Source organism: Nocardia jiangxiensis NBRC 101359, from assembly GCF_000308615.1.
GTDB lineage: Bacteria > Actinomycetota > Actinomycetes > Mycobacteriales > Mycobacteriaceae > Nocardia > Nocardia jiangxiensis.
This window is the reverse complement of record NZ_BAGB01000155.1, coordinates 1-41,255: the sequence shown is the minus strand read 5'-3', so window position 1 is coordinate 41,255 and position 41,255 is coordinate 1. Positions and strand designations below refer to the sequence as shown.

Genomic DNA, 41,255 nt, shown 5'->3' with positions numbered 1-41,255 from the left:
TACGGTGACATCCCGCCAGCATCGCGGAACCACCGACTGCCCATGACCGGCGATACCCCCACTGCGACACCGTTGCTTTGCCTCCCCGACACCCACCTTCGGAAACACCCGAGTTGACCTGCCGCCCAACGGCTTAACTACGCGGCATTGCCCGTTCAAGACCGAAGTGGTCAACCGGCACGGCCCGTTCAAAACGCTTACCGAGGTCGAATTCGCGCTCATGGAATGGGTCGACTGGTACAACAACGCTCGTCTGCACTCCCGGCTGGACTACCTCACCCCAGCCGAATACGAAGCCGCGTACTACTCTCAACAACCACCACGCCGACCGGCGCTGGTCTGAAACCGAAGCCGGTCCCATACCCGTGACGGTTCACCAAATTCGCCGAGGCACGGAACGGCGCAGATTGGGAATGGTGGGTCGGCTCGCTGGACCAGGGCTGGCTCTGTCTGCGAATTCAAGCCAAATGCATCTACAACACCACCTACGACGCTCTTCCTCAGCAGACGAACGGTCGGCGGCAAGTGGACATCCTCATCGAGGGCTGTGATGGCATCAGCTACTTTCCCTACCACGTCTTCTATAACGGCTGGGGGCCAAGGCGATTCAGCCCCACCGGCAGGCGACGAGACCGCGACGCGTTACGAAAGAATCCCTACTGGCCGCACAAACCGCAGCAAGATCACTGGATCACAGCACCCCTCACCCCGCCGGGGATCTCGGCCGCCAAACTCGCTGGGGACACCCCGCACTGGTGGGGCTGCGCAGCGTTGTCGAGCCACCGCGTAGTCAAGCTCCTGGCCGCGAAAAAGGAACCGTGTTATGCGCCAAAATATCTCAGGTATGCCATGCCATGGTCCAAGCTGCTTACTCCGGACTCGGCGACCTACCCGGAACCAGAGACTTTCCTGGACACGATTCAGTATCGGCTAGCAGAGGACACGAGGTCCGCAGCGGCCCCGGTCGAAGACAACTTCCCACTGGACATGGCGGTTCTAAGGGACTTGCGCATATATCAGCCTCCTCTCTATGTTTCGGCTCTTCTCGCCACGACTCTCGAGGAACCAAACCAGGACGACTACCTCTACAGGCTCCAAACATTCCAAGGCACACGCACGTTCGCAGAACCTGTCTCTGCCCATCGGATGCCACCGCAGTACATCACCGTCATGGATCTCAGTCGGCTCGGCGCGGGCTCGAACGACACTGCACCTCGTCGCTTCAACCGATAAAGGTCACCATCGAGTCCGTCGAGGTGGGTGTGCCGGGCATTGATCGAGTTCCGGTCTCGTCAGCGCGCAGTCGAGGAACCGTACGGGGGACCAGTTGGCTGCGCTGTACACCGCACGGGCCCGACACTGGCGGGAGTGGATCGGACGAAGGCCCGGACGATGGCGGCACGCTGGCATTCGACAGTGGGACCTGTCTCGGTAGCGTTCGACGTTCCATGATGTCCTGAGTCAAGATCTTGGCAGAATCTGGTGGCTCGCGACAGAGCTGCCGTAGGGCGTCACCGCCCATTCGGCCCTAGCTCCAGACTCTGGATATAGCTGAGCACGGTAATCGGTAATGCCGATTGCCGTGCATGCATGTTCAGGCTCGGCGGGACCGGTCAGTTGCTGTCGAGCGCTGACACGGGGAATCCGGATCGTCGAATGCGGTGTCTCTCACCGACAAGGATCAACGGCGGGAATCGTTCGCCTGCCGCGATGGCGTGAGCTGCTGTCACGAGCGGTTCATCGGGTACATCGAACGCCTGAATGCCCGCTCTGATGCGCTCGGCTCGGTCGGCAGGCGGCTGGCACCTCATCAGGCGGGTTTACTCATCCAGCGTCATCACCGAGACCAGCCCTGCCGCACCGGTACCAGGTTGTCATCGTCGACCCCGCCGAATCCCCGGCGACGGTATACGCCGCCTCAACCCCACCGACCACATCCGCGGATTCAGACTAATTCACACGAGGTTATGTATACCGGAGGACTCGAAACGTTCATCTTGCCGCATTCCGCATCAGAACTCCTTCGCGAGGGACACAACACTGGGCCGACAATCGACCATTCTTGCTCCTGTCAGGAATATATGTATACAGCGAAAGCGGAGTTATCGGCTGCCCGTCGCTCGGCACTGCAGAAAATGGCGAACGCGTCCTGGCATCGCTATCCGAGTCGCTCGAAAATCACTGGGATCGCGTGGAGGGCATAGCAGGCTGTGATTTGATGTCGGCCATCTCGGACTTGAACCAGGTGATCGAATCACCCCGAACGCCCACGTATGCCGAGAGCTGCCGAAGTACGTCCAGCGAGCGAGTCGACGGCACCGACCCGAGCAGTCGAACGTCGAGGCACAAATCATCGAAACCGCGTCTCCCGCAGGCACTCACTGTGCGGCGGACTGTCGCCGATCGACTACGACACCGACATGGCCGCCGTGCGCGCGGAGGTCGCTGCAACCAGGTCACGAAACGAGACCGTATAAAGGTCACGAAATGGGACCGCATAAAGGTCACGAAATGAGGCTGCATAAAGGAATGCTCCACACTTCGAGCGGGCTGGCGGTGCCAACATCGAGCGAGTAGCGTTTTTCAAGCAGGACACCCGAAAGCCTCATCGAGGCGATAACGAAGGAGTGTTGAGCATGAGTATTGATGTGTCCGCAGCCAAGTGGTTCAAGAGCAGCCGCAGCATGAGCAGTCGCTACTGCGTCGAAGTTGCGGGTTTGGATGGGGGGATGGTCGGAGTGCGTGACTCGAAGAACCCTGTCGGTCCGGTACTGGTCTTCTCGTCATCGGAGTGGGACGCCTTCACAGCTGGAGTCCAGAACGGCGCGTTCAACCAGCCTGCTTAGGAATTCGGCCCGGCCTGTGGTTTCCGAAGAACCAGGGCGGCCTCAGATCCCGAACCACGCGGCCAGCACGCCACGCAGCCGACCAACCGTGTCCCGGTCGGGCCGCGGCTGCGAGGTCGCCCAGGCCACATAACCATCGGGACGAATCAGCACAGCCGTGGCGGGTACCTCACCGACCGGCTGTCCGGCGGCGACGGTGAGCTGATCTGCGATATCGGTTATCGCGGCGGCGACCGTTCCGCCGTCGGTCAGGTCGGCCAGTAGAGGCCGTCCATCTCGGGCGAGTTCCGCGATGCGGTGTGTTCCGCCGGTATCGGCCACAGCGAAATCGGGCACCCAGTGTCGTTCCCTCTTGGCTCCGCCGGGCACCAGTTCCAGCAGCAACCGATGGATACGGTTCAACAGTTCGGTGCGTGTGCGGCCGAGTTCGTCACGGCGGTCGACCAGCAGGCCGAGCGCGACCAGTTCCGGATCTGCTTGCACTCGCTGCAAATTCGGTGACCCAGCGCGGCCAGCGCGACCGAATGGGCGTCGACCGGATCGGTTTTGCGTCCGTTGCCGGTGGCGAATACCCGCACCTGCGCCGACAGCTTGGCCGGGACGTCAAGCCCCTCCGAGAAAGCCGGAACCTCATCCGGACCCGAGCGATCGCTCTGGTCCGGGTAGGCAAACCAGCCGACCAGACCGCTGTCGAACTTGGCATCCATCCGGTCACGTTGTCGAAATGGCTGCGTCAGGACGACATCGACCACGGACTGCGACCGGGCAAACCGTCGGCGGAGTCGGCGGAATCGCGTGCGGCTCGCCGCCGGCTCGGCGAACTGGAAACCGAACTGGCGATCATCCGCCACGCCGCGAAGTTCCTCGGACAGGACACTGCCGGCCCACAAGGCGGTTCTACCCGGTGATCGACAGCCTCGCCGCGGCCGGGGCGCCGGTCGACCGATGCTGCCGGGTCCTGGGCGTTGCCAGGCAGAACTACTACAAAGCCAAGCGGCGCCCGACCACACCGACACAGTTACGGCGCCAATGGCTCACGGGATTGATCCGCGAAGTCCACGTCGCATCACGAGGCACCTACGGCCACCGCAGGATCCACGCCGAACTGACGATGGCGATGGATGTCAACGTCTGCTCCCGCACGGTGTCGGTTCTCATGACCTTGGCCCGCATCCGCGGGCTGCCGGCCTCGACGCGGGGCAAGAACCTCCGCAGTGTGGTGACTGCAGCAGACCTGGTGAACCGCAAATTCCATCGGCACAAACCGAACGAGTTGTGGGTTACCGACATCACCGTGCACCACACAAAGGAAGGCCGGGTCTACTGCGCCGCGGTCCCCGATGCCTTCAGCCGCAAGATCGTCGGCTGGTCCATCGACTCTCGCCAAGACTCCACCCTCGTGGTCAACGCGTTGGACATGGCGATCCGAAACCGCCGCCCCACACCGGGCGGGATTGTCCACGCCGATCACGGAACTCAGTTCACCTCATGGGTTTTCGGGGAGAAGATCCGCTCGGCCGGCTTGCTGCCCTCGTTCGGAACCGTCGGTGACGGGATGGACAACGCGATGATGGAATCGTTCTGGTCCTCGATGCAGATCGAACTACTCGACCGCAAGAAACCGAAGACCCGCCTCGAACTCGCGAACGCGATCTTCGACTACATCGAGATCTTCTACAACCCCCAACGCCGCCACTCATCACTGGGCTACCGCACCCCGATCGAGTTCGAGCTACTCTCCGAGCAGACACCCATACCCGCTGCCAGTTAGCCACCGCGACTGGAACCTATTTGGTGGGGCAGGTCAAACTGTCACCTATCTGTGCAGCAGACCCGCTCGGCGTGGTGATGTCTCCGGTTGCATCCTGCACACCGACCGCGGGCCTGAACTGACGGCGCGCTTCATCGATCTCGTCGTGGCCGACCGGAGAGGCGCAAGACAAGCGCGTCGAGGGCGAGGTTCACGGCGAACTCATATTCCGCGGCACCATCGAAACGGGCCAAATGGTGCGCGGCGGCCGAAACGGCGGGCAGGCCACTGTCCTCCAGGATCAACTGACGTTGCGCTATTCCAGCAGTGTCGGTGGTACCGAAGGTGGGCCCAGCATTGACTTCTCGAAGCAGCGCACCGATGAGAGTCGCGATGAGCGCTCGGAGGAGATGGACCGATTCGTCGGGGGGACAGCCGGTTTCGCGCAGAACCGCCAGAACCGCCTCGATTGGTGCGAGCCCTTCGAATGAAGCGAGCTGGCGCGTGAGCACGAGGGACGCTGCCTCCGGATGCAGCAGTGCACGCTCGCGGAAGCCTGTGGCGATCGAATGCAGGTCGAATCGCAAATCACCGGTGATGCCGGGCAGCGCGATGGAGCCCAGCAGATGCTCGGCGACGGCATCGAGCAGGCCGTCCTTGCCATCGACGTGGTTGTAGAGACTCTTGGCGTCCACGCCGAGTACACGACCTACCGCGCGCATGCTGACCCCACCGACGCCGTCCGCGTCGATGACCTTCAACGTCGCCTCGACGATTGCCTCACGAGAGAGCTGCCGCTCGCCCTTCGGGGGGCGTCCTCGGCGCGGAGTGTTGGTCGTCATGGCACTCATTCTGCCGGAACGCCTTGCATTAATCCACAACGTGGGTATACCGTGGAACACATTAACCCACGCCGTGGATAAAGGAGTGGTCATGCATTTCCCATGGGGATCAACCGACGTAGTGGATCTGCCAGGCATCGGCGATGCGATCGATACGTTGACCGTCCCGACCGCAAACGACGGCGGGCCCGGTACAAGGTTGCGCCTGGTCCGAGACCAGGGCCTCGCATTTCGCCGCGAGTTCCCCACGACCGGCATGCCGGACAGCGTGGTCACCTGCGACCTCGTCACGCTCCCCTACCCCACCCGGTTCGGGCTGTTCCGGGCGTCCCGGGCGTTGGCACCGTTCCTATCGATCACCAACCGGATGCTGGTGATCCGTTGGACCGAGACCGATGGCAGGCGAAGGGTGCTGCTCTTCGAACCCTCCGACCACGAACTCGGTCGGTACACGCCGTACTTCGACAGTCTTTCGCGCCGCACGCCCGGCGTGGTCGGACGACAGATGGTCCGCGAGCACGGAACTGTGGTCGAACATCTTGCCCGACTTGGCATTTCACCGATGGATGTCGACTACCTGATGTTCGATCACCTACACACCCAGGACCTTCGGCGCTGGGTCGGGACCACCGCGTATCAGGATGACCTGAACGAGCAGCCGAAGGCGATCTTCCCGAAGGCGAAGGTCATCGTCCAGCGCGACGAGCTCGCGGGGATGGCCGAACTGCATCCGATCCAGCGGCCCTGGTATCAACCCGCGACCTACCGCGACGTCCCGCCCGACGCCTTCCTCCCCATCGAAGGATCAGTGGTACTCGGACCGGGTGTCGCGGTCATCAAGACGCCCGGGCACGTATTCGGCAACCAGAGCCTCGTTCTGAACACATCAACCGGAATATGGGTGAGCAGTGAGAACGTGATCGCCGCCGAGGCCCTCACTCCCGAACACTCGAAGCTGCCGGGTCTGGCCAAGTGGGCGCGATCGTGGCAGCAGGAAATCGTGCTCAACGCCAACACCATCGAAACCACCGTCGATCAGTACAACTCGATCATCCTCGAGAAGACCCTCGCCGACCGGAGTCGGTCCGACCCTCGGTTTCTACAGTTCTTCCCCTCCAGCGAGCTCACCGGTGTATGGACCAATCCCGGCACGTCACCGACCTTCTCGCACCGTCACATCAGTCACGGCTGACCGCTCAGGCCAACCACCCAGAGCCCATCAGGAGCCAGCTCATGTCCCGATTCACCCTGCCTCCCGAAGACGTCCTGCGAGCCCGCGAGAAGCTGGTCCTGGACCATTTCCGCGACGAAGTTCGCCAGGACTGGGACGCCACCCTGTCCACCTTCCCGCATCCCCACTACGAGCTCATCGCGCAAATGACCGTCCACGACGGCGACAGCGAAGTGCGCGGGTACTACCACGACACGCGCGTGGCTTTCCCCGACCAGGACCACGAAATCATCGCTTTCCGCCATGCCCATGATGCGGTGATTGTCGAATTCTGGCTGACGGGAACGCATCTGGGCCCGCTGGGCAAAATCCCCGCCACCGGTTCCCGACACCGCACCCGGATGACCGCCTACTTCGTCTTCGACGCCGACGAGCATCTGATCACCGAGCGAATCTACTTCGACCAGCTCACCATCCTCGAGCAACTGGTCGGCGGGCTCGACAAGAAGAATCCCGCCGACCTGCTCAGACTCGGCCGAGCCGTGGTCGGAGCACTGGCGATGGCCGGGACCGAAGCGGACCCACGCCTGACCGACACCACCGCCCCCGATCTGAACGACTGACACCGAGTCCAGGAGAATCACAATGACAATGCGCGCACTTGTCGGTGGCAAAGGCCCGGAATGGGAGCTCGAGGAGATCCCACTCCCCGACCAGCTCGGGGCGATCCGGATCCAGGTGATGGCGGCCGGCCTGAACCGCGCCGACCTGTACGCTCTCGGCGGCTCCTACACCGCGGCCGGGCAGACCGCCGGAACGTTCACCGCGGGAATGGAAGTCGCGGGCATCGTCGAACGGTCGAGCCTGCTTGCCCCGAACCTTCCGGTCGGCACCCGGGTCATGGGCATCACCGCCGGCGCATTCGCGGACTATGCGCTGTGCCACCCGCGGATGGTGGTTCCGATCCCGGAGCACCTCGGCTTCGAGGAAGCGGCGACTCTTCCGGTCGGCCTCATCACCGAGCATGACGCACTGGTCACGCAGGCCGAATTCACAGTCGGCGACACGGTTCTCATCGTGGGTGGAACAAGCTCGGTAGGGCTCGTCGGAATCCAGCTCGCCAGGGCACTCGGAGCCGACACGGTCATCGCGACCACCACCACCGAGGACAAGCGTGCCGCCCTGGTAGCCGCCGGAGCCGACATCACCATCAACACCGCGACCCAGAACTTCGCCGAGGCGGTGCTCGCGGCCACAGAGGGCAAAGGCGCCGACATCACCCTCGACCACGTCGGCGGTGACCTGTTCGCCCAACTGCCCGCGGCAACCAGCATCGGCGGACGGATGGTCAGCATCGGCCGTCTCGCCGGTCAGGCGACTTCGCTGAACCTGGACACCATCGCCTTCCGGCGGCAGAAGCTCATCGGCACCACCTTCAGCATCCGCAGCAGGAAGGAACTCGGCGACGTCGTCCAAGCCCTCATCCCCGAAGTCCTGCCCGCGGTTCAGGACGGCCGGATAGCGCCACACGTCGACAGCGTCCACGCGGTCGCGGACGCCAGGACCGCCGCCGATCGGCTCCGGGCGAACGAAGCCACCGGCAAGATCATCCTGTCATTCGCCGACGCACACACCGGGTCATCCCCCGCAACCAGCCCCACCGCGAACATGTGGGGCACAATCGCGCAGATCGGCTACGTGGTACGCGACATCGAAGCCTCGATGCGCCACTTCACGGCCTGCGGCATCGGGCCCTGGTTCTACCTCGAGGGTGTCCGGCCCGCGAACTTCACCTACCGCGGCGAACCCTCCGACATGGCGATGGACGTCGCGGTCGCCAACAGCGGCGACATCCAGATCGAGCTCATCACCCCCGTCAACGATGCCCCATCGATGTATCGCGACTTCCTCGCCGCCGGCCACGAGGGGGTCCAGCACGTTGCCTACTGGTCCGATGATTATCAGAACCTCTACGACCGCGCACTCGCCGCCGGATTCACCGTCGGCCAGGAAGGCCAACTCGGCGGAGCCGACAGCCGATTCGCTTACTTCGAGACCGAACACCACCCCGGCACGGTCATCGAGATCTCCGACCTCGGCGGCTCGAAGAAGTTCATCTTCGATCTCATCAAGCTCGCCGCGGCAGGCTGGGACGGCAGCAACCCGATTCAAGAGATCGACGCCGACCTCATCGGTGGTGATCCCGCCGCGAAGGCCGCCATCCTCGAGGCGCTCGGATGAAAATCCATCACCTCAACTGCGGCACCATGCACCCCCGGGCGACCCCGGACGGCTTGGTCTGCCACGTCCTACTGGTCGAGGCGCCGAACGGGCTCGTCCTGATCGATTCCGGCCTCGGGCTGCAGGACGCCATCGATCCAGCAGCGAGGTTCGGCCCTGCGCGTTTCTATGTACGACCCGAGTTCGATACAGCCGAGGCCGCCATCGCTCAGGTGGCGCGGCTCGGGTTCGACCCGGGCGATGTGCGCGACATCGTGCTGACTCACTTCGATGCCGACCACACCGGAGGATTGTCGGACTTCCCGCAGGCCAGGATTCACCTCACCGCGGCAGAGTACTTCGCCGCCACCCACCCGCGGGGAATCGTCGAACGGGAACGGTATCTGTCATCGCACCGCGCGCACGGCCCGAACATCGTCGAACACACCCCGGCGGAAGGCGAGTCATGGCGCGGATTTCCCGGGGCCAAGGAACTCACCGAGATCTCCCCCGGCATCGTTCTCATCAACCTGCCCGGTCATACCCGCGGTCACGCGGCCATTGCCATCGATGCCGGTGACCGCTGGGTTCTGCACGCCGGCGATTCCTTCTACCACCGCGGCCAAATAGACGGGACCCGCAAGGCCCCGATCGCTCTCACCGCGATGGAACGCGTCATCGCTCACGACTGGAAGCGAGTTCAGGCCAACCACCGTCGGCTCGAGGAGCTATGGCGAACAGCCGACCCGGACTTGGCAATCGTCAACTCCCACGACCCCGGCCTGCTTCATCTCGCTCGGAAGTAAGAACCAAAAGAACTGTCCCCAACTGCAATCGGGACTTCGCCATGCGCCGCTTCTGCGCCGCACCCGGCCGAATCCGGCACTCCAAACGAATATCGCTGAAAAATAGCTGTCATTGCTGTGGGCCCACACTGCAACGCAGATTCCATGGAAGGAGACATCATGCGTATCACCTTGCTGGGCGCCACCGGCCCTACCGGACTACAGGTTTTCGAGCAAGCCGTCCAGGCGGGTCACGAAATCGTCGCCCTTGTCCGCGACCCTGCGAGACTGCCGCAGCCAAGGGGCGGCCGGGTCGATGTCGTCACTGGCGACGCCACCAATACCGAAGACCTGTCCAAGGCCCTCACCGGTAGCGACGTCGCAATCTCCACGCTGGGGGCTGGAAAGAACTTCAAATCCGACATCGCTACCCAAGCCACTCGCGCCTTCATTCCCGCAGCTCACGCCGCTGGTCTACAACGCGTGATCTGGCTGTCCGCTTTAGGCGTCGGCGACACCGCTGGACAGACTCCGACACTGGTCAAGTTCGCGATCAGGGTGATGATGGGCAAGCTGTTCGACGACAAGGCCGTCGCCGACGACATGCTTCGCTCGAGCGATCTGGACTGGACCCTCGTATATCCCATGATTCTCACGGACGGGCCGCGGACCAGGCTCTACAGAACCATCGATCTGCCTTCCTCCGGCAAGGTCGGCAGCCGAATCAGCCGGGCCGACGTCGCCGACTTCATGCTGCGTGCTGCGCTCGGCAACGAGTGGTCGCACCACAATGTCGCAGTGGCCCGCTGAGACGGGCAAACAATGGACCGATCAAGTCCGCGTTCCTGGTGCCTCATCCGGAAAGGTTGACACGGTCATGCCTGGGTACGGCGACCAGCCATGACCGGCAAAGGATGGTTCCCGCCGGAAGGTGATGTCCACGTGCGAATCTGGCTGGCCGGCGTGGTCTTCGACTACCGGGCCACCGCGGCGGCAGTACGCAACTTGATCCACGATTGGAGGCGAAAGCATTGGTGCACAATCGAATTGATACGCGACGCCATCGACGCCCATCGGCTGCTGCCGCGCCTACCGTGTGAACAACTGTTCCTCGGACCGTGACCAGCGACGCCAAGATGACAGCGGGTCAGGTTGATCGGCGAGCTGCGCTTGGGCCTGTTCCGTCGCACGCAGCGAGCGCTCCAGCCGTAGCGCTGAGGGTTCCGCTGTGCGGCCGGCGAGTAGAAACTCTGCCAGCTTGTCGGCGTTACTCACGCTTGCCGGGTCCATGGACCCGTTTCTCGTTCACCCCGCTGCCCTCGTCGACCCGCAACGCCGCCCACGCACGCGGAACCGTGGCCCGGATGTTTCACCGCATGGGAACGCAGCCGGACCCGCAAACCCTCATCCGAATCGGCGGGACATGTAGAACAAATCGTCATTGACAGTAGGCTCATCCGCGGAAGGAAGACGACGACGAGGGCGCTGCGAAGGTGTTCATGGCTTCTGCTCTCGTCGACACGAGATTGCTGCGGCCGGTGGATCGCGCGAAGACCCGCTGCCCGATGGGTTGTTCGCTACTGAGCATGTCGCGTGTTGCGACATCGCCATCGATGGAGTTGGCGAGGAAGCGCCGGCCGTCCTCGAGCCTCCCGACAACGATGCCGGTCTGGTCCGTGCGGCCGTACTTGGTGGTGTAGCTTTCGACGACAGCCCATCCGTCAGCAGTGTGAGCTGCTGAAATACTCAGTGCCGCATCGAGTTCTGTTTGGATCTCTGTGCTGTGACCGTGACGCCATTCCACTGGCTTGGTCGAATAGACGCCGACGGAGTACTTGCTGAGGTAGCCCCCGTTAGCGCCCACAAGACCGAACGAGCCGGGCGCTGATCGCAGTCGGGTGACCGTTTCGGCGATTGCGTGCATCGAATAGTTGTTGCCGGCACCGCCGAAGAAGGGAAGGCCACCGCTTGCGGTGAGATGCCGCGGATCGGTGGGGCTCAGTCCGAGTCCGTCGCAGATATTGAAGACCGCAATCGGGAAACAGCTGTAGAGGTCGATCGATGAAAGTTGTGCGGCCCCGATACCAGCGATATCCAAGGCCAGGGTTGTGGCCGCGATGGCCGCCGGGCTCGTGCTGAGGTCCGGGCGGGCCAGGAGGTCCTTTTCGCGAAGGTCTGCGTGACCGTGGAGGAAAACCCATTTCGATTCCGGTATGCCAAGACTTCTTGCAGTGCCGACAGACATCATGAGTAGGGCCGCACCTTGATTGACCTGATCTCGCGAAACCATGAACCGCGGATAGGGATCGGCGATCATGCGATTGCGCTCGGTGACCGTGGCCAGCTCTGCCGCTGTTCGTTCGGTCGGGGCCGCCGCATGCACGTTCCTCGCCGCAACTGAGGTGAACGGTTCGAAGAGTTGCCCCATGGACAGCGCGTAGTTGGTGCGCGTTCGCTCGAGCCGAGCACGACGAGCGTTCTCGAACAGGGCGTATCGAGGTGGTGCGCCGATGAGTCCGTGGTTCGTCTCGGACTCCGACACCAGGCCTTCCAATCCGTAGCCGCGATCCTCGAGCTGTCCTCCGCGGTGCTCGGTGAAGTCGGGTCGTTGCTCGGCCTGGGCGAGATGGCGGACTGTGGAGATTGCCTCGGCCCCGAAGATCAGGGTTACTCGGGAATCCTCCCGTGCGATGGTGCAGGCCATCTCGGTTACCAGCTGTTGGGGAGCTTGGCCGCCGCTGATTTCCAGGATTGCGCGCCGCGGATCTGCGCCGATCCGATCCGCGACCGATCTGGGATAGTTGTCCGATCGACCCAACGGTGCGAGCGCGATGGGCGTTGAGTTCTCGAATTGCCTTATGCCGGCGACGGTATCGATCTGTGCGGTGATCGACCGGGGATCTACACCACCGTCCGCTATCGCGGCTCTGGAAGCTTCCGCCGCCAGCTCCACGGGACTCAGCTGCCTGTAATTCGGTCGATCGATGCGGTCGGACACTTGGCCCACCCCCACCATGACCGGGGTATGCGGGTTCAGGTCTAGGTCGTGCACAAGAGTCATCCTTCCCGGGATGCCGAGTCGTGAAATCCTGTCAGGACAAGAACAATTTTTCCCATTGCTGGGAGTACTCTTTAACCCGCTCGGGCGTCAGGTCGGCCGTATCCGGCGACTTGATGTCTTGGGCGCGTGCAACTGCTCCCGGGATATCAGGCAGTGTCGCGGCGTACCCGTTGTTCAGTGCCGTTTGGCCTTCCTTGGTGACCATGAAATCAGCGAGCACCTGGGCTGCGTTCGGGTGCGGCGCCACCCTGAGAACATGGCTGTACCACGGTGTCCCCCAGGGTTTTTCAGGGAGGGTCCAGCCCACGGGCGCCCCGGCAGCGATCTCTGCCACCAATGGCTGGACCGCGGGCGCGACGACGACTTCGCCCGATGTCAATGCTTGACCGATTGCGATCGCACTGGGGAAGACGCGCGGCTTCAGTGCGGCCAGTTTCTCCCAATAGTCTTCGCCGAAAGTTTTGGAATAATATCGGTATAGATCGACATAAGATGCAATACCCGTCGGGTTCACGATGCCGATTTTTCCGGTGTATTCTGGTTTGAGAATATCCCGAGGACTCCTGAGCCCATTCGGAACACTTTCGACGTTCCAGCCGAGCGCGAATACTGCGGCGCTGGTGAGGAAAAAACGATTGTTGATCACGCTTTTTTCCGGCTCGTAAGCAGGACTCCCGAGGCTCGGCCCCACCAATTTCGTCGAGTATGCGCCCGAATCGGATGCGGTCTTGATCCATGCCGCGTCCGTCACCATGTGAACGTCCGCTACTCCCTTGCCGATCCGATTTTCGATTTCTACACGGGGGTTGATGTCGGCATCTGTGCCGCGGACGAATTCCATGCTGATCTTCGGGTATTTCGCCTCGAAGGACGCCTTCAGTGCTTGCAGGTTGGCGGGCTTCTGGCTCGAATAGAGCAGTACGTGGCCTTCCTTGTTTGCAGCTGCGACGACGTCGTCCCAGCTCCCGTGTATCGGCCCGGTCGAATGCGTGCCGCTACCACACGCCGCCAGGCTCAACGAGGCGAGAATCGCGGTGGCAATGGTCAATGTGCGGAAGCGAGTTCTCATTCTCATTTCCCCGCCCAGATGGGTGATCGCTTTTCGGCAAAGGCGCGGACGCCCTCGGAGGAGTCTTCGCTACTCATCACTCCGTGTGCTTCATGTTTCGTCCGTGTCCATGAGTGAGCTTCTGTTTCATAGGAGCCGTCGCTGATCGCTCTGGCTATCCGCTTGGTTGCTCGGACTGCGAGTGGAGCGTTCGCGCTGATGCGTTCGGCGATCTCCAGCGCGGTCTCGAGTAGTTCGTCGGCCGGCACCACTCGGTTGGCCAGACCTAGCTCCAGTGCCCGTGCTGCGGTGATGTGCTCACCTGTCAGTGCCAGTTCGAGGGCTATTTTCGGCGCGATCTGCGCGGCGAGACGGAAGGCGCCACCCGCGCCGGCGATCACCCCGCGGGTCACCTCGGGCAGGCCGAACGTCGCTGTATCGGAGGCGACCAGAAGATCACTGGCCAACGCTATTTCGGTGCCACCGCCCAACGCGAAGCCGTTGACCGCGGCAATCGTCGGCACCGACACCGCGTGACGAACGTATCCGGCGAATCCCCACGGGCCATCGGAACCGATTCCCTCGCCACGGGCAAGGGCTTTGAGGTCGGCGCCCGCACAGAATGCCTTGGTTCCTGCCCCGGTCACGATGATCGCACGGGTGTTGGGATCACTGTCCGCCTCGGCCAGTGCCCGGCCCAGCGCCTCGGCGACGCTCTTGTTGATGGCGTTGCGTGCCTCTGGCCGATTGATGGTCAGTATGAGTACGTGTCCGCGACGTTCCTCGAGTAGCGGCGTAGTCAGGGCTCCCGCATTCGGAGTGTGCTCAGTGCTCGGTGTTGTCACGCGTTTGTCACTTCCTGTTGTGCGAGTTCGGGTTTCAGGCGATGTATGCGTCATGGTTCGCCGACGGTGGCACGTTCTCTTCGAGGACCCCGGCGGCGAGGAGCTCATTGATCTGGTCGGGTGCCAGATTGAGCAACCGTTCGGCGATCTCGCGTGTCTGTTGGCCGAGTAGTGGAGCCGGACGGAGCTCTACATCAGGGATATTCGTGAAATGGCCAGGGGTGTTCTCACTTGGCAGGAGGCGGTCGACCAGAGGGTGTGACGCCACAGTGAACGCGCCTCTGTCGAGCAGGTGCTCGTCGTCGAGAAGATCAGCAACCCGCAGCACCATGCCTGCCGGGACACCAGCGCGCTGCAGTACCTCGGTCGCCTCGCGCGAAGTCCGGGTTGTAGTCCATCGAGTGACGAGCCCGTCGATGATGGTGCGGTTGGCTACTCTGCGTTCGGCCCGGTCGAATCGGGGATCTCGGGCCAGTGAAGGATGGCCGAGACATTCGACCAATCTTTGCCAGTCAGTGGAATCGCGGATGTCGATGACGAGCCACTCGTCGTCACCGGATGCGGCATATACGCCGCGCGGAGCATCTGCGGCCCGCCCGTCCCGAGAGCGAACTGCACTACCGGGCAAGAGGAATTCCAACGCCAAGAGGTCGGCGCTCTGCGACAGGATCACCTCTGCCTGCGCGATGTCGACTCTTCCACCACGCCCGGTCCGTCGACGTCGAATCAGTAACGACACGACTCCGAGTGCTGCGACGCGAGCAGACGCGTGGTCGGGGTATGTAGTCGCCGTGTCCGAGAAGCTGTCCACCCCATCGTCGTACCGCCACAGGGCACTCAACCCTGTTGCGGCTCGTACGAGAGGGCCATACCCGAGCCGGCCACTCCACGGCCCCTCAGGTCCGAAGGCGCTGGACCGGGCAACCACGATCCGCGGATTGACCCTTGCGAGCTCGGCATATGACAGTCCGAGCTTGTCCATCGTGCCAGGCTTGAAGTTCGACAGAATGACGTCGGACGTCGCGACCAACTGCTTCATCAATTGCCGACCTGCGACCGAGCGAAGGTTGATTCCGATGCTCTGCTTGTTGCGGTGGCCGCGGGCCACCACGGGGCTGACGAGATCGCCCGTGGTGGATTGCCTGCTGCCATCAGGAAACAGCGAGCTTTCGATCTTGATGACCTCTGCGCCCATATCGGCGAGCAGTCGGCCGACCTCGCCTCCGGCAACGATGACACCCAGGTCGAGTACGCGGATGCCCTCGAGCGGACGTCGCTGCCTCTTCGGCATCCGAGAAGGGAACTCAGCGGTTTCCAGTTCGGCCAAGGCGGTGAGGATCTCGGTGTTGTGCTCGCCGTGACCGGGTGCAGGGGTACGAACCCCCATTCGCCGACCGTCGAACTCGATCAGGCCATTGGGAACACGCAGGACACCCTGCGCAGTGTTGATATCGACGAAGGTGTCCCGTGCTCGGTAGTGCTCCGCTTCGAACACCTCGCCGATGTCGAGAAGCGCCGTGCAGGGTATGCCGAATTGCTGACCTTCGGCGACTACGGCGTCGCAAGTCTTGGGTGCGATGAAGTCGGATATGATCGAATAGAGCTGCGCTGCAATGGAATAACGCTCTTCGAGGCGTTCCAGCGCAGGATCGGACAGTGCCGCCGGCCTCCCCAGCCATTCGAATACACCACGCCATTGACGCGGACTGAGAATGCACAGCCGGACGTACCCGTCGGCGCACGCAAAGATGGGATAGCGGTGTCCGACATCCGGGCGGCCGCGTGGTTCATCCGAGGTCGGCATTCCACCCGCAGCCGAACCGGCCATCCCGAAGCCAGGGTCGATAATTTGAACGGTACTTTCGAGAACCGATACGTCGATGTCGTCTCCCACGCCGGAGTGAAGACGGTTGTAGTACGCGAGGATTGCCGCCCATGCGGCTGTCAGTGCGGCAGACTCCGTTGCCATCGCCCCCGGCGGCAACAGTGGTGGACGGCCGGGAAGCCCCGACCGCGACAGCAGGCTGCTCAGGGCGTAGTGGACGGCGTCCGTGCCGACCCAGGTCCGGTACGGACCACTGCGCCCGAAGTCACTGATCGACACGGTGACAAGACCTGGAAAGCGATGTCGTAGAGACCCCAGGTGGATCCCCCGTTCCTCGAGTCCGGCGGTGCCGAGACCCTCGATGAGAATGTGGGCACTTTGCACGAGTCGCTGAAAGTGGTTCTGCCCCGATGGGTGGGTCAGATCGAGCGCAACCCCCCGTTTGTTGAGATTATGCGTTTCGAAGTAGATGCTCATCTCGCCGAACAAAGGTTGTTGGGTACGAGATAGCGCGCCGGTCGCAGGCTCGACCCTGACAACGTCCGCACCCATGTCTGCGAGAAGCCGCGCCGCGGTCTCTCCGGAGCCGTCTGTGAGCTCGATGACTCGGACCTCGGACAATGGCAAGGGGTCGATCCCTGCGGATTGCTGCCTGGAAGTCATGAGAGAACTGTCGCAGTCGAATCCGGGCTTGAACATCGCTGATTACCACACGGTCACGTTCGCCAGGACGCATCGTGATTCTCTGCTATTGACGACCCGTGAGGACGGACCCCATGCTTCAATCGTGGATTTACCCCAATTGCGGTGCTTCGTGACAGTCGCCGAGGAGTTGCACTTCGCCAGGGCCGCCGAACGACTTCACCTGACACCGTCGCCGGTCAGTCGCATGGTGAAGGACCTCGAACACAAACTGGGCGGCGCACTGTTTGTCCGGCGGCATCACGAGGTCCAGTTGACCCCGTTCGGTGAAGCCCTCGTCGTGCAGGTCCGGAAGATTCTGCGGGACGTCGACGAACTGAACACGATCGCAGACACCTTCAACCACGTTTCCCCGACTGTGCGAATCGGCGGAACACATCTGTCGCCGCCTGCGGTGGCCGACCGGTTCATCGAGGTGACCGAAGCCGCGGTACCAGGGGCCTCGGTACTGTACCGCTCGGCGCGATCCGCTGATCTTCTTCCGGCCCTCGAGCGGGGCGAGCTTTCGGCAGCACTGGTGCACTTGCCACTGAACAACCCCGCCCTGGACAGCATCGTGATCAGCCGTTACGAGTTCATGGTGGCGATGCGCGCAGATGACCCGCTTGCGCAGCGCGATGAACTCACGTTGGCGGATCTGGTGAATCGCACGATCGTCCTCCGACCGGCCACCCCTCAGCCGTTGGCGCTGAACAGGCTGCATCAGCAGCTTGCCGAAGCCGGTATTCGCAACTTCCACCGGATGGATGAGAATGATCCAGCCATGCTGGCGAGCTACATTCGGCATAGCCGCGCACTCGCGCTTACCTACGATCCTGCAGCCGGTGGGGCAGCGAGCGTATTCGCAGACCCCGCCTTCAGCGCGATTCCACTGGCCAGCGGAGAACTCGAGTTCTCGTCAGGGATCGCGTGGAACATCACAGCGGCCGGGGACGACCCCGTCATCACTGCGATCGTCGACGCGATACGCAATGAGTGGTCGCACCTATCGGCAACCTCGGAGTCCAAGTCGCTCGACCACCGACCTTCCCAACCGGTTTCGAACCCCGAGAGCCCGACGTCGTAGATCGTGCTGGGCGCGGGTCTGGTGATCTACCGAGGTGAGCTCCGACGATTCGGCGTCCTCGTCCGATCCGGGCTTCTCCTGCTTGAAGATCACTGACCCTCACTCGTGACGAATGCCTCGACATGACGAATTCCACAGCCTCCTCGAGGCCCGGGTGGTCATCGAGGACTGGAAGGAGAATCAAACAGCCGACGCCGACATTCATCTCTGGCGTACCGCCCCCCGAATGAGTACGCCGCCCTATGCTTCCACACGCATTTAATCTCTGATACTGGGCAGCCTGAAACCGTATACGCCGAAGTGGCAACGCGGATCGACGATATCAGCGGCCGCCTCCTCGCCAACGCGGCCATATTGACCTGACCCCATGGTTTCGGGCCGGGTGGCCCGGTAGGCAGCCGCTGTTCTGCTTACCGGGTGAGCGGTCCGCGCTATCGGTTGTAGCGGACCACCAGGATGTTCTCGCCCTGCTGCGGGTCGGTGGTGGTGCCGGCGAGGAGGGTCTTGCCGTCGGGCTGGACGGTGACGGCGTTGGCGTGGTCGGCGCTGGCGCCCAGGCTGGTGGAGACCGTGCCGTCGCGGCCGAAGGTGGTGTCGGGTTTGCCCTCGGCGGTGTAGCGGGCGAGCGCGACGTTGTCGCCCGTGGTGGTGCCGTGGCTGGTTCCTGCGGCGACGAGTGCGCCGTCCGGCGCGATCGCCAGAGCGTACGCGATGTCGGCTTTGCCGCCGAAATCGGTCGACGCTGTGCCGCGGTCACCGAAACTGGTGTCCTGCTTGCCATCCCGGGTGTAGCGCATGAGCAGGAAGTTGTCCCCCTGGGCCCGGTCCCGGATGGAGCCCGCGATCACGATGTCTCCGTCGCGTTGCAGAGCGAGAGCGTTGGCGTGATCGGCTTGTGTGCCCAGATCGGTGGAAACTGTACCGCCGTCACCGAAACTGGTATCGAGCACACCAGTCGGGGTGTAGCGGGCAAGGGCGATGTTGTCGCCGGTGGTGGTGCCGTGACTGGTCCCGGCAGCGATGATCTTGCCGTCCGGTTGGACCGCGACAGCGTTGGCGACGTCGGCTTTGCCGCCGAAGTCGGTGGAAACCTTTCCGCCCGTGCCGAATCCGGTGTCGAGCTTCCCGTCCGGGGTGTAGCGCAGCATCACGAAGTTGTCGCCCTGGGCCGGATCCGGGTCGCGAGTGGATCCGGCCACGACGATCTTCCCGTCTCGTTGCAGGGCAACGGCATTGGCATGATCGGCCGCGGTGCCCAGGTCGGTGGAGGCTTTGCCGCCGTCGCCGAAGCTGGTGTCGAGCTGGCCGGCCGGGGTGTAGCGGGCGAGCGCGATGTTGTCGCCGGTGGTGGTGCCGTGACTGGTCCCGGCAGCGATGATCTTGCCGTCCGGTTGGACCGCGACAGCGTTGGCGACGTCGGCTTTGCCGCCGAAGTCGGTGGAAACCTTTCCGCCCGTGCCGAATCCGGTGTCCAGGTTGCCGTCGGGGTTGTAGCGGACGAGGGCGAAGTTGTCGCCCTGGGTGGGATCCTGGGTCGAACCGACCACGACGATCTTGCCGTCCGCCTGTATCGCGACCGCTCGCCCGCGGTCGGCGCGTGAACCCAAGTCGGTGGATACCGTTCCGCCCGAACCGAATCCGGTGTCCAGCATGGTCGATGCGGGGGTCGTCGAGTGCGAAGTCGAGCAGGATGCCGCCGTCAGCACGGTGATCACACCGAGGCCCACGCGACGCAGTGCTTTTCCGGTTGTCCTCGTGGCGCACAGCAATGCAGCTACCTCATTTCGATGAGTCGGGTCGGGTAGAGCGATTGGTCGGCGAACAGCCATCGAGCGCGCGGACAGTATGACCGCCCGAGAGCCGCGTGCGTCGGCGAATGGACACCTCGCCATCCCGGCGCGGCGTGTCGGTCCCTCGTGTCACGAAGTTTCTCTCGACGGGCTCTCTCGACGAGTCTTGCCTGGTCATCGGACCAGGTCGCGAGCGCTATCGTGATGGAATCGGCACGCTCGGCGAGCGTCCGTCGTGCCGATGAGACATCGCGAGGCGAAGGGCGGTGGTGCGTGTGCGTGCAGGAGCTTGGGCCGTGCTGGGCGCCTGGCTCATGTCGATCCCCGGGGCCGTCCGTGGTCGTGTTCCGGACTATTCACGCTTCGAGGTGCTGACCGGGTCAGTGGTGTTGCTGGTGGGGGTATTGGTCGCGCTGGTGATGGCGGGGCGGCACAGCGGCGACGGCGGGAGATCGGCCGGGCGGTGGTTTCACCGGCCTGGCCGCTGACTCCCACCGGGTCCTCAGCCGCGGCCGAGTTGGATTGCTTTGACCAGCAACAGGATCGCGCCGACGACCAGGTACCCGCGCAGGGCGAGCATGCCGAGTTTCGTTCCGGCCGACCAGGTGACGGGTTCGAGCAGGGTCAGCGGCGGCATCCGCCAGTGATCCTTCTCGGCGTGCTCGCTCGCCGGGACCGGGGGCGGGGCGGGGCTGCGACGTTGCAGCCATTTCAGCACGCCCGCCGCGACCGCGGCGAGCAGAATCATCGCGAGTGCGAGCCATGTCGCGGTCGCGACGACGTCGATGTGCGGGAACAGGGTGGTGGCCATCAGGATTCCGGACAGCAACAGCAGCACCGCGACGATGACACCGGCGACGATGTTGAGCCAGGTGCGGTTCACCCAGGGCCCGAGCACTTGCGGGTCGTTGCACAGCAGCAGCAGGAACACGCTCGCGCTGGGTAGCAGCAGCCCGGCAAGGGCCTGCACGGCGGTGGTGATCAGTCCCAGTGGCGCGCCGGGGATCAGTACGATCGCCGCGGCGACCACGACCATCGCGATATACGAGATGTAGAACTGTTTGGCGTCTTTGAATCCGCGGTGGAGTGAGTGTTTGATGCCGAACACGTCGCCGAACGCATAACTGGTGGCCAGTGTCACCGCGGCAGCGCCGATGATCGACGCGTCCAGCAGCACGATCGCGAAGATCGGCCCCAGCCAGGAATGCGCGCGGCCCAGCAGGTGCGCGATCTGCCCGGCATCGGTGAACTTGCCGATCGAGCCGGTGGCGCGTGCGGCATAGTCGGCGGTCATTACCAGCGCGGCCGCCCCGATGACCACCACGAACGCCCCCAGGGTGGTGTCGGCGCGTTCGTAGCCGATGAACCGCGGGGTGATGCGTTTGTCCACGATGTTGGACTGCTGGAAGAACAGCTGCCACGGAGCCACGGTGGTACCGACGATCGCGATGATCAGCAACACCGAATCCGAGGTGACGCCGCCGGAGATGCCCGGCATCACGAAATCGGTTGCCGCGCGGCCCCATTCGGGGTGCGAGAGCAGCAGCATCGGGATCTGCAGCAGAGTGATCGCGATGAACACCATCATCGCGCGTTCCCAGCGGCGGAAACTGCCCGAGGTCATGATCGCCACCAGCGCCACCGCGGCGATCGGCACCACGATGTATTTCGAGATGCCGAAGTACTCCGAGGCGAGCGAGACACCGATGAACTCGGTGACGATGGTCAGGAAGTTCAGGATGAACAGGTCACCCACGGAGAACCAGCCCCAGCCGCGCCCGAAGCGTTCGTTGATCAGCCGGGCGTGCCCGACGCCGGTGACCGCGCCCAGGCGCACGACCATTTCCTGATTGACGATCAGCACCGGGATCAGCAACAGCAGCACCCACAGCAGGCTGTACCCGTAGTTCTGCCCGGCCTGGGCGTAGGTGGCCACTCCACCGGCGTCGTTGTCGCCGACCATCACGATCAGACCGGGCCCGACGATCGCGGCGAGGGTCAGCAGTCGGGTGCGCAGGGTGCGCGGATGTTCGGTGTCGGTGACGTTGATCCGGCCGAACGCGCCCTCGATATCACCCAGATGCGCCGAATCCAGCACTGCCGACTGCCGGTGACCGGAAGCGCCGCGACCGGTCGCCGGTGCGGACGCCGCCGGGCGAGTGCGTGCCGGCTGGGCGGGGGTCGGGCGGGTCGGCGCCGGTTCGGACACCGCCGGGCGGGCGGGTGTCGGCTGCTCGGTGGCCGGGCGGGTCGGTGCCGGTTCAGCGGGAACGGGCCGGGCAGGTGCCGGTTCAGCCGGAGTGGGCCGGGCGGGTGCGGGTTCGGGAGGAGTGCCCGGGTTGTCGCCGGTGTTCGTCATGGCTGCGCTTCGCCGTCCGAGATGTCGCCGGAGTCCGTCAGCGCCGATTCGCGTTCACGCACCGGTCGCGGTGCGGGTTCACGGCGACGCCAGTCCTCGGGGATGGTGGCCTCGAGGGTGTCATCGACCGTGACCACACCCAGCACCCGATCGGCGTCGTCGACGACGGGGATGGTGTACAGGTTGTAGTCGGCCATCAACAGCGCGATATCGGTGAGGTCCGCATCGGGGGGCACCCGCACCGGATCGGAATCCATGATGTCGGCCACCGCAGTGCCCGGGTCCGCCTGGAGCAGTTGGATGACCGACACGACCCCGATCAGGCGGTCGGACTCGCCCAGCACATGCACTTTCAGCAACGCCTCCGGCTGCAGGGCGTGCGCGGCCGCGACCACCGAAAGAGCCTGCGCCGCAGTAGCTTCCGGCGCACACGAGACGATGTCGACGTTCATCAGACCACCTGCGCTGTCGGGATTGAATCCCAGCAGCGTGATCACCTTGGTGCGCTGCGGCGGCGGCATCATGTCCAGCACGCGGCGGCGGCGGGACTGGCGTAGATCGGTCACCGCGTCGGCGGCATCGTCGGGCCGCATCCGCCCCAGCAGGGCGGCCACCTCGGTATCGGACATGTCATCGAGCAGGCGGCTGGCCTTGTCCGGATCCAACTCCTCGAACACGTCGGCTTCCAGCTCCGGGTCCCCGTGCACCCGATCGAGAATCTCGCCCTGCTCATGCTTGTTGGCGTCTTCGAGCAGGTCCGCGATCTGGGCAGGCTTGAGCGCCCGCACCCGGCCGCTGACACGGCGTACCGTCATCGAGCCGCTGTGCCCGATGAGTGGCTCGAACGCCTTCCAGTCCCGCGAGGCGTGCCCGCCCTCGGACTTGATCAGACCGAAGAACCGCGCAGGCCGACGAGTATCCAAACGGGCCAGCACCCAACCCGACCCCGTGTCATCGAGCTCGACATCGTAAGCGCGTACCAACTCCGCGGCCGCCACATCGATCAGGCGGTGCCCCAGAATGTCCGCACGCAGCAACACCTCGCCCTCGCGGCGTTCGAACCCGCGCAGATTCACCTTGTTGACCGCCAGCACGATCCGATCCGGCCCGAATTCCTCGATATGCTCGGCGGCCACGAACACCGCACGCCCGCCCACCCCGACGACCACACCGGTCACCGGAGGATAAGCGTCCCCGCCCGGCAGCCGCACGATCAGATCGTCCACCCGGCCGACCGACTCACCCGAGCGAGCGTCCACCGGCGATTTCAACAGCCGCGACAAATGAATCGTCGGCACCGAGGTCTGTGCCCGCGGCGGTGTCGAGTTGCTCATACGCGCTCCTGAGTCGATGTGGCCGATCCCGGGCGACCACAGCCACACCCTGCACTGCGGTCGGTACCAATATTCGAATAGTTTCCGACCAACCCGGAGCCGACAGGCAAACGGACAAGACCACAGCCGCACAACGCCTCGCAGAGCCAGCAGCTGCGCGACGGTCCAGATGCCGTCGATCAGCAGGGTCTGACTCATCAATGTCAGCCCGATCGGCACGGGTCGCTCGGGCCGATGGTATGGCCGCGATTCTGTACCCACCAGGGGAGCACTGCCGTCTCGGCTGCGCCCCACCCCACAGTTACCGCGATCGTGCGGGTCGTGCCAGTAGAAGGGCGAACTTGCGTTCCACGAATTTCTCGGCCCGGTACCTTTCCGGTCGGCGATCCCTACACCAGCCACAGCACAGCACCGGCAACGTGCCCAGCATCAGCACCCCGGACGGATGCAGATGCTCCACGGTCCGGTCGGCGACGCCTCCACATACCCGGGTCGGCGGCTGGAGTCGCAGATTCCGGCGACGACGGTCTGCGAAACGCATGTCCGGATTGCTCGATACGGCGAATTCCGGGGCCGCTCGGTCTGGGACCCCACGCTCAGGAATTTCACCGTATAGGCACAGCCCGCTCCAGGGAGAGCGTGCCTGAATAGGGCGCGTGCTGACTTCCTCCGAGCTGCCCGCAACCACACCGGAATCACCATCATCACCGCGCGGGACGGGCCTCGGGGCCCGAGATCGGGTCGGGCTTGTCCTGCTGCTCGCGGGTACCGCTTTTGCCTATCTCAGGAATATCACCGTCAACGGCACGGGTAATGCGTTCTACTCGGCGGCGGTGTGGTCGGCGACGCGGAGCTGGAAGGCGCTGCTGTTCGGATCGCTGGATCCGAACAACTTCATCACCGTCGACAAGCCGCCGGTCTCGCAGTGGGTGATGGGCGTCTCCGCGCGGCTGTTCGGATTCGGCAGCGCCGCAGAACTTGTCCCGCAGGCACTGATCGGGGTGGCGACCGTCGGGCTGTTGTACGGTGCCGTGCGGCGTCTGGCCGGACCCGCGGCGGGGCTGCTCGCGGGGGTGTGCCTGGCGCTGATGCCGGTGGCCGCGTTGATGTTCCGTTTCGACAAGCCCGATCCGGTGATGGTGCTGCTGATGACGACCACGGTCTACGCGCTGGCCCGGGCGTTGCCCGCGGCGAGTACGAGATGGCTGGTGCTGGGCGGGGTCGCGCTGGGTTTCGCATTCCTGGCCAAGATGCTCGAGGGGCTGATGGTGGCCCCGGCGCTGTGCGTGACCTACCTCGTCGCCGCACCCAATCCGATCCGGGCCAGAATCGTGCAACTGGTCGCGGCGCTGGCGGCGCTGGTGGTGTCCTCGGGATGGTATGTGGCGCTGACCATGCTGTGGCCGGCCTCCTCGCGGCCGTACATGGCTGGTTCGACGGACAACTCGTTCATGAATCTGGTGCTGGGCTACAACGGATTCGGCCGGGTGCTGGGGCATCGCCCGCACTGGAACGGTCCGGTGCACCGAGGCGTCGTGCACGGTCCGGCCCGGCTGTTCACCGGTGAATTCGGCGTCGAGATCAGTTGGCTGCTGCCGACCGCGCTGTTGGCCTTGGTTCTGCTGGTGGCAGCGCGGTGGCATGCGGCGCGCACCGATCCGATCCGCGCGGCGGCCCTTCTCTTCGGGCTGTGGCTGATCATCGACGGCGGCGTGCTGAGTTATATGACCGGCATCGTCATCCCCTATTACACGCTCTCGGTCGCACCCGCTGTGGCCGGTCTGAGCGCGACCGGCGCCTGTGAGATGTGGCGGGCGCGCGACACCCGTTTCGGCCGAATCGGGCTGGCTGCACTGGTTTTCGTCTCTGGCTTCTGGGGATTCTGGCTGCTGCACCGCAATGGCGCCTGGCTGCCACCGCTGCGCTGGATCGTGCTGGCGGTGTCGGTGTGCGCGGCCGCGGCTCTGTTGCTTCCGCTGCTGTCCCGGCGCGTCGCGGCCGCGACGCTGGCCGCCGCCTTGACAGGTGCCATAGGTGGTTCGACCGTGTACACACTCGCCACTCTCGGTCAGCCACACCAGATCCGGCTCACCGCCGGACCCGCGGTCCACGACAATGGCAGGCCGAGCCTGGCATCGAATCCCCGACTGGTCGCCGCGCTGACCGGGACGCATTCGAATTGGTCTGCGGCCGTGGATCATTCGGAGAACGCGGCGGAACTCGAATTGGCCTCCCGCACACCGGTCATGGCGATCGGCGGATTCGGCGGCAAAGATCCGGTACCGACCCTGAACCAATTCATCGGCGAGGTCCGCGACCACCGGGTGACCTACTACCTGGCCGACCACGCCGATCACCGGCCCACCGCGCACACGGACATCAAACGTTGGGTGGCAGCGCATTTCACACCGGTCCAGCTCGGTGATGTGACCATGTACGACCTGTCGGGATATCGTGGCTGAGTCGTGGCCCACACGGACGAGAGACATTCGGTGAGGCCGATAGTCGGCCGCAACAAGTCGTAGGGCCGATCCGTGTTCTGCACGTCACTGCTGCGACGCACCCGTCAGCCCGGGTTCCCGGTCCCGGCTACGGGGGTGATGCCTGGAAATATTGTGCTCGAGCAGGCCGATCGACTCGGCTACCCCGACGTCGCCGTCGCCGATCGGGTCCAGACGCCCGTCGTTGGCACGCAATTGCCGCAGTGTGTGGCTCATCGCGGCGTGAGCGGCGAACAGGCACGGAGTGGAGTAGATCGCGACGTCGACACCGAGTTCGTCGAGCTCGCTCAGCGACAGCCGCGGGGAGAGCCCGCCCGCGATCTGGTTGAACAACAACGGTTTCGGGCCGATCACGCGGCGCACCTTGCGGATCCATTCGACGCTGCGTACCCCGTCGACCAGCAGCACGTCGGCATCGGTAGCCGCCAACGCCTCGGCCCGGCGCAGGATCTCGTGCTCGTCGGTGGCATCGGTGCGAGCCACCACCACAAGGTCGGTGCGGGTCCGGAGCACCAGATCGAGCTTGTCCAGATACTCCTCGAGCGGGAGGAGCTGTTTGCCGGAAACGTGCCCGCAGCGGCGGGGCCGTTTCTGGTCTTCCAGGATCACCCCGGACGCGCCGATCGCCTCCAACTGCTCGATGACGTGGCAGGCGACCTCGGGGTCGACGTAGCCGTCGTCGATGTCGACCAGCAAGTGCTGGTGCGGGAACGCCAGCCGCAGGCGTTGGACGAAGCCGACCATGTCGGGCCAGGCGATGTAGCCGATGTCGGGCAGCCCGTAATAGGAGGCGGCGAAACCGAATCCGGAGACGAACATGCCGTTGTAGTGCTGCGCGGCGATGGACGCGGAGTACATGTCATAGATCCCGATCAACGGGGTGACCCCGTCGCCGGAGATCTCGGTGCGCAATGCGGTGCCGTAGCTGCGGAGGTGACCCGATGCGGAATCCATGACACGAACCTGTCAAACGAGTGCTGAAGAAACGCTGAGACGGAAACTGACCGACAGGGGAACTTTCACCGAGCCCGGACGTTAGCGTGACTGCGCCGCAGGTCTGCTTTTTTCAGGAGTGGGCGTAGCCGCTTCGGCGATGGCCAGCCCGGTACCTCCGCTGCTGCGCGCGCGGTCGCGCTGCAGACGGACGAACCGGTCGAAGACCTCGAGCGGTCCGCCGCAGGGATCCCGGTCCCGTCGTCGTCGAACTCCGCAGACCCACCCGCCGTCCGACGCCCCATACCCTCGATCCCATCATCGTCTGGCTGAAGGGACTCTTCGGGGCCGGGAAAACCACCACCGCAGCAGAATTGGTCACACTGCTACCCGGGCACAGCCAGGAAGCACACGTCATCGACACCACCGGCCTACAGCCAGCGCAAGTCGCGAAACTCATTGCCGCACACACCGAACAGCAACGCCAGACCGGCATCCCTCCCGCAACCGAGATCCGATAACTCGCAGAATCCGCGAACAGCAGCCGGCACGCCGTCGATCGGTGATCAAACGATAATCTGCATCAACAAGATGAGAATCGTTCCAGCCCTGACCTTCTCATCAATCCGACGCACCCCAGCTCAGTCTCCTACTGACTGCGTCAACTCCGATGAGAACGAACATCGGCCCCCTGAACGCGAATGTCGGCCAGCCCCTTGCTTTCCCGCGAGCGAGGCCGGGTGGCGGTCGGCAGCGAGATCGACGAGACCTTGCCGAAGTCCGAGCGCAGCCACCGCGATCTCCCGCCGCCCGCCGACTTGGCAGATGCCTTGCGCACGTTGAAAACCGCGATGCCTTGCGCACGTTGAAAACCGCACAGAAGGCTGAATGCCTGGCCCTGGGCATCCCGTGGCCCGACAATAGCCATGATCGAAAACGTCGTGTCACATCTGCAGCGCGACGAACTTCGTCTCCAGGAACTCGTCGAGCCCCTCCCAGGAGCCTTCACGTCCCAGACCGGACTTCTTGACACCGCCGAAAGGCGCCGCGGCATAGGCCACCGTCCCTCGGTTGAGACCGACATTGCCGGTTTCCAAGGCTTCGCAGACCCGCACCGCGCGGTGCAGGTTCTGCGTGAAGACATAGGCGACCAGGCCGTAGTCCGTGTCGTTCGCCCGCCGCACCACGTCGGACTCGTCTTCGAACGGGATCAGCGGAGCGACCGGGCCGAAGATCTCCTCAGTGTTGAGCAGAGCGTCGGCGGGAACGTCACGCAGGACCGTGGGCTGGTGGAAGTATCCCGGACGGTCCGGATGCCCCCCTCCGACAACGAGTTTCGCGCCCTTGGCCACGGCGTCGTCCACGATCGCGGCCACATTGGCAACCTGCCTGGCGTTGATGAGCGGCCCCAGGTTTACTCCGTCCTCGGCCCAGTTGCCCTGGACGTAACCGGACATCCGCTCGACCAGCATCTCCTGAAATCGGTCGATGATCGTGGAATGCACGAAGATCCGATTGGCCGAGGTACAGGTCTGGCCCGCGTTCCACATCTTGTTCATCATCAGGGCATCGATCGCGACCTGTAGGTCGGCGTCGTCGAAAACGATGAAGGGAGCATTGCCACCCAACTCCAACGACGTACTCAGGACCTGCTCGGCGTCCTGTTCCAGCAGCTTGACCCCCACCGCGGTAGACCCGGTGAACGACAGTTTGCGGGCCAGCCCGGACCGGATCAGCGGCTCCATGACGTCATTGGGCGAACTGGTGGTGACGGCGTTGAGGGCGCCTGCGGGGACACCCGCATCCATGAGCGCCTGGACGAAAGCCAGTAGTACCAAGGGGGTTTCGGTGGCCGGTTTGATCACCTGCACGGCGCGGCCGCGGCGGTGACCGCGCTGTACGTCGCCGCCACCGCAGCAGGTCGCCACCGACGACCGCTTCACCAGCCGCGGCTATATCCAAGACGTCGAGCATCCGCACCCGGCGATCGGGCGGTTGACGATCACGAGCGTTCCCTGGCGGGTCGAGGGAATCGTGCCGCGAATTCGCGGCGCGGCTCCGATGATCGGCACCGGCAACGCGGAGATCCTGGGCCGCTACGTCGACGCTGCGGCTTGTGCCACAGCGACCTCAGTTATCTGGACGGGACGCTGACCTCCCTGCTCGGACCGGCCCCGATCATCCTCGGTCACGAATTCGCCGGAGTGGTCTCGGAGATCGGCGAAGGCGTCGAGAACTTCCATGTCGGTGACCGGGTCGCGATAAATGCCGACACCGACGGGCCGGGCACCGCGATCGACGGTGGTTTCGCCACCAAGGTTCTCGTCCGGGACTGGGAAGCCGTGCACATCCCCGACGGCGTGTCCTGGGAACAGGCCGCCCCCGCTACCGACGCCGGTCGCACGGCCCACCATGCGGTTTTCGGAATCGGTGAGGTCACCGCAGGCACACGCGTCGGAATCGTCGGGTACGGCGGACTGGGCTCGCTCGGCGCGCTGATAGCAAAGGCTTCCGGCGCAGAGGTTTTCGTCGCCGACGTCAGCGAACAGGCCCGCGCGAGCGCCACCGCGGACGGGGCACTGAAAGTCGTCACCGATGTCCGCGATCTCGCCGACGCGAAACTCGACGTCATCATCGACTTCGCCGGTTTCGACACCACCACCTCCGGCGCGGTCGCCACGGTCCGCAAGGGCGGCAGAGTCGTACAGGTAGGACTCGCGAAGCCAACCGTCACCTTCGACGTCCAAGATCTCGTCCTGGGCGAGGTGCAGTTGCACGGCTCGGTTACCGGCAGCACGGACGACCTGGCCGCGGTGCTCCGATTCATCGAGAACGGCACCATCTCCTCGCGCGTCGAAACACTCTCGTTCGAGCAGATCGGTGAGGGCTACGACCGGATGAAGCGCGGTGACTACCACGGCCGCCTGGTAGCCATGTTCGATCACCCCGCCCATTAGCCCCCGCAATTCGCCGACGGCCTTTTCTCGATGCCACGGTAGGACCACTGCGGCGCCCGCGTACCCCGGGAACGAGCCGGGGTACGCGGGCGCTGGATACCCACTGATCGACGAGCCGACGGTTGTGGGTCTCGGGACCGGCGACCACGGCTACTCCGAACAGGACACACAGCATCGCGACCAACCCGAAGGTCCCGCCTTCGCCCACCTGGTCATAGACGTATCCGCCGACGAGAGGCCCCAACGTCGAACCCACGACGAGCCCCACCGTAATCGCCGTTTCAGAGTCGACAATCCGGCGCTTGCACCGCATCGCAGCCCAGCGATGTCAGGACGGTCGGCATAAAGATCGTCGAGACCGTAACCGCGCCGAAAGGCAGGTCGCAAGAACCCAGGACACGATGGTCCGCAGACGAGTCGAGGGTGCGAACAGTTGCATTACCGACGTCGTCTCCTCCACGACCCGTCGGCGGCGGTGAGCATCGCGGGGAACGCTGTGCACGCGTTCGTGCACACCCCACAGCGTCCCGATCCTCGCCGCCGCAGTGACCATCGTCCCGCCGATCGCGCTACTGACGGCGGTGCACGGTGTCACCGTCCTGTTGCGCTGAGCGGCGCTCGGGCTGCCATACCTGTACAAGCCCATGAAGCACTCGTCGGTGGCCCGCGTACGCTCGGTTCCGGGAAGGCGGAGGTCATATGACGCGAACCGAAACGGGAGGCCGGGGCGAGGGAAGGGCGCGGAGCCCGCGGGGCCGGGGCGAGGAGTTGCGCACGGAGATCCTCGCGGCGGTCAATCGCTTGCTGGCCGAATGGGGTGGGGTCGAGAAGCTGACCATGCGCGCGGTGGCGACCGAGGTGGGTACGACCGCGGCGAGTATCTATCTGCATTTCGCCGATAAGACCGAGTTGGTGTGGGCGGCGTTGTCGGATAAGTACACCGAGCTCGCCGCTCGGATGGCCGATGCCGATGTCGGCGCGGTGTCCGATGGTCCGCGTGCGCGCCTGCGGGCTGCGGCGCACGCATATTGCCGGTTCGGGCTCGACAATCCCGGCCATTATCGGCTGATGTACGAGGTGCGTCAGCCCGAGGTGGATGCCTCCCGCATCGGGCGGCACCCATCGCGATTGATCTCGGAAAATTTCCGCAAGGCGTTCGTACGCTGTCGCGAGGCCGGGCACGGGTTGGCGCTGCCGATCGAACAGTCCGCACAGACCCTGTGGCAAGGATTACACGGTGAGCTGTCACTGTCGCACAGCCTGTTCTCCGGCGCCTCCACCGAGGCACTGATGCTGGCGTTGGCGGACGGACTGCTCGACGCCCTCGTTTCCGCAGCACCGGACAGCTCCGAACGATGGCCCTCACCGTCGGATTCACCCGCGTCCCAGCAACTTCGCTCGATCCTGATTCGCGACACAGGTCACAGCAACTCCTAGCCGCCGCGCTCGACACATCTCGCGAACGAGGCGTACAGTCCTGACTGAACTTAGTTTAGTTACATTCGCTAACGAGTTTCGGAAGGATCCGACAATGAAGATCAGCCTCGACATCGACAAGTGCTGCGGAGCAGGTCAGTGTGTTTTCGCGGCCCCGGAAGTCTTCGATCAGCGCGAGGAGGACGGTGTCGTCGTCCTGCTCGAGGACAATCCGCCGGACGATCAGCTGGCCGCCGTGCGCGAAGCCGCCGCGGTCTGCCCCGCCGCCGTGATCAGCGTGCGCGAATGAACGCGCACAGCCTCGAATCGGTCGTCATCGTCGGCGCGTCGGCCGCCGGGTTGAGCGTCGCGGAAGGGCTGCGTCGCGGTGGATACACCGGGCGGATCAGTTTGATCGGCGAGGAATCCCACCTGCCCTACGACCGGCCGCCACTGTCCAAACAACTGCTCGCGGGCGACTGGGACAGCACCCGGGTACTGCTGCGCAGCCCGGAGGACATCGCCGCTCTGGATCTGGATCTGCGGTTGGCGCGTCGAGCCGTCGGCCTCGATACCAGTGCCAAGCGGGTGACGCTCGACGATGGAGGACAGGTCGACTACGACGCCCTGGTAATAGCCACCGGGGTTGCCGCACGCCGCCTGCCCGGAACCGACGGGCTCGCGGGTGTGCACGTACTGCGCACCCTCGAGGACGCACTCGCGTTTCGAGATGCCTTGCGCGCGTTGCCGAATCTGGTCATCGTCGGGTCCGGCTTCGTCGGCGCGGAGGCGGCCGCGGTCGCCCGCACGCTGGGCGCACAGGTCACGATGGTCACCGATGTCACCGCGCCGCTGTCCGACGCGTTGGGCGCCGACCTGGGCGCGATGCTCACCCAGGTCCATCGTGAACACGGCGTTCGGCTCGAGACCGGCGCCCTGGTCGACGCCGTCCTGTCCGAGTCCGGCCGCGCCACCGGCGTGCGATTGGCCGATGGCCGCACGATCGAGGCCGATGCCGTGCTGGTCGGTATCGGCGCGATCCCGAATACGGCCTGGCTGGCCGGCAGCGGCGTCCCGGTGCACAACGGTGTGCACTGCGATGCCACCCTGCACGCCGGTTCCGGGGTGTGGGCGGCCGGCGATGTGGCCTGCTGGGACCATCCGGCAACCGGCGCCCCGACCCGGATCGAACACCGCACCAACGCCGCCGAACAGGGCCTGCTGGTCGCGCGCAACATCCTCGCCGGCCCCGGAGCGGCGCAGCCTTTCGACCCGGTCCCGTACATCTGGTCGGACCAGTACGACCTGAAATTCCAGATCTACGGCCGCACCCGCGGCGCACAACGCGTGGACATCGTCGAGGGCAGTATCGCCGAACGCCGCCTCGTCGCCCGCTACAGCGACAACGGCCGCATCTGCGGCGTCGTCGGCGTGAACATGCCCCGTGCCACCCGCGGCTACCGCCCCCAGGTGGCCGCCAATGCCCTCATCGAACCTCCTCTCCCCGTTGGGATTTCAGAATGACACAGCATGAATTGCGCGCCGGGGTCATCGGCCTCGGCATGATCGGCGGCGGCGTCGCGGTCAGCCTGGCGCGACGCGGACGCGTCCCGGTCGTCTACGACATCCGCCCCGATGCCGCCGAGGCGCTACCGGACGTCGACGCGCCACTGAGCTCCCCGGCCGACGTGGCCAAGGCCAGCGACGTCGTGATGATCGCGGTGGTGGACGCAGAGCAGGCACGCACGGTCATCGCCGGGCCCGAAGGCGTACTCGCCGGAGCGCACCCGGGACTGACCCTGGTGCTGCTCTCGACCGTCGCGCTGCCCGTGGTCCGCGAGCTCGCGGACCTGTGCGCCGAACACGAGGTCGGCTTCCTGGACTGCGGCGTCACCCCCGGGGACCGGGCCGCCGAGAACGGGATGGTCGCGATCCTGGGCGGGGACGCGGCCGTGGTCGCCGCCGCCGAACCGGTCCTGCGGGACTGGGCGAAGAAGGTGGTGCACTGCGGTCCGCTCGGAGCGGGGATGGCCACCAAGATCGCCCGCAACGTCGTCACCTACGGCAGCTGGCGCACCGTCCACGAGGCCGCGGCGCTGGCCGGCGCGGCCGGGGTCGATCCGGCGAAACTGGCCGAAGTGATCGAAACGGCCGATCCGCAGGGCCGCACCCTGCTGCAACTGCTGCACTCGCGGGACGCCCAGGGCGAACTGCCCGAGACGCTCAGCCGCAAGATCGAGCCGCTGATGTCCAAGGACCTGACCGCCGCCCGCGACCTGTCCACCGAACTGCACGTGGACATCCCCCTGGCCGATGTCGCGCGGACCCACGTGCGCGACACACTCGATCTGCCCATGGAAGAACCGCAGGGCACCGCGCACGAGCGCGGCCTGGCCGTGATGGACGCGGTCTACGGCGACGGGTTCAGCCAGAACATGCCCGCCGCCAGCACCCCGTTCACCGACACCACCACCGACCATCTGTTCGGCGAGGTATGGTCCCGCCCCGGGCTGTCCGTCCGTGACCGCCGGCTGCTGGTGCTCGGCGCCACCGCCGCCCTCGGCCGCGCCGACCTGGTCCAGATCCAGGTACGTGGCGCCTTGGTCACCCGGGACCTGACCCCCGACGAACTGCGCGAGTCCGCACTCCAACTCGCCTACTACGTGGGCTGGGGCAATGCCACCGCCACCCATCAAGGCATCGAAGCCGCCCTCGCCGACACCGCCCAGGAGAAGAAATGACCGACACCATCGTTCAACAGCCCGTCACCCGCTCCGCGGCCGCACCACTGGACCCGCCCGTGGAATACCACGACCTGCGCGAGGACAAGCCGGTGCATCGGGTTCGCTTCCCGAACGGATTGGAGGGCTGGCTGGTCACCCGATTCGACGAGGGCAGCGCGGTTTTCGGCGATGCGCGGTTCACCGCCCACCGCCAGCGGCACGACACGCTGCCCGGCGAGGTCGACGAGGCCGGGCACGACGCGCCGTTCGACCCCGTATTCGTGATGATGGACGAACCCGACCACAGCCTCTACCGCCGCCTGCTCGCGGGCCGGTTCACCCCCAAGAACATCCAGACCCGGCTGCAGCCCTACATCGATCAGATCGTCGAGGAACACCTGGACGCGATCGCCGCAGGGCCACAGACCTTCGACTTCGTGCAGGCGATGTCGCTGCCCATCCCCTGCCTGGTGATCTGCGAACTGCTCGGCGTCCCCTACGCCGACCGCGACGAATTCCATCACGCCACCGAGGCCATGATGGACATGGGCAACCCCCGCGACGTGCGCGACAAGGGCGCACACTGGCTGATCGACTACATCACCAACCTGATCGCGGACAAGAAACGCAGCAACGCCACCGGCGACCTGCTCGCCGAACTCATTGCCGCACAACGCACCAACGCGTCCTTCGTCACCGACAACCAACTCATCGGCATGGGCGTACTGCTGCTGTTCGCCGGTCACGACACCACCGCCGCGATGCTCGGACTGTCCACCTACACCCTGCTCACCCACCCCGAGCAGCGCCGCCACCTGATCGAGCACGCCGAGGAACCCCTGAAGGTCGGCGCGATGGTCGAGGAACTGATGCGCTACCTCACCATCGTCCAGTTCGGGCTGGGTCGCGTCGCCCTGGAAGACCTGGAACTCGGCGACGCCCGAATCAGCAAGGGCGACCTGGTCGTCGTCGCGATGAACGCCGCCAACCGCGACCCGCGCGTGTTCACCGACCCCAACGTCCCCGACTTCGAACGAAAGATGACCCGCCACTTGGCCTTCGGCTACGGCGTGCACCAATGCCTCGGCCAGAACGTCGCCCGCGCGGAACTGAAAACCGTGCTGCCCAAGCTCTTCCGTCGTTTCCCCGAGCTGCGCTTGGCAGTTCCGGCAGACGAGGTCCCGATGGACGTCACCGGCACCAATTACGGTGTGAAGAAACTGCTCGTGACCCGCTGACCGACACAGTCACTTGGCGTGGATGCTCGGGCATCCACGCCAAGTCGCACAATCATGGCCGGTCATGGACTCGACATGGGCAACACCGTCGAATCGGATGTTCCGTCGTGCAACCTGGTGGATGCGGGCCGACGCGAACACGCCCACAGCGCGATTGCCGATCGCCCAGTGCCCACCGGTGCGTGGAAGATAGCGGCCCACCCCCGTCGAATCGAGTGCGTTGCCATTCCAGATCGAACTCTCGCACCGCCTCGAGCTCGTGGGGACGCTCACCTGTCGGCGCGTTTTCGTGCAACCAAGTACGTACTTCTCACGGAACTACGTTTGAGCTGGCGTGACGTCGAGATCCATGACGTTTCCTATAGGCCGAATCGGATGGCCGGTGTCGCCTTGTCGCCCTCCACACCATTGCCGCCCGGAACTGCCCGAGGGCGCGCGTTCGACGCCGATCGTCGGCCACGAGCATGGCGGCGGGAGTCGCTTCCGCGCGCGGCGACGAGGCCGTGGAGCCGATCAGACTCCAGCGCTGCCGGCGGCGTCTCGTCCAGCCAACCAGCCGAACACCAAAGCAGGTCCCAGAGTTCCACCGGCACCGCCGTACGTCATCCCCATCGCCGACGCCATCACGTTGCCTGCCGCGTACAGGCCGGGGATCTCGAGCCCGTCGACGTCGAGTACGCGCCCGCTCGGATCGGTCCTCGGGCCGCCCTTCGTCCCCAACGCTCCGCTGCGTACCTGCACGGCGTAGTACGGCGCAGTGTCCAGCGGCGCTACGTTGGCGGCCGACCTGGCTCCGACCTCGCGGTCGCCCCACCACTGGTCGAGTGTCGACTCACCACGTCCGAACTGTGGGTCCTTGCCGTCGACAGCATATTTGTTCCACCGAAGTATGGTGGCTTCCAGCTGAGCTGCCGGCACGTCGATCGTCTTCGCGAGGGCTTCGATGGAATCCGCCGTGACGATCCAGTCGGGAAGGGCCGCAGGTGGGAAATAGCCTGCCAGACCGAACTTCTCCATGTAGTAGTTGTCGAACAGCAGCCAAGCCGGGTGATTGCTGTAGTCGTACGTCGACACGTCCAGGTAATGAAATGCCGCCCCGAAGGCGTTGTAGTTCGCCGATTCGTTGGCGAACCGGTTACCTGCACGGTTGACCATGATGCTGTGCGGACGTGAACGCTCTCCGTTGACCAGGTAGGGCACTCGTCCCAGACCGGGCCGATCGACGTCGATGGTGGGTGCCCACCACGCTTCCCGCATGTTTCCGAGTCCGGCACCGATACGCATCGCCATCTTCAGGCCGTCACCGGTGTTCGTCGGTACCGATACCGGTCGATCGAGTGGCCCACGGAGGAACGAGCGCACCATCTCCGCGTCCTGTTCGAAACCGCCGGTGGCGAGGATGACGCCGCGCCGAGCACGGACTTCGAAATCCTCTGTCTCCGAACCGAAACGAACGCCAACGACGCGGCCGTCCTCGAGAACGAGCGACTGCGCACGTGTCGACGTGTGCGGCAGCAGACCGCGGTCGAGGCATCCTTTGAGAAGAGCGCCCATCAGAGCCTGCCCGGTGCCGCGCGCGTCTGTGGCCTTGCGTGCGGCCAGGTCTTCCGCCGTGGGACCGCTGGACGCGCCCTCGCCGAACGTCGTCTCGTCCAGCGAAATGTTCACGGGCAGTTGATGACCGACCCATACCTTCTCCGCCCAGTCCCCCAGCTCGGCGAACGGAAACATCGGGCACATCAGCGTGCGGCCACCGTTTTCCTTCGCACCCGGGTGGGTGGGGTGGTAATCGGGGAAATTCTCGATGATCTTGAACCGGGCGGGAGTGTGTTCTTCCAGCCAAGAGATCACTTCAGGGCCCTTGTGAACGAACGATTCGAGAACGGCGTCGTCGACGAGATCGTGCGTCAGAGAACGGATGTAGGTGAGCGCTTCCTCGGAACTGTCGGAGACACCGAGTGCGGCCATGTGCGGGTTGTTGGGCATCCAGACCATGCCGCCCGACCACGCTGCGGTACCACCGACGTGTTCTGCCTTCTCGTAGATCCCTACGTCGGCGCCCGCGTCGTGCGCCGATATCGCGGCAACCAAACCCGCAGCACCGGCGCCGAGAACTATCACGTCGTGCGTCCGTGTATCAGCCATGTTCGGGAGTTCCTATCCGGGGCGGAGTTTCGATGAGGTCACACAGCTGTGTGACGACCCGTTCGAGATCGTTGCTGCGGCATACCGCTGCCACGTATCTGTCGGGCCGCAGAATCAGTACCTCGTCGTCTTTACGTGCGAGCAAGAGATCGCGGAAATAGCCGGCGATATCGCGGAGCTCCGTCGTGGCGGTCGTCGTCTCGAATCCGTGACGGCGCGCGGTCAACGTGGGGGTCACATGAAAGAGCTTCGCGCCCAACGCGGTCCATCGATCACGGGTCACGTCTCGAAGGTGATCCGCCGGGTCCGCTGTCAACCCCAGAATCGCGAAGTTTCCGCCGACCGCGTCGTCGAGCTCGAGGCGAACACCGTCGGCCGTCTGCACCGGGGGCTGGCCGAACATCCGACCGACCGGCGACCCCTTGTCGTTCGTCGCTCCACCGACCACGACGCCGTCGCGATAGCGCGGGGCCGGTTTGTACTTCATCTGAAGTATGTATTCACGCGCGCCGGGTATCCGCTGGACGTTGCGAAACAGCACGTCGCGAACCATCTCGGTCGCACGATTACGGGGTTGGTAATAGCTTCCGACCCGCGTCGCGAACGACACCATGGTCTCGGCGTTGCCGCGCCGCTCGGTGTCGTAGGTTGCCAGCAATCGCGCGTCCGCACGTCCCTGTGTGACAGCAGCGAGCTTCCACGCCAAGTTGGTTGCGTCCCTGATACCGGAGTTCATGCCTTGCCCGAAGAACGGCGGCTGAAGATGGGCGGCATCGCCCGCCACGAAGACGCGGCCGACACCGAAGGTCTCCGCGGTACGCGAATGATGCCAATACACGCGCCGCCGCGAGATGGTGGGCGTCGGGATTCCCCGATAGAAGCGTCCGACGAGACGTTGCACCGACTCGTCGGTGACCACTTCGTCTTCCGTTTCGTCGGGTAGCAATTTGAATTCGAATCGACGATGCCCGTAGGGAAGTGGAATGGTCATCGCGGGTCGATCCGGATCGCAGTAGACCGCCGAGAACGGGGCGTCCCACGTGTCGTCGCTCACGTCCACCACGAGCCATTTCGATGGCGCTGTCTCGCCACGCAAGGCGATACCGAGCGCATCGCGTACGAAGCTCCGGCCGCCGTCGGCACCCACGACGTACCCGGCCCGGATTCGGGCCTCGCCGTCCGGCGACTTCGCGGCCAGCTCAACCCCGTTCGCGTCCTGCGTCACGTCGGTCACCTCGGATGCCACCCGTAATCGAACATGATCGAAGCGATCGAGCCCTTTACGCAGAGCCGCTTCCATGAGTGGCTGAAAGAACAGATTGCGGCGCGGCCAGCCGTAGGGTTGCCCTACCGGGCTTACATGTGCCAGTTGTTTGCCGCTGGAGCTGTAGTACCGAATCGGGACATTCTGAATCAGGTCCGGAAGTACGTCCACCAGTACGCCTGCGGCTTGAAACGAACGCAGCGACTCGTCGTCGATCGCCACTGCGCGCGGATGCTCGACGATACCGACGTTCTTGTCCAGAACCACCGTTCGCACACCCGCTACGCCCAACAGGTTCGCAAGGGTCGCGCCACACGGTCCCGCACCCACTATCGCGACATCTACATCGAATTCCACCGAACGAAGCCTCCTCGGCTGCACTCTCGAACATCGAAAACCTTTGCACAGCAGTGCAGTACGCGCCGGTGCGTCGGGCACAGGATCGGTGAGACACGACCTCACGTCGAACCTTCCGACGCTAATGTACATCGCGTCAGATCTCTTCGAGTGAAGTTCCGCGGACAAGGCCGAAAGAGATTTCTATGCAGCCGCTACGCGAATGTAGTGACCGGCGATACCAGGCCGAGTCAGTGAAGTCGCCCTCACCCCGGGCGAGACTCAGCTGGCCGTCGACAGTTCCCGACCCTCGGCACGTTTGTAAACTATGTGTCAGATTCCTCTGTGGTGGGTCATTTTTCAACCAGCGTCACCAGGGCAGGGCGGAGCGAGCTCCACACCAGGGCGCGGTCGGGCTCGGCACTCGTCCGAAGAGGAAGCACACACGCCAGGCCGTCTCGAAGGGGTGCCTGACTATTGGCAGATTCTGCCAGTAGTGGCATAATCAGTCACAGAGCGGATAGGGCATCAGGCTTGAACAACGCCACGCAGGTTCACGCGGATTCGGGGTTGACATGGCATCGACGGATACACAGCGCGGAAGGCGACAGGATCTCGGCTTGGCCGACGCCTCGCGCGCGACGGTCGAACTCTTCATCGAGTCGGGTTCGAGCGCGTTCTCGGTGCCGGAACTCGCGGCGAACGCGGGCGTCTCGGAGCGGACGTTCCACCGCTACTTCCCGCGCAAGGAGGACGCGATACGGCCGTTCCTGCGCGGCGGCTTGGAACGCGTCATCGACATCTTCGCTGCTGCCGAGTCCGGACTCCCCCTCCGGCAGGCGGTCGAAGCCGCCTGGGCCGAGTCCTGGCCGGTCAAATACCCCCGCGAGGCAGCCGGGCTGCACGTGGTACTGGCCGGATCCGAAGCGCTGCATGCCGTTCTGCTTCAGGAGACGCTGCACAGCGAGCAGCGCTGGGCCTCGGCACTCGCACCGGCACTCGGTGTCGGCGCGCGGTCGGCGACGGCCAGGATGGCCGGCGCCGCGGTGGTCGCCGCCTTCCGACTGTCGTGGGAGGCCTGGTCGGAGCAACCGGATCTCGATCCGATGGTCGTGATCCGTCAGCACAACGAATTGTGCGGCCACCTTCTCGAAGGCCGCACCGCACCGCCGGACTGAACGTCCGGAGAAAGAAGGAATCATGTCCACCGATGTCACCGGGCGGCCCCTCGTCATCGAGGTCGCCATGTCCCCCGTCGTCGCCAATGCCGGAGGCGAGGAACTGAGCACCAGCAGCATCATCGAAGAGGCTCAGAACTGCCTGTCCGCCGGCGCGGGCATCGTGCACTGCCATCATGACTTCTCGTTGCCCCTCGACGACGCGATCGCCCAGATCATCGACGTTAACCGCGGGATCCTCGCCGAGTACCCCGGGGCACTCGTGTACCCCGCCTACATGCCGGGACACAAGGTCGAGGAACAGATGCTGCATCTGCGTCCGCTCGCGGAATCCGGCCAGATGACGATGTTCGCCTTCGACCCCGGCGTGACCGAGCACGGCCGGGCAGACGATACGGGGCTGATGACGGGTTCGATCGTCAGCGGCACCACCTTTGCCCAGGCCACCGCGATGACCGAACTCTCGCACGAATTCGGGGTTCCGTGTTCGCTGGGTATTTTCAACCCCGGCGCCATCCATTGGGTCCGATCCCTCGGCGCGGCCGGGCGTTTCGTTCCCGGAACAGTTGCGAAATTCTACTTCGCCGGTGGATCCGCCTGGGGCGCCAAGGAATCCGGCCCGACCTTCGGTCTGCCGCCGACCAAGGAAGCGCTCGACATCTACCTCGGCCTGCTCGAGGGCGCGAACCTGCCCTGGACCGTATCGCTGATGGGTGGCGAACTACTCGAGACGGACCTGGCGCGTTACGCGGTCGAGCGCGGCGGGAACCTGCGGATCGGCCTCGAAGACCCGCTGCGCACCGTCGGCCACACCAACACGGACATGATCAAGCAGGCCATCGCGCTCGCCGGCGAGGTCGGCCGCCCGGTCGCCACATATCAGAACGCACTGGACGTGCTTTCTTCCTGAGTGAGCGTCC

The 41,255-nt window shown here is 64.6% G+C and carries 33 protein-coding genes and 1 pseudogene; 20 read left to right on the top strand and 14 right to left on the bottom strand.

The window, feature by feature from the left end; genetic code table 11:
- The first annotated feature begins 166 nt into the window (after window positions 1-166).
- From ON40_RS52665 to ON40_RS36825, 3 genes and pseudogenes are all read left to right on the top strand, one after another.
- Window positions 167-343 carry an IS3 family transposase gene (locus ON40_RS52665; RefSeq protein WP_157186661.1) on the top strand — a complete coding sequence of 59 codons (177 nt, stop codon included), beginning with the start codon at window positions 167-169 and terminating at the stop codon, window positions 341-343.
- A 41-nt stretch (window positions 344-384) separates the two neighbouring features.
- Window positions 385-1,233: pseudogene (locus ON40_RS56595) on the top strand (DUF6615 family protein); the annotation flags it as partial.
- A gap of 1,403 nt (window positions 1,234-2,636) precedes the next feature.
- Window positions 2,637-2,846 carry a DUF397 domain-containing protein gene (locus tag ON40_RS36825; protein WP_040829988.1) on the top strand — a complete coding sequence of 70 codons (210 nt, stop codon included), beginning with the start codon at window positions 2,637-2,639 and terminating at the stop codon, window positions 2,844-2,846.
- Between the two features lie 42 nt (window positions 2,847-2,888).
- Here ON40_RS36825 and ON40_RS54070 read toward each other — a convergent pair whose 3' ends face one another.
- Window positions 2,889-3,329: an aromatic-ring hydroxylase C-terminal domain-containing protein gene (locus ON40_RS54070; protein WP_040829970.1), complete on the bottom strand. Its 441-nt coding sequence runs from the start codon at window positions 3,327-3,329 to the stop codon at window positions 2,889-2,891.
- Between the two features lie 149 nt (window positions 3,330-3,478).
- On the opposite strand from ON40_RS54070, the gene ON40_RS36810 reads away from it, so the two are divergent.
- Window positions 3,479-4,617, top strand: a protein-coding gene (locus ON40_RS36810; protein ID WP_085997865.1) for an IS3 family transposase whose coding sequence is annotated in 2 segments (ribosomal slippage) — window positions 3,479-3,728 and window positions 3,728-4,617 — 1,140 coding nt in all. Because the reading frame shifts where the segments join, the coding sequence is not laid out codon by codon here.
- A gap of 131 nt (window positions 4,618-4,748) precedes the next feature.
- Here ON40_RS36810 and ON40_RS36805 read toward each other — a convergent pair.
- Window positions 4,749-5,438: a TetR/AcrR family transcriptional regulator gene (locus tag ON40_RS36805; protein ID WP_085997863.1), complete on the bottom strand. Its 690-nt coding sequence runs from the start codon at window positions 5,436-5,438 to the stop codon at window positions 4,749-4,751.
- On the opposite strand from ON40_RS36805, the gene ON40_RS36800 reads away from it, so the two are divergent.
- From ON40_RS36800 to ON40_RS36770, 6 genes are all read left to right on the top strand, one after another.
- Window positions 5,437-6,630, top strand: coding sequence for an MBL fold metallo-hydrolase (locus ON40_RS36800; RefSeq protein WP_245568154.1), 1,194 nt, complete (start codon window positions 5,437-5,439; stop codon window positions 6,628-6,630). The two genes, ON40_RS36805 and ON40_RS36800, sit on opposite strands and share 2 nt — an antisense overlap.
- Window positions 6,631-6,671: 41 nt before the next feature.
- Complete coding sequence (locus tag ON40_RS36795) at window positions 6,672-7,232, top strand: ester cyclase (RefSeq protein WP_040829967.1); 561 nt, start codon at window positions 6,672-6,674, stop codon at window positions 7,230-7,232.
- 22 nt (window positions 7,233-7,254) lie between these two features.
- Entirely contained in the window at window positions 7,255-8,850 is a 1,596-nt protein-coding gene (locus tag ON40_RS50560) for a zinc-binding dehydrogenase (protein WP_083896180.1), read from the top strand.
- Window positions 8,847-9,635, top strand: a complete 789-nt coding sequence (locus ON40_RS36780; protein WP_040829966.1) for an MBL fold metallo-hydrolase — start codon at window positions 8,847-8,849, stop codon at window positions 9,633-9,635. The genes ON40_RS50560 and ON40_RS36780 overlap by 4 nt, the downstream gene beginning before the upstream one ends.
- A 159-nt stretch (window positions 9,636-9,794) precedes the next feature.
- Entirely contained in the window at window positions 9,795-10,424 is a 630-nt protein-coding gene (locus tag ON40_RS36775; RefSeq protein ID WP_040829983.1) for an NAD(P)-dependent oxidoreductase, read from the top strand.
- Window positions 10,425-10,514: 90 nt separating this feature from the next.
- Window positions 10,515-10,736 carry a hypothetical protein gene (locus ON40_RS36770; RefSeq protein WP_040829965.1) on the top strand — a complete coding sequence of 74 codons (222 nt, stop codon included), beginning with the start codon at window positions 10,515-10,517 and terminating at the stop codon, window positions 10,734-10,736.
- Between the two features lie 331 nt (window positions 10,737-11,067).
- Here the strand turns inward: ON40_RS36770 and ON40_RS36765 are convergent, their stop codons facing one another.
- The 4 genes from ON40_RS36765 to ON40_RS36750 are packed head-to-tail and all read right to left on the bottom strand — an operon-like array spanning window position 11,068 to window position 17,056.
- Window positions 11,068-12,675, bottom strand: a complete 1,608-nt coding sequence (locus tag ON40_RS36765; protein WP_083896179.1) for an acetyl-CoA acetyltransferase — start codon at window positions 12,673-12,675, stop codon at window positions 11,068-11,070.
- Window positions 12,676-12,706: 31 nt separating this feature from the next.
- A complete protein-coding gene (locus ON40_RS36760) occupies window positions 12,707-13,750 on the bottom strand; it encodes an ABC transporter substrate-binding protein (RefSeq protein ID WP_051194139.1) in 1,044 nt (347 codons plus the stop codon).
- Window positions 13,747-14,568, bottom strand: coding sequence for a crotonase/enoyl-CoA hydratase family protein (locus tag ON40_RS36755; protein ID WP_040829963.1), 822 nt, complete (start codon window positions 14,566-14,568; stop codon window positions 13,747-13,749). Before ON40_RS36755 ends, ON40_RS36760 begins: the two co-directional genes overlap by 4 nt.
- Before the next feature lie 34 nt (window positions 14,569-14,602).
- Window positions 14,603-17,056: a CaiB/BaiF CoA transferase family protein gene (locus tag ON40_RS36750; protein WP_051194138.1), complete on the bottom strand. Its 2,454-nt coding sequence runs from the start codon at window positions 17,054-17,056 to the stop codon at window positions 14,603-14,605.
- A 124-nt stretch (window positions 17,057-17,180) separates the two neighbouring features.
- Here ON40_RS36750 and ON40_RS48745 point away from each other — a divergent pair, with 124 nt between their 5' ends.
- Window positions 17,181-18,161: a LysR family transcriptional regulator gene (locus ON40_RS48745; protein ID WP_169541967.1), complete on the top strand. Its 981-nt coding sequence runs from the start codon at window positions 17,181-17,183 to the stop codon at window positions 18,159-18,161.
- Between the two features lie 431 nt (window positions 18,162-18,592).
- On the opposite strand, the gene ON40_RS36740 is transcribed toward ON40_RS48745, so the two are convergent.
- From ON40_RS36740 to ON40_RS36730, 3 genes are all read right to left on the bottom strand, one after another.
- A complete protein-coding gene (locus ON40_RS36740; RefSeq protein ID WP_245568153.1) occupies window positions 18,593-19,930 on the bottom strand; it encodes an NHL repeat-containing protein in 1,338 nt (445 codons plus the stop codon).
- A 523-nt stretch (window positions 19,931-20,453) separates the two neighbouring features.
- Window positions 20,454-22,049: an NRAMP family divalent metal transporter gene (locus tag ON40_RS36735; protein ID WP_040829978.1), complete on the bottom strand. Its 1,596-nt coding sequence runs from the start codon at window positions 22,047-22,049 to the stop codon at window positions 20,454-20,456.
- A gap of 257 nt (window positions 22,050-22,306) precedes the next feature.
- The gene (locus ON40_RS36730) at window positions 22,307-23,644 is read right to left on the bottom strand and encodes a magnesium transporter MgtE N-terminal domain-containing protein (protein WP_051194141.1); all 1,338 of its coding nucleotides are present in this window, start codon (window positions 23,642-23,644) and stop codon (window positions 22,307-22,309) included.
- Window positions 23,645-24,300: 656 nt separating this feature from the next.
- Here ON40_RS36730 and ON40_RS36725 point away from each other — a divergent pair.
- Complete coding sequence (locus tag ON40_RS36725; protein WP_245568152.1) at window positions 24,301-26,106, top strand: ArnT family glycosyltransferase; 1,806 nt, start codon at window positions 24,301-24,303, stop codon at window positions 26,104-26,106.
- An 84-nt stretch (window positions 26,107-26,190) separates the two neighbouring features.
- Here ON40_RS36725 and ON40_RS36720 read toward each other — a convergent pair whose 3' ends face one another.
- The 3 genes from ON40_RS36720 to ON40_RS36715 all read right to left on the bottom strand — a co-directional run bounded on the left by ON40_RS36720 (window position 26,191) and on the right by ON40_RS36715 (window position 29,021).
- The gene (locus ON40_RS36720) at window positions 26,191-27,099 is read right to left on the bottom strand and encodes an isocitrate lyase/PEP mutase family protein (RefSeq protein WP_040829961.1); all 909 of its coding nucleotides are present in this window, start codon (window positions 27,097-27,099) and stop codon (window positions 26,191-26,193) included.
- 640 nt (window positions 27,100-27,739) lie between these two features.
- Entirely contained in the window at window positions 27,740-28,006 is a 267-nt protein-coding gene (locus tag ON40_RS52660) for a hypothetical protein (RefSeq protein WP_157186659.1), read from the bottom strand.
- Between the two features lie 16 nt (window positions 28,007-28,022).
- On the bottom strand, window positions 28,023-29,021 hold the full coding sequence (locus tag ON40_RS36715) for an aldehyde dehydrogenase family protein (RefSeq protein ID WP_051194135.1): 999 nt from the start codon (window positions 29,019-29,021) through the stop codon (window positions 28,023-28,025).
- A 171-nt stretch (window positions 29,022-29,192) separates the two neighbouring features.
- On the opposite strand from ON40_RS36715, the gene ON40_RS36710 reads away from it, so the two are divergent.
- The 6 genes from ON40_RS36710 to ON40_RS36685 all read left to right on the top strand — a co-directional run bounded on the left by ON40_RS36710 (window position 29,193) and on the right by ON40_RS36685 (window position 35,412).
- Window positions 29,193-30,035, top strand: coding sequence for a zinc-binding dehydrogenase (locus tag ON40_RS36710; RefSeq protein WP_051194134.1), 843 nt, complete (start codon window positions 29,193-29,195; stop codon window positions 30,033-30,035).
- 699 nt (window positions 30,036-30,734) lie between these two features.
- Window positions 30,735-31,472, top strand: a complete 738-nt coding sequence (locus ON40_RS36705; protein WP_040829960.1) for a TetR/AcrR family transcriptional regulator — start codon at window positions 30,735-30,737, stop codon at window positions 31,470-31,472.
- A gap of 94 nt (window positions 31,473-31,566) precedes the next feature.
- Window positions 31,567-31,761 (top strand): ferredoxin, encoded by a 195-nt coding sequence (locus ON40_RS36700; RefSeq protein ID WP_040829959.1) that lies wholly within the window; start codon window positions 31,567-31,569, stop codon window positions 31,759-31,761.
- Window positions 31,758-32,975, top strand: coding sequence for an NAD(P)/FAD-dependent oxidoreductase (locus tag ON40_RS36695; protein ID WP_051194133.1), 1,218 nt, complete (start codon window positions 31,758-31,760; stop codon window positions 32,973-32,975). Before ON40_RS36700 ends, ON40_RS36695 begins: the two co-directional genes overlap by 4 nt.
- Window positions 32,972-34,192, top strand: a complete 1,221-nt coding sequence (locus ON40_RS36690) for an NAD(P)-binding domain-containing protein (RefSeq protein ID WP_040829958.1) — start codon at window positions 32,972-32,974, stop codon at window positions 34,190-34,192. Before ON40_RS36695 ends, ON40_RS36690 begins: the two co-directional genes overlap by 4 nt.
- Window positions 34,189-35,412, top strand: coding sequence for a cytochrome P450 (locus ON40_RS36685; RefSeq protein WP_040829957.1), 1,224 nt, complete (start codon window positions 34,189-34,191; stop codon window positions 35,410-35,412). The genes ON40_RS36690 and ON40_RS36685 overlap by 4 nt, the downstream gene beginning before the upstream one ends.
- Before the next feature lie 513 nt (window positions 35,413-35,925).
- Here the strand turns inward: ON40_RS36685 and ON40_RS36675 are convergent.
- Both ON40_RS36675 and ON40_RS36670 read right to left on the bottom strand, forming a co-directional pair.
- Entirely contained in the window at window positions 35,926-37,557 is a 1,632-nt protein-coding gene (locus ON40_RS36675) for an FAD-dependent oxidoreductase (RefSeq protein WP_040829955.1), read from the bottom strand.
- Window positions 37,550-39,178, bottom strand: coding sequence for a bifunctional 3-(3-hydroxy-phenyl)propionate/3-hydroxycinnamic acid hydroxylase (locus ON40_RS36670; RefSeq protein ID WP_051194132.1), 1,629 nt, complete (start codon window positions 39,176-39,178; stop codon window positions 37,550-37,552). Before ON40_RS36670 ends, ON40_RS36675 begins: the two co-directional genes overlap by 8 nt.
- A 599-nt stretch (window positions 39,179-39,777) precedes the next feature.
- On the opposite strand from ON40_RS36670, the gene ON40_RS48740 reads away from it, so the two are divergent.
- On the top strand, window positions 39,778-40,335 hold the full coding sequence (locus ON40_RS48740; RefSeq protein WP_051194131.1) for a TetR family transcriptional regulator: 558 nt from the start codon (window positions 39,778-39,780) through the stop codon (window positions 40,333-40,335).
- A gap of 22 nt (window positions 40,336-40,357) precedes the next feature.
- A complete protein-coding gene (locus tag ON40_RS36660) occupies window positions 40,358-41,245 on the top strand; it encodes a 3-keto-5-aminohexanoate cleavage protein (protein ID WP_040829954.1) in 888 nt (295 codons plus the stop codon).
- The last annotated feature ends 10 nt before the right edge of the window (window positions 41,246-41,255 follow it).

What these genes read in the sequence shown, in the direction of transcription:
- ON40_RS36675 (WP_040829955.1), bottom strand. Translation starts at nt 37,557, where the DNA reads ATGGCTGATACACGGACGCACGACGTGATAGTTCTCGGCGCCGGTGCT.
- ON40_RS36695 (WP_051194133.1), top strand. Translation starts at nt 31,758, where the DNA reads ATGAACGCGCACAGCCTCGAATCGGTCGTCATCGTCGGCGCGTCGGCC.
- ON40_RS52660 (WP_157186659.1), bottom strand. Translation starts at nt 28,006, where the DNA reads ATGGCTATTGTCGGGCCACGGGATGCCCAGGGCCAGGCATTCAGCCTT.
- ON40_RS36775 (WP_040829983.1), top strand. Translation starts at nt 9,795, where the DNA reads ATGCGTATCACCTTGCTGGGCGCCACCGGCCCTACCGGACTACAGGTT.
- ON40_RS36805 (WP_085997863.1), bottom strand. Translation starts at nt 5,438, where the DNA reads ATGACGACCAACACTCCGCGCCGAGGACGCCCCCCGAAGGGCGAGCGG.
- ON40_RS36795 (WP_040829967.1), top strand. Translation starts at nt 6,672, where the DNA reads ATGTCCCGATTCACCCTGCCTCCCGAAGACGTCCTGCGAGCCCGCGAG.
- ON40_RS36720 (WP_040829961.1), bottom strand. Translation starts at nt 27,099, where the DNA reads ATGGATTCCGCATCGGGTCACCTCCGCAGCTACGGCACCGCATTGCGC.
- ON40_RS36750 (WP_051194138.1), bottom strand. Translation starts at nt 17,056, where the DNA reads ATGACTTCCAGGCAGCAATCCGCAGGGATCGACCCCTTGCCATTGTCC.
- ON40_RS36690 (WP_040829958.1), top strand. Translation starts at nt 32,972, where the DNA reads ATGACACAGCATGAATTGCGCGCCGGGGTCATCGGCCTCGGCATGATC.
- ON40_RS36685 (WP_040829957.1), top strand. Translation starts at nt 34,189, where the DNA reads ATGACCGACACCATCGTTCAACAGCCCGTCACCCGCTCCGCGGCCGCA.
- ON40_RS36770 (WP_040829965.1), top strand. Translation starts at nt 10,515, where the DNA reads ATGACCGGCAAAGGATGGTTCCCGCCGGAAGGTGATGTCCACGTGCGA.
- ON40_RS36825 (WP_040829988.1), top strand. Translation starts at nt 2,637, where the DNA reads ATGAGTATTGATGTGTCCGCAGCCAAGTGGTTCAAGAGCAGCCGCAGC.
- ON40_RS36730 (WP_051194141.1), bottom strand. Translation starts at nt 23,644, where the DNA reads ATGAGCAACTCGACACCGCCGCGGGCACAGACCTCGGTGCCGACGATT.
- ON40_RS36765 (WP_083896179.1), bottom strand. Translation starts at nt 12,675, where the DNA reads ATGACTCTTGTGCACGACCTAGACCTGAACCCGCATACCCCGGTCATG.
- ON40_RS36760 (WP_051194139.1), bottom strand. Translation starts at nt 13,750, where the DNA reads ATGAGAATGAGAACTCGCTTCCGCACATTGACCATTGCCACCGCGATT.
- ON40_RS36700 (WP_040829959.1), top strand. Translation starts at nt 31,567, where the DNA reads ATGAAGATCAGCCTCGACATCGACAAGTGCTGCGGAGCAGGTCAGTGT.
- ON40_RS36660 (WP_040829954.1), top strand. Translation starts at nt 40,358, where the DNA reads ATGTCCACCGATGTCACCGGGCGGCCCCTCGTCATCGAGGTCGCCATG.
- ON40_RS36780 (WP_040829966.1), top strand. Translation starts at nt 8,847, where the DNA reads ATGAAAATCCATCACCTCAACTGCGGCACCATGCACCCCCGGGCGACC.
- ON40_RS36705 (WP_040829960.1), top strand. Translation starts at nt 30,735, where the DNA reads ATGACGCGAACCGAAACGGGAGGCCGGGGCGAGGGAAGGGCGCGGAGC.
- ON40_RS36800 (WP_245568154.1), top strand. Translation starts at nt 5,437, where the DNA reads ATGGCACTCATTCTGCCGGAACGCCTTGCATTAATCCACAACGTGGGT.
- ON40_RS50560 (WP_083896180.1), top strand. Translation starts at nt 7,255, where the DNA reads ATGACAATGCGCGCACTTGTCGGTGGCAAAGGCCCGGAATGGGAGCTC.